Source organism: Halobacillus sp. HZG1 (assembly GCF_035818575.1).
GTDB lineage: Bacteria > Bacillota > Bacilli > Bacillales > Halobacillaceae > Halobacillus > Halobacillus litoralis.
Map to the genome: position 1 here is coordinate 1 of NZ_JAYLVQ010000075.1, position 57,671 is coordinate 57,671.

52 protein-coding genes, 2 rRNA genes and 1 other annotated feature (1 of these 55 running past the window's edge) are annotated in these 57,671 nt (G+C 42.3%); of the genes, 14 read left to right on the forward strand and 40 right to left on the reverse strand.

Annotation, left to right across the window (positions count from 1 at the left end):
- Nucleotides 1-203: 203 nt before the first annotated feature.
- From VKA52_RS14805 to ezrA, 5 genes are all read right to left on the reverse strand, one after another.
- Nucleotides 204-1,793, reverse strand: a complete 1,590-nt coding sequence (locus VKA52_RS14805) for an amidohydrolase (protein ID WP_326316241.1) — start codon at nucleotides 1,791-1,793, stop codon at nucleotides 204-206.
- 184 nt (nucleotides 1,794-1,977) lie between these two features.
- The gene (thiI, locus tag VKA52_RS14810) at nucleotides 1,978-3,189 is read right to left on the reverse strand and encodes a tRNA uracil 4-sulfurtransferase ThiI (RefSeq protein WP_326316242.1); all 1,212 of its coding nucleotides are present in this window, start codon (nucleotides 3,187-3,189) and stop codon (nucleotides 1,978-1,980) included.
- Between the two features lie 5 nt (nucleotides 3,190-3,194).
- The gene (locus tag VKA52_RS14815) at nucleotides 3,195-4,334 is read right to left on the reverse strand and encodes a cysteine desulfurase family protein (protein WP_326316243.1); all 1,140 of its coding nucleotides are present in this window, start codon (nucleotides 4,332-4,334) and stop codon (nucleotides 3,195-3,197) included.
- A gap of 117 nt (nucleotides 4,335-4,451) precedes the next feature.
- Nucleotides 4,452-4,787, reverse strand: coding sequence for a hypothetical protein (locus VKA52_RS14820; protein ID WP_326316244.1), 336 nt, complete (start codon nucleotides 4,785-4,787; stop codon nucleotides 4,452-4,454).
- Between the two features lie 12 nt (nucleotides 4,788-4,799).
- Nucleotides 4,800-6,491: a septation ring formation regulator EzrA gene (gene ezrA, locus VKA52_RS14825; RefSeq protein WP_326316245.1), complete on the reverse strand. Its 1,692-nt coding sequence runs from the start codon at nucleotides 6,489-6,491 to the stop codon at nucleotides 4,800-4,802.
- 159 nt (nucleotides 6,492-6,650) lie between these two features.
- Here ezrA and hisJ point away from each other — a divergent pair, with 159 nt between their 5' ends.
- Complete coding sequence (gene hisJ / locus VKA52_RS14830) at nucleotides 6,651-7,454, forward strand: histidinol-phosphatase HisJ (protein WP_326316246.1); 804 nt, start codon at nucleotides 6,651-6,653, stop codon at nucleotides 7,452-7,454.
- Here hisJ and refZ read toward each other — a convergent pair.
- Nucleotides 7,444-8,043 (reverse strand): forespore capture DNA-binding protein RefZ, encoded by a 600-nt coding sequence (gene refZ, locus VKA52_RS14835; RefSeq protein ID WP_160916278.1) that lies wholly within the window; start codon nucleotides 8,041-8,043, stop codon nucleotides 7,444-7,446. The genes hisJ and refZ overlap by 11 nt on opposite strands.
- Before the next feature lie 122 nt (nucleotides 8,044-8,165).
- Between refZ and VKA52_RS14840 the strand changes: the two genes are divergently transcribed.
- Nucleotides 8,166-8,645: a GAF domain-containing protein gene (locus VKA52_RS14840; RefSeq protein WP_326316247.1), complete on the forward strand. Its 480-nt coding sequence runs from the start codon at nucleotides 8,166-8,168 to the stop codon at nucleotides 8,643-8,645.
- 45 nt (nucleotides 8,646-8,690) lie between these two features.
- Here the strand turns inward: VKA52_RS14840 and VKA52_RS14845 are convergent, their stop codons facing one another.
- Both VKA52_RS14845 and VKA52_RS14850 read right to left on the reverse strand, forming a co-directional pair.
- Nucleotides 8,691-10,544 carry a sensor domain-containing diguanylate cyclase gene (locus VKA52_RS14845; RefSeq protein WP_326316248.1) on the reverse strand — a complete coding sequence of 618 codons (1,854 nt, stop codon included), beginning with the start codon at nucleotides 10,542-10,544 and terminating at the stop codon, nucleotides 8,691-8,693.
- Between the two features lie 143 nt (nucleotides 10,545-10,687).
- Nucleotides 10,688-11,044: a hypothetical protein gene (locus tag VKA52_RS14850; RefSeq protein WP_326316249.1), complete on the reverse strand. Its 357-nt coding sequence runs from the start codon at nucleotides 11,042-11,044 to the stop codon at nucleotides 10,688-10,690.
- A gap of 78 nt (nucleotides 11,045-11,122) precedes the next feature.
- Between VKA52_RS14850 and rpsD the strand changes: the two genes are divergently transcribed.
- The gene (gene rpsD, locus VKA52_RS14855; protein ID WP_160916284.1) at nucleotides 11,123-11,725 is read left to right on the forward strand and encodes a 30S ribosomal protein S4; all 603 of its coding nucleotides are present in this window, start codon (nucleotides 11,123-11,125) and stop codon (nucleotides 11,723-11,725) included.
- Nucleotides 11,726-11,879: 154 nt separating this feature from the next.
- Here rpsD and tyrS read toward each other — a convergent pair whose 3' ends face one another.
- A complete protein-coding gene (gene tyrS / locus VKA52_RS14860) occupies nucleotides 11,880-13,148 on the reverse strand; it encodes a tyrosine--tRNA ligase (RefSeq protein ID WP_160916286.1) in 1,269 nt (422 codons plus the stop codon).
- Between the two features lie 90 nt (nucleotides 13,149-13,238).
- Nucleotides 13,239-13,446, reverse strand: a binding site (T-box leader).
- Between the two features lie 120 nt (nucleotides 13,447-13,566).
- On the opposite strand from tyrS, the gene VKA52_RS14865 reads away from it, so the two are divergent.
- From VKA52_RS14865 to VKA52_RS14880, 4 genes are all read left to right on the forward strand, one after another.
- The gene (locus VKA52_RS14865) at nucleotides 13,567-16,737 is read left to right on the forward strand and encodes a transglycosylase domain-containing protein (RefSeq protein WP_326316250.1); all 3,171 of its coding nucleotides are present in this window, start codon (nucleotides 13,567-13,569) and stop codon (nucleotides 16,735-16,737) included.
- A 129-nt stretch (nucleotides 16,738-16,866) separates the two neighbouring features.
- Nucleotides 16,867-17,511, forward strand: coding sequence for a GNAT family N-acetyltransferase (locus VKA52_RS14870; protein WP_160916290.1), 645 nt, complete (start codon nucleotides 16,867-16,869; stop codon nucleotides 17,509-17,511).
- A 4-nt stretch (nucleotides 17,512-17,515) separates the two neighbouring features.
- The gene (locus tag VKA52_RS14875) at nucleotides 17,516-18,163 is read left to right on the forward strand and encodes an acetoin utilization AcuB family protein (RefSeq protein ID WP_326316251.1); all 648 of its coding nucleotides are present in this window, start codon (nucleotides 17,516-17,518) and stop codon (nucleotides 18,161-18,163) included.
- Nucleotides 18,160-19,338, forward strand: coding sequence for an acetoin utilization protein AcuC (locus tag VKA52_RS14880; RefSeq protein WP_160916294.1), 1,179 nt, complete (start codon nucleotides 18,160-18,162; stop codon nucleotides 19,336-19,338). Before VKA52_RS14875 ends, VKA52_RS14880 begins: the two co-directional genes overlap by 4 nt.
- 36 nt (nucleotides 19,339-19,374) lie before the next feature.
- Here the strand turns inward: VKA52_RS14880 and motS are convergent, their stop codons facing one another.
- The 14 genes from motS to VKA52_RS14950 form a co-directional block, all read right to left on the reverse strand.
- Nucleotides 19,375-20,160: a flagellar motor protein MotS gene (gene motS, locus VKA52_RS14885; RefSeq protein ID WP_326316252.1), complete on the reverse strand. Its 786-nt coding sequence runs from the start codon at nucleotides 20,158-20,160 to the stop codon at nucleotides 19,375-19,377.
- On the reverse strand, nucleotides 20,150-20,977 hold the full coding sequence (motP, locus tag VKA52_RS14890; RefSeq protein ID WP_160916297.1) for a flagellar motor protein MotP: 828 nt from the start codon (nucleotides 20,975-20,977) through the stop codon (nucleotides 20,150-20,152). The genes motS and motP overlap by 11 nt, the downstream gene beginning before the upstream one ends.
- A gap of 51 nt (nucleotides 20,978-21,028) precedes the next feature.
- Complete coding sequence (gene ccpA, locus VKA52_RS14895) at nucleotides 21,029-22,027, reverse strand: catabolite control protein A (protein ID WP_160916299.1); 999 nt, start codon at nucleotides 22,025-22,027, stop codon at nucleotides 21,029-21,031.
- Between the two features lie 309 nt (nucleotides 22,028-22,336).
- On the reverse strand, nucleotides 22,337-23,395 hold the full coding sequence (locus tag VKA52_RS14900; RefSeq protein WP_160916301.1) for a bifunctional 3-deoxy-7-phosphoheptulonate synthase/chorismate mutase: 1,059 nt from the start codon (nucleotides 23,393-23,395) through the stop codon (nucleotides 22,337-22,339).
- A 204-nt stretch (nucleotides 23,396-23,599) separates the two neighbouring features.
- Nucleotides 23,600-23,917: a bacillithiol system redox-active protein YtxJ gene (gene ytxJ / locus VKA52_RS14905; RefSeq protein ID WP_160916303.1), complete on the reverse strand. Its 318-nt coding sequence runs from the start codon at nucleotides 23,915-23,917 to the stop codon at nucleotides 23,600-23,602.
- Nucleotides 23,918-23,979: 62 nt separating this feature from the next.
- Entirely contained in the window at nucleotides 23,980-24,402 is a 423-nt protein-coding gene (locus tag VKA52_RS14910) for a YtxH domain-containing protein (protein ID WP_160916305.1), read from the reverse strand.
- Between the two features lie 14 nt (nucleotides 24,403-24,416).
- A complete protein-coding gene (locus tag VKA52_RS14915) occupies nucleotides 24,417-24,836 on the reverse strand; it encodes a DUF948 domain-containing protein (protein WP_089650496.1) in 420 nt (139 codons plus the stop codon).
- A gap of 399 nt (nucleotides 24,837-25,235) precedes the next feature.
- Nucleotides 25,236-26,531 carry a UDP-N-acetylmuramate--L-alanine ligase gene (gene murC, locus VKA52_RS14920; RefSeq protein WP_160916307.1) on the reverse strand — a complete coding sequence of 432 codons (1,296 nt, stop codon included), beginning with the start codon at nucleotides 26,529-26,531 and terminating at the stop codon, nucleotides 25,236-25,238.
- Between the two features lie 198 nt (nucleotides 26,532-26,729).
- The gene (locus tag VKA52_RS14925) at nucleotides 26,730-27,845 is read right to left on the reverse strand and encodes a nicotinate phosphoribosyltransferase (RefSeq protein WP_160916309.1); all 1,116 of its coding nucleotides are present in this window, start codon (nucleotides 27,843-27,845) and stop codon (nucleotides 26,730-26,732) included.
- Between the two features lie 106 nt (nucleotides 27,846-27,951).
- Nucleotides 27,952-30,972, reverse strand: coding sequence for a DNA translocase FtsK (locus VKA52_RS14930; protein ID WP_326316253.1), 3,021 nt, complete (start codon nucleotides 30,970-30,972; stop codon nucleotides 27,952-27,954).
- A 177-nt stretch (nucleotides 30,973-31,149) separates the two neighbouring features.
- Nucleotides 31,150-31,755: a YtpR family tRNA-binding protein gene (ytpR, locus tag VKA52_RS14935; RefSeq protein WP_160916311.1), complete on the reverse strand. Its 606-nt coding sequence runs from the start codon at nucleotides 31,753-31,755 to the stop codon at nucleotides 31,150-31,152.
- 3 nt (nucleotides 31,756-31,758) lie between these two features.
- Nucleotides 31,759-32,577, reverse strand: a complete 819-nt coding sequence (locus VKA52_RS14940; protein ID WP_160916313.1) for a DUF1444 domain-containing protein — start codon at nucleotides 32,575-32,577, stop codon at nucleotides 31,759-31,761.
- A gap of 371 nt (nucleotides 32,578-32,948) precedes the next feature.
- Nucleotides 32,949-33,266, reverse strand: a complete 318-nt coding sequence (locus tag VKA52_RS14945) for a thioredoxin family protein (RefSeq protein WP_160916315.1) — start codon at nucleotides 33,264-33,266, stop codon at nucleotides 32,949-32,951.
- 34 nt (nucleotides 33,267-33,300) lie between these two features.
- Nucleotides 33,301-34,329, reverse strand: coding sequence for a PTS transporter subunit IIC (locus tag VKA52_RS14950; RefSeq protein WP_326316254.1), 1,029 nt, complete (start codon nucleotides 34,327-34,329; stop codon nucleotides 33,301-33,303).
- Nucleotides 34,330-34,520: 191 nt separating this feature from the next.
- Between VKA52_RS14950 and VKA52_RS14955 the strand changes: the two genes are divergently transcribed.
- Together VKA52_RS14955 and VKA52_RS14960 are read left to right on the forward strand one after the other, a co-directional pair.
- The gene (locus VKA52_RS14955; RefSeq protein WP_326316255.1) at nucleotides 34,521-36,638 is read left to right on the forward strand and encodes a methyl-accepting chemotaxis protein; all 2,118 of its coding nucleotides are present in this window, start codon (nucleotides 34,521-34,523) and stop codon (nucleotides 36,636-36,638) included.
- A gap of 91 nt (nucleotides 36,639-36,729) precedes the next feature.
- Nucleotides 36,730-37,170 carry a YtoQ family protein gene (locus VKA52_RS14960; RefSeq protein WP_326316256.1) on the forward strand — a complete coding sequence of 147 codons (441 nt, stop codon included), beginning with the start codon at nucleotides 36,730-36,732 and terminating at the stop codon, nucleotides 37,168-37,170.
- Between the two features lie 605 nt (nucleotides 37,171-37,775).
- Here the strand turns inward: VKA52_RS14960 and VKA52_RS14965 are convergent.
- On the reverse strand, nucleotides 37,776-38,276 hold the full coding sequence (locus VKA52_RS14965) for a DUF84 family protein (RefSeq protein ID WP_160916351.1): 501 nt from the start codon (nucleotides 38,274-38,276) through the stop codon (nucleotides 37,776-37,778).
- A gap of 147 nt (nucleotides 38,277-38,423) precedes the next feature.
- Entirely contained in the window at nucleotides 38,424-39,491 is a 1,068-nt protein-coding gene (locus VKA52_RS14970) for a M42 family metallopeptidase (RefSeq protein ID WP_326316257.1), read from the reverse strand.
- A gap of 151 nt (nucleotides 39,492-39,642) precedes the next feature.
- Between VKA52_RS14970 and VKA52_RS14975 the strand changes: the two genes are divergently transcribed.
- The gene (locus tag VKA52_RS14975) at nucleotides 39,643-39,960 is read left to right on the forward strand and encodes a PepSY domain-containing protein (protein WP_075034533.1); all 318 of its coding nucleotides are present in this window, start codon (nucleotides 39,643-39,645) and stop codon (nucleotides 39,958-39,960) included.
- Between the two features lie 36 nt (nucleotides 39,961-39,996).
- Here the strand turns inward: VKA52_RS14975 and VKA52_RS14980 are convergent, their stop codons facing one another.
- Both VKA52_RS14980 and trmB read right to left on the reverse strand, forming a co-directional pair.
- The gene (locus VKA52_RS14980) at nucleotides 39,997-40,851 is read right to left on the reverse strand and encodes a YtnP family quorum-quenching lactonase (protein ID WP_326316258.1); all 855 of its coding nucleotides are present in this window, start codon (nucleotides 40,849-40,851) and stop codon (nucleotides 39,997-39,999) included.
- Between the two features lie 69 nt (nucleotides 40,852-40,920).
- Nucleotides 40,921-41,565 (reverse strand): tRNA (guanosine(46)-N7)-methyltransferase TrmB, encoded by a 645-nt coding sequence (trmB, locus tag VKA52_RS14985; protein WP_326316259.1) that lies wholly within the window; start codon nucleotides 41,563-41,565, stop codon nucleotides 40,921-40,923.
- Between the two features lie 249 nt (nucleotides 41,566-41,814).
- Here trmB and VKA52_RS14990 point away from each other — a divergent pair, with 249 nt between their 5' ends.
- The gene (locus VKA52_RS14990; RefSeq protein ID WP_202412564.1) at nucleotides 41,815-42,000 is read left to right on the forward strand and encodes a hypothetical protein; all 186 of its coding nucleotides are present in this window, start codon (nucleotides 41,815-41,817) and stop codon (nucleotides 41,998-42,000) included.
- Between the two features lie 162 nt (nucleotides 42,001-42,162).
- Here VKA52_RS14990 and VKA52_RS14995 read toward each other — a convergent pair whose 3' ends face one another.
- Together VKA52_RS14995 and VKA52_RS15000 are read right to left on the reverse strand one after the other, a co-directional pair.
- Nucleotides 42,163-42,969, reverse strand: a complete 807-nt coding sequence (locus tag VKA52_RS14995) for a phosphotransferase (RefSeq protein WP_206947627.1) — start codon at nucleotides 42,967-42,969, stop codon at nucleotides 42,163-42,165.
- 158 nt (nucleotides 42,970-43,127) lie between these two features.
- On the reverse strand, nucleotides 43,128-44,057 hold the full coding sequence (locus tag VKA52_RS15000) for a diacylglycerol/lipid kinase family protein (protein WP_326316260.1): 930 nt from the start codon (nucleotides 44,055-44,057) through the stop codon (nucleotides 43,128-43,130).
- Nucleotides 44,058-44,145: 88 nt separating this feature from the next.
- Between VKA52_RS15000 and VKA52_RS15005 the strand changes: the two genes are divergently transcribed.
- Nucleotides 44,146-45,165 carry an EAL domain-containing protein gene (locus VKA52_RS15005; RefSeq protein ID WP_326316261.1) on the forward strand — a complete coding sequence of 340 codons (1,020 nt, stop codon included), beginning with the start codon at nucleotides 44,146-44,148 and terminating at the stop codon, nucleotides 45,163-45,165.
- Here VKA52_RS15005 and VKA52_RS15010 read toward each other — a convergent pair.
- From VKA52_RS15010 to VKA52_RS15030, 5 genes are all read right to left on the reverse strand, one after another.
- Nucleotides 45,152-46,069 carry a nuclease-related domain-containing protein gene (locus tag VKA52_RS15010; protein WP_326316262.1) on the reverse strand — a complete coding sequence of 306 codons (918 nt, stop codon included), beginning with the start codon at nucleotides 46,067-46,069 and terminating at the stop codon, nucleotides 45,152-45,154. The two genes, VKA52_RS15005 and VKA52_RS15010, sit on opposite strands and share 14 nt — an antisense overlap.
- Nucleotides 46,069-46,626, reverse strand: a complete 558-nt coding sequence (thpR, locus tag VKA52_RS15015) for an RNA 2',3'-cyclic phosphodiesterase (protein WP_326316263.1) — start codon at nucleotides 46,624-46,626, stop codon at nucleotides 46,069-46,071. Before thpR ends, VKA52_RS15010 begins: the two co-directional genes overlap by 1 nt.
- A 65-nt stretch (nucleotides 46,627-46,691) precedes the next feature.
- Nucleotides 46,692-47,789 carry an MFS transporter gene (locus VKA52_RS15020; protein ID WP_326316264.1) on the reverse strand — a complete coding sequence of 366 codons (1,098 nt, stop codon included), beginning with the start codon at nucleotides 47,787-47,789 and terminating at the stop codon, nucleotides 46,692-46,694.
- 33 nt (nucleotides 47,790-47,822) lie between these two features.
- Entirely contained in the window at nucleotides 47,823-49,196 is a 1,374-nt protein-coding gene (pepV, locus tag VKA52_RS15025) for a dipeptidase PepV (protein WP_326316265.1), read from the reverse strand.
- Between the two features lie 2 nt (nucleotides 49,197-49,198).
- Entirely contained in the window at nucleotides 49,199-50,218 is a 1,020-nt protein-coding gene (locus tag VKA52_RS15030; protein WP_160916338.1) for a potassium channel family protein, read from the reverse strand.
- Nucleotides 50,219-50,402: 184 nt separating this feature from the next.
- Between VKA52_RS15030 and VKA52_RS15035 the strand changes: the two genes are divergently transcribed.
- Entirely contained in the window at nucleotides 50,403-50,600 is a 198-nt protein-coding gene (locus tag VKA52_RS15035; protein WP_370551134.1) for a DeoR family transcriptional regulator, read from the forward strand.
- 68 nt (nucleotides 50,601-50,668) lie between these two features.
- Here the strand turns inward: VKA52_RS15035 and VKA52_RS15040 are convergent, their stop codons facing one another.
- Nucleotides 50,669-51,394 (reverse strand): pseudouridine synthase, encoded by a 726-nt coding sequence (locus VKA52_RS15040; protein ID WP_326316266.1) that lies wholly within the window; start codon nucleotides 51,392-51,394, stop codon nucleotides 50,669-50,671.
- Between the two features lie 17 nt (nucleotides 51,395-51,411).
- The gene (locus tag VKA52_RS15045; protein WP_326316267.1) at nucleotides 51,412-53,019 is read right to left on the reverse strand and encodes a putative polysaccharide biosynthesis protein; all 1,608 of its coding nucleotides are present in this window, start codon (nucleotides 53,017-53,019) and stop codon (nucleotides 51,412-51,414) included.
- Nucleotides 53,020-53,122: 103 nt separating this feature from the next.
- On the opposite strand from VKA52_RS15045, the gene VKA52_RS15050 reads away from it, so the two are divergent.
- Nucleotides 53,123-54,382 carry an NAD(P)/FAD-dependent oxidoreductase gene (locus VKA52_RS15050; protein WP_160916344.1) on the forward strand — a complete coding sequence of 420 codons (1,260 nt, stop codon included), beginning with the start codon at nucleotides 53,123-53,125 and terminating at the stop codon, nucleotides 54,380-54,382.
- Nucleotides 54,383-54,457: 75 nt separating this feature from the next.
- On the opposite strand, the gene VKA52_RS15055 is transcribed toward VKA52_RS15050, so the two are convergent.
- From VKA52_RS15055 to VKA52_RS15070, 4 genes are all read right to left on the reverse strand, one after another.
- A complete protein-coding gene (locus VKA52_RS15055; RefSeq protein WP_237417557.1) occupies nucleotides 54,458-54,697 on the reverse strand; it encodes a hypothetical protein in 240 nt (79 codons plus the stop codon).
- Nucleotides 54,698-54,764: 67 nt separating this feature from the next.
- Complete coding sequence (locus tag VKA52_RS15060) at nucleotides 54,765-55,034, reverse strand: hypothetical protein (RefSeq protein ID WP_160916346.1); 270 nt, start codon at nucleotides 55,032-55,034, stop codon at nucleotides 54,765-54,767.
- Nucleotides 55,035-55,221: 187 nt separating this feature from the next.
- Nucleotides 55,222-55,335, reverse strand: a 5S ribosomal RNA gene (gene rrf / locus VKA52_RS15065).
- Between the two features lie 96 nt (nucleotides 55,336-55,431).
- Nucleotides 55,432-57,671, reverse strand: a 23S ribosomal RNA gene (locus VKA52_RS15070); it runs 676 nt beyond the window's last position.

Sequence of the window (57,671 nt, forward strand, 5' to 3'; positions counted from 1 at the left end):
GCTGCGAGACTCCCGTGGGAGAAAGGAGATCGGCGAGATCCCGCAGGGCGTAGCCCGAGGAAGCTCGGCACTCCCCCACAGGAAAGCGAGTAGCTTCCCAGCCACCCCTGACTCCAAATATGGCAAACGAAGCCCCCAAACATCTCGAAACTGAGTCTTCAAGAAACCTGCCAGTTTGTTGAATAACTTTTACTTATCGGTGGTTATGAGCGTTGGTAGACGATTTCCTCGTCTACGACGGTCATGGTAACCGTTGCGTCTGCAAGTTCATGTGATTTCAGTGCAAAAAGATCTCTGTCTAATACGGTAAAGTCTGCGAGGAATCCTTCCTGAATCATCCCTTGTTCATTCTCCTTATGAATCGCCTGCGCACTTCCTTTCGTGTAAAGGGAAATGGCCTCATATACCGTAAGCTTCTCTTCCGCTTGATAGACGGCGTGATCATAAGACGCTCTTCTATCTACGGCGGCACGGATGCCTAACAGCGGATTGATTTCTTCAATCGGGGCATCTGATCCGCCTGCACATTTAATTCCTGCATCAAGCAGTGTTTTCCATGAGTAGGAATTCTTTAACCTTAAATTCCCGAGTCGTTCCATGACCCACGGAAAGTCAGAAGCAACGAAGGTTGGCTGTATATCCAAAACGACATTTAAGCGCTGCAATTGATGAATTAACGCAGGACTTAGAATTTGTGCATGGATGATACGGTCACGTTCTCCATTCTTAAGAGGATTGGACGCAATGGCGTTGGCCACAGCTTCCACCGCTCCGTCACCAATGGCGTGGACAGCCACCGGCATATCTCTTTTCCTTGCTTCTTTTACAAGTTGATCAAGCTCTTCGTCTGTATGGATAGCTACTCCATAGTTTTCCGGATCATCTGCATATGGATCTTTCAACCAGGCTGTTCTTCCACCTAAAGCTCCATCAGAGAAGATTTTCAAAGCCCCTAATTCCACGAAGTCCGTCCCTTTTTTGAACCCAAGTTTTTCTTGATCTACCTGTTCAATGACGCCATGATGAATTAGAAGATGAGCACGGAATTTTGTTACCTTACCGTCAATGACATGCAGAAAAGCGTCGTATGTTTTTTTGAAACCACCATAGTAATTCAAGTCTTCACTATGGCCTCCAACAAGACCATAAGAATGCATATCCTTAACTGCTAAGTCGGTAGCTTTCCTTAAATACTCAGGCGTAACTTCAGGCATGGCCGCTTTGATAAGTTCCTGTGCCTGATCATGGAAAAATCCAGTCGCTTCTCCGTCTTCCCCTCTTACAATGACACCACCCTGAGGGTCCTGGGTACCTCTTTCGACCCCAGCCATGTTCATGGCTTTTGTATTGGCTAGTAAGGCGTGGCGGCAGACCCTTGTAAGCATCATCGGATGTTCCGAAGAAATTTCATCAAGTTCATCTTTATGTATGATGCGTTTTTCTTCCCATTGGTTTTCATTCCAACCATCACCGATGATCCATTCTCCAGGTGGCAGTTGTTCTGCGTGCTGATGTAAGGCCTGTTTCACTTCTTCTGCAGATTTCATAAAAGAAAGATCGAGCCTCATTAAACGTTCTCCGTGGCCGATGATGTGTAAATGACTATCGGTAAATCCAGGGTACATGACAGCCCCTTTCAGATCATGTTCTTCCGTAATTTCATCTTTGTAGGTTTGATATAAAAGCTGTGTATCACCAACCGCTTTCACCTTTCCTTGGGAAGTCACAATCGCTTCCACCCATTCGCCTTCTTTTTTCATCGTATATATTTTCCCACCATACCAGAGCTTCACTTTTAACACTCCCTCTTTCTTCCTTTTATCTATACCATAAGCTATATGTGGAAAGAAATGAAGTACAAGCTATTAAAAGAATGACCACGATTGTCTCGAATGGTATTAGAGGTCAATTCCTTATCAGTATAATTATTTCCTAGAAAATAAAAAAGCTCTGGCCATTAAGGCCAGAGAGATAACTCTACAGTAAATCATCAAATTCGTCGTCTTTCTGCCCTGATTGATGATCAGGAAAGACTTCAATGGTATAGGATTCTTCCAATGCTTTTTCAATATCCTCCGAGAAATCTGAATTGGATTCATAATAATTGGCATTTTTGCGTGTCGGCTTCGTTTTAGGAGCTTTCGGAACGAATACAGTACAACAATCTTCAAATGGGCGGATAGATATATCATACGTTCCAATTTTTCTGGAAATATCGATAATTTCAAGTTTGTCCATAGAAACTAGCGGCCTGATAATCGGGTAATTAGTAACCTCATTAATCGTATGCATGCTTTCCATCGTCTGACTGGCGACTTGACCAAGGCTTTCGCCGGTAGTGATGGAAAGAAGATCATTCTTAGCAGCCAATTGCTCACTGATTCGCATCATCATTCGGCGCATGATCGTCATACTGTACCCTTCCGGCATTTCACGATGAATCTTTTGCTGAATTTCTGTGAAAGGAATAACATGGATTTTAACTTTTGAACCGAACTTTGATAAAGCTTGAGCAAGATCGATGACTTTTTGTTTCGCCCGTTCACTTGTGTAAGGAGGAGAATGAAAATGAATCGCTTCAATTTCAACACCACGTTTCATCGTCAAATATCCGGCGACAGGACTATCGATTCCGCCTGAAAGCATCAACAAACTCTTCCCTGTTGTACCGACTGGCAGTCCACCCGCTCCTTTGTAATCTTGTGCCGTCACATAACACCCTTCGTGACGAACTTCTACTTTTATTTCTACATCAGGATTGTGTACATCGACCTTTACGTCTTCCGTTTGACGGAGGATATGGCCCCCCAATAACGGGTTGAGCTCCTGTGAAGGAATAGAAAAAGTTTTATCTGTCCGCTTTGATGAAATCTTGAACGTACGTGCATTCTTTGCATCATGAAAGGCAAGCATCACTGCTTCTTTCATTAGCTCCTCTTCTTTTTCCACTTTGACAGCGAAACTGAGGCTGTGAATACCGAAGACCTCCTGGCATTCTTTCATTACCTCATGTGGATTTTCTCCATTCAGCAGGACAAACATGCGCCCTTGTGTTTTTTTAATCGTTGTATTTGGATACTTCCTTAGCTTTATAGCAATGTTACTTTGCAGTTTTTGTTCAAATGCACGTTTATTCTTCCCTTTCAACGCCATTTCACCGTATCGAATCATAATTCGATCAAAATTCATTATGCTCACCCCATCGTCGCTTGTAAGTTTTCAACTGTTTGATCTAATTTTTTCAGGAACAGATCGATTTCCTCTCTTCTATTGCTTGTAGAAAGACTAACGCGCAAAGCGGATGTCGTCCGTTCATAGTCCAAGTTACATGCCTTGAGAACAGCGCTCACGTCCGGCTGTTTGGAAGAACAGGCAGATTTGGTTGAAATAAATATGCCTTCTTCTCCAAGAGCGTGAATAATGACTTCAGGTTTATATCCTGGGATAGAAAAATTCACAATATGGGGAGCCCCGTCCTCCGGTGAATTGATCCTACAAAAGTCTCGGAGCATGAGCCCTTCCCATAACATCTTTCTCATTCCACTTAAGTGGTCAATTTTTTGTTCGCGATTTTCATGAAGCAGACGAAGAGCTTTTACAAACGCTACTGTCCCAGGCAAATTTTCTGTCCCTGCTCTTACTTCTGCCTCTTGATTTCCTCCATGCAACAATGGAAAAATACGCACGTGCTTTTGCATGAGTAAAGCCCCTGTCCCTTTCAATCCATGAATCTTATGACCAGAAAGAGTACAAAGATCAATGCCCCAATCATTTAAGGATAACTCTATTTTTCCTAACCCTTGAACATGATCGACATGAAAAAATACTTTAGGGTAAGGTTTGAGTAATTCACCAATTTTTTGCACGGGCTGAATGGTACCTAGCTCATTGTTCACGCTCATGACACTGACAAGAATCGTATCATCTCTTAACGCTTGCTTTATATCTTCAGGATTAACTTTCCCGTTCTGATCAACATTTATATAAGTGACTTCAAAACCCAATGTTTCCAGTGCCTTGAATGCTTCCATCACAGAGGGGTGTTCAATCTCAGTCGTAATCAAATGTTTCCCTCTGGTTTGATGTTGAAGCGCAACCCCTTTGATCGCCATATTATTTCCTTCTGTACCCCCGGATGTGAAGACCACTTCCTGTGGAGAGACGTTTAATAGCTGGGCCGCTTGTTTTCTGGAACGATCCAATAAGCGTTCAGCTTCACTCCCGAAACGATGGACGGATGAGGGATTGGCAAAATATTGGTCGGCGACTTTTTGAAAACTCTCCAAAACTTCGTCATGCGGATGAGTTGTGGCACTGTTATCTAGGTAAATCATGGGCTCTGACTCCTTTGTTTTCGAATTGCAGCTCATTATTTTATCATAACATGAAGTCAAATGGAACACTTGGTTTAGGAACAAAAAAAGCACCTGCCTCAGCAGGTGCTCTTCATCTTAACTGTTGTCCGTATCATTTAATTTAAGAGATTTAAGGAGAGTATCGATACTTAGTTTTCCATCTTCACGGACATCCTTGACCCATTCTTTCGTCAAAGTCTTTTCTCCGATGATTGTTCCACTAGCCTCATCATCCACTCCTACGTTTCTTTCAAAGAAATCAACGATTCGCTGATCATTTAAATTTTTACCTTCTGAATTCATAGACCTGGTAAAACTATGCTCCCCGCTCTCTAACACACCCGCATCCGCGTTTATAGAAAATACGGTAAAAACACTTGCCCAGGTAAGAACGGTTGCTGAAATTAATCCGATGATGATTCTTTTCTTCAAATGAAACACTTCCTAAACCAGGACTTCTTCCTCTTTATCAATTTTAGACAATGCAGCTGGATCTACTTCTTCAATGGCCTCTTTTGCTAGAGAAAGTGCTTGATCATAATGATAAGACCTGAATCTTTCCTCTGCTTCAAGAAGTTTAGCAGCTAAGATCGGGTATTTGCTTCTATAACGATTGCCGCATTGAATGACTCGTTCAGCAAGTTGAGCTGTCTCCATAACCGTTTCAGCATCCTGACTCAACTGCTCAGTCATACCCATAGCTTCATCAAGTTTTTCATTGACTACAACCATATCCAGTGGCTTTGCTTCAAGGCTTTGAAATACCTCATCCACTTTGTAGCTCGCCGTTTTCATATCTTCATAGATAGCAGTAGGAATGCCCGGGATGTTGCTTCTCTTTAGACGTCGATGAGTATCTAAGAGAAGGCTCTCCATCTTCGTCAACTTTTGTTTAGCTTCTCTTTCATCTTTTCTGAGGTTTTGTACACGCTCATGGAAATATTTATGCTTTTCTTCGAGTTCTTGCAATTGTTTTTCGGTATCTTCTACCTCTTCACGGAGAAGAGAATAGGAGGTTTCTCCATCGTTTCGTCTGAAATCGAGGCTTGTCACCCGTTTACGCATTTGATTAAACCACTTTTTCAAGCTTCGGTGAGACTCCAAATGATCTTCCTCCACTTGATACGTTTGTTGGATTTCTTCTAATTCCCGTTCCGTGTCCGCCAAAACATATTCCAGCTCATCCAACTGAGCTTTAAGCGGTACAAACTGTTTCTCCACATAATGATGAGCTACTGCTTCTCTTTCCAGCAGCTGGTACATTTCCTGAATTCTTGTTTGAATTTCTTCTAACGACTCTTCGACCCCTGATTGGTCTCCCTGCTCCATTTGCACGAGCATTTCCTCCAGAGACCGCTCATAATTATGTAACTCCGGAAGAAAATCAAAATGAGAGATCCTGTACCCTTCCGCCTTCATCTCTTCCACACCATTTTTCAGCTCTTTCAACTGTTCAGGCAGATCAATTTTCACCTGTTTCAAACGATCAGGAAAATGTTGGACATCCTCCTGCAATTGTGTAGTCTCCTGCCGAATCGTTTGCACCAGGGTGTTTGCTTCAATGTAATCCCCCTGCTCGGTTAACTGTTCATATTTACTAAGCTTATCCTTCAATTCACCCACTCTTTGTTCAAAAACACGGACCGCTTTGCCATATTGATGGCGGTTTTGAATAAGTAGTTTGGTGAGCTCTTTCAATTCCGGCTCCATCGATTCAATTTCCAAGCGGCTCTGCTTTTCGGAATCAAGGAGGTCTTCCAGTTCTTGAAGCATCATTTTAATGTCTTCCTCAATGGCTACTAACTTTTTCTCTGTGTTTGCCAAGACCACTTTCACGCGTTTATAACGATAGCGATCCGCCGCTTCTTCTGCATCGAAAAGGTCTTCTTCCAGCTCAGGCAGTTCTTTTGTCAGGATTTGATCCCAACGGGCCCGCCAGGCTTCGAACTTTTCCTGTGTCTCACCGGAAAGGTTTAAACTTTTCACTTTGGATAATTCTTCAGTGACGCGCCGGTTCATGATATCCATTTTCCAACCTTCCAGGCGATCCACTTCATCATAGACCTTTTTCCGCCAAATCAGCCCTATGATGAACAATGCGATGAGTAGTAAAATAGCCCCGATGACGAACTTCATAAATAGCCTCCTTACAATAAACGTGCCATACGGATGTATTCCGTTCCGAATTGTGATTTAGTTGTCTATAATGATACCATGTAAAACATCCTTTTGGCTAAAATATTTCAAATTTATTATCATATTGACAAAAAATTCAAGCACAAAGGAGAGACGACTATGATTGATGGTCACATCCATACCCCATATTGCCCACATGGATCTTCAGATACCCTTAAAAGTTACATTGAACAAGCCATAAAATGCGGGTATCAATCCATGACATTCACAGAACACGCACCGCTGCCCTCAACGTTTGAAGACCCCGTGCCGGAAAAAGATAGCGGGATGTCTTTAAACCAAGTGGAAGAATATTTAAAAGAAATCGATCAATTAAAAGCAGCATACAAAAAGGATATTCATATTAAGAAAGGATTTGAAGTTGACTATATCGAAGGGTATGAAAAAGAGGTGGAAAGCTTCCTCCATACTTATGGTCCCTCTCTTGATGACAGCATCCTATCCGTTCACTTTTTACAAGGACAAAGCCGGTGGTACTGTATCGACTACAGCCCGGACACGTATAGAGAAGCCCTTCATGATTTTGGCGGGGTCGACCAACTTTATGAGGCCTACTACAAAACACTTACCCGATCGGTTCTCAGTGATTTAGGTGAATACAAGCCGTCCAGGATTGGTCATATGACACTTGTAAAGAAGTTCCAGAAACTCTATCCCGCACCGGCTAATTGGGAAGAGCTGGCTCATTCATTTCTCAAACTTGTTAAGGATCGAGGATACACCCTTGATTATAACGGTGCAGGAGTTGTGAAAGAGCATTGCAAAGAGACTTATCCGCCATTAAAAATGGCACGAAAAGCCTCTTCGATGGGTATACCTTTAATCTATGGTTCTGATGCTCATACGTCATCAGGTCTGGGGCAAGGATATAGCTCTGTCGATTCTCAGATTCTCAAGCTTTAGCAAGCTCCTGGACGGAACGATGATCGTTCATAAGTCCACTATACATGTCTACAAAGTGATTGAGAGAAGCATCTGTAATAAACGGATCTTTAAACTCATGTGGCATCATGAACGGAGCATTTAAGAGTCCTTTTAATTGAAGCAGGCATAATTTTTCTTTGAATGTCACATCAATGTGGGAGTTTTTATGGAAAAGGATTTGGGTAAGCAAGTGATTCTCTTTCGCCAGGTAAGTGACGAGCATTTCTCTTGCAAACGTCGTGTTTAACGTCAGCTCCCTATTTAACAAACAGGATAGTTGATAATTGGACTGTTTATAATGTAGAATTTTTTTCACTAATTCATTTAGACGATATTCGCCTTCTGAGGGTTGCTCGTTTTCCAGCATTTCAAGATAAGGCTCAAAATAGCTGACAGCGAGCGATTCAAAAAGGCCTTGCTTGCTCTTAAAGTAGTAATGGATCAGCGAGACATTGACATTAGCTGCCTTCGCGATATCCCGGACAGATGTTCCATTGAAACCTTGGCTGTAAAAAAGGCGGCAGGCTACATCTAACACTTTGTCACGCGTTACGTTTGGTCGGCTCATTATTTTTCCCCCTCAGGAAAGGATTCTCTATATTTGTTGGATTTCCTGCTTGCAATCGTCCATCAAATACCGACAGAAAACTCTAGTTTTTGTCGAATACTATATGCTCAGGAGGTATCAAGATGTTTCAAGCGACTTCTTACTCAGGTTCAAAAAATGAAAAATATGATTTGGTCATCAAACAATTAAAGGCTCTTATTGAGGACGAGCCGGATCAAATCGCTAACTTATCCAATGCATCCTCTCTCCTCAACCAATTCTTAGATGATGTGAATTGGGTCGGCTTCTATTTGTGGAAAGAAGACCAGCTCGTTCTTGGGCCTTTCCAAGGCCTTCCCGCATGTGTTCGAATCCCGTCAGGCAAAGGGGTTTGTGGTACAGCTGTAGCCGATAACGAAGTTCAGCGCATTGAAGATGTACATGCGTTTCCAGGTCATATCGCTTGTGATGCCGCAAGCCAATCTGAAATAGTCGTTCCCATTTTAAAAGATGGTGAAATTTTCGGTGTCCTTGATATCGACAGCCCTTCCAAAGGAAGATTCGATGAAGTGGATGAGGAGAAATTGGTCGAATTCGTACAAACCTTACAAAAATACATTTAACACAAAAAAGCCGCTGGAGTGGAAAACACTCCAGCGGCTTCTTTGTCAGCTTCTTTCTTTTATTGGGTGAGCCGTTACAATTCGATTTCTTCCTGAACTTTTGGCTTTATATAAAGCTTGATCCGCCTGTTGGACAATTTGTTTACGTGTGGGTCTGACCCATTCTGCCTTCCACGGAGCAATCCCGCAGGAAACAGTTACAGCAGGAGAAGTGGACATCGCTATCTTTTCACGGATCATTTCGGTCAAATCGTGGGCTTTTTCAGATGGAAGCATCGGAAGGTAAACCGCTAGTTCTTCTCCACCCCACCGTGCAGAAAGGCCATGATTCCCTATCACTGCTTTGATAATATCACCGACCTGACAAATGACCTCGTCCCCCACCTGGTGACCATAGGTATCATTGATCTTCTTAAAATTATCGATATCAAAGAGAATCAAACTCCCTTGCTCATCATGTTTGACATGTTTCTCCACGCATTGGTCCAAATGAACCCTTGAATGAAGTTTGGTCAGATAATCAGTGATGACCGCTTCCTCCAACTTCTCTCTCAGGATTGAATTCGCAAAAGCAAGCGTAGAATGAGCGACAAGCGATTGCAGAAGTTTGAATGACTCAAATGTAAAATAATATGGCTCTTTATGGAGGACAATCGCAAGACCGCTGATATGTTCGTGGTCTTTCATTGGAACGGCCATCAGAGAACGGTAAGGCAAAACATGTTCAATTGGTTTTGCATCCAAATCACCTATGAAAAGCGGGCCCTCTTGATGAGATATGGATTCTTTCACATAATGGATAAGCGGCCTTGAGGCAGACGAAGCGAAATATTCTGTACTCCCCTCTAGAACGGTGGGAATCCCAGGTTCTTCGTATGTTACAAATCCGACTTCATCCGCATCAAAAGACTGTTGAATTTTATAAGCCATATAACGAATCTTCTCAGTTAATCGCATATTGGAGTTGAGTTTTTGTGATGTAGAGTTAATCAGTTGCAAATCACTGTTTAACTTTCTTGATTGCTGATAGAGCTGAGCATTTTCAAGTGCCTTCCCTGCTGTGTTTGCTATGAAAATGAAAAATTCGATATCTTTTTTTGGAAAATGTAAATATTCCGGGGTTACAACTTTCAAAACTCCATAGATGCCTTGTTTTCCTTTAAGAGGAGCGTATAGAATTGATCGCTTTTCTACCAGATGGTCTTCCATTTGTACTTCGCCTGTTAAATAAGCCTGTGTACTTGCACTTGAATCAAGATCCATGTCATAGGTGAGCTCACGGACAGGGAGGTCATTATCTTTCGTGTAATCATTCGACAACAATAAATAGTATTGAAAATCCGGATAGGTTTTTCTTAGAGTTTCAATAATTTCCTTTAACACTCCATCTGTATCGATAGAGGAATGGAAGTGAGAAGTTACTTTGTATAACAACTCGTATTTTTTCTCTTCCTCCATGGACGTGTAAAACCCTTCAATCTTTTTAATACATTTCGTAACCTCTGACCCCATCGCATGCAGGAAATCCTCCTGCATATGTAAGGCAGCCGCTCCCTTCAGAACCAGATAACCAAAGACATTTCCCCCAGAGTGTAGTGAGGTGACCCGCAACGAAGACCCCACTTCTTTCACATCTATAATATGTTGTAGGTCGGATTGATTCGGCGTCTGGGTATATAAATCATGGAGAGAAAAATGACTTCTCAGTGATTCTCTCATGTACTTGTCCTTTGAATGGATTTGAAACCACCCTTTCCATTCATCCAGCAAATATATAGCACAAAAAGAGGCTTCGGAAAATTTCTTTATTTCATCAGTCAGGTTGACAACAAACTGTTCATACGTATAGGGTGATTCTGAAACAAAATATCGGAACAGACGACTTTGCAGTTTTTCCATTCTCTTCTTGATGAGGGATTGGACAATCATTCGACTCACCTATCTTCCCTAACAAACATTTTGAGTATATTGTACCATTACTTTAATCACGAAAACGACCTTGAATATGTAAAAATTTATCTTATTACCTGTTTACTATTATATCATTCTAGATTTGTTTGCCTGGAATCAGCCAACCATCCCTTTTTCAAACTGCATCTATCAGGAACATCGGCATAAACACCAGAAAAACGATAGGTACGAACCATAATGGGGCCTTTCACCAACATGGGGATTCCCCCAATAAATATAAAAAATACTATAATCACTATATTTCTACGATCCACTCTTCCATACTCGACACCTTTTTTATTTCCATCCCCTTGACTTCCGTATCTATAAGGATTACAATGTTCGTTGTGTAAAATAAATGGCAGCCTATGTGAACCACCATTGTCATCATTTTGTTCCTCTCTTTGAGGTGCATCGTGTAACTCTCTGCTGCTGGGGCGAAGGTGCATGAAAACATAATGAGCAATGATCGAAGGGACACACTGTTTTTATTTTATGCAAAATAAAATAAAAAGGAGGAAATTCCTATGGCACGTTACACAGGTCCAACCTGGAAAAAATCACGTCGTTATGGTATTTCTTTAAGCGGAACTGGTAAGGAGCTTGAAAAGCGCCCTTACGCTCCTGGACAACACGGTCCAAACCAACGTAAAAAACTATCCGAATTCGGTCTTCAACTACAAGAGAAGCAAAAGCTTCGTTTCATGTACGGTTTGACTGAGCGTCAATTCCGTCGCTTGTTTGAAGAAGCGGGTAACATGAAAGGGATCCACGGTGAAAACTTCATGATCCTTCTTGAATCCCGTTTGGATAATATCGTTTACCGTCTAGGTCTAGCTCGTACGCGCAACCAAGCTCGTCAGCTAGTTACTCACGGTCACGTTACAGTAGATGGCGGTCGCGTTGATATCCCATCTTACCGCGTAGCTCCTGGTCAAATGATCAGCCTTCGTGAAAAATCTCAAAAGCTTAACGTCGTAGAAGAAGCGATCGAAGTAAACAACTTCGTACCAGAATATCTTACTTTCGACGAAGACAAGCGTGAAGGAACGTACACTCGTTTCCCTGAGCGTTCTGAGCTTCCTTCTGAAATCAACGAAGCACTTATCGTTGAATTCTACTCTCGTTAATATCTGCTCTTGCAGATCAACGATAAAGCGTCTTTGGAATGTTATTTACATTTCAGAGGCGCTTTTTATTTTCATTAAATGGAAAAGGAATTACGCTCCTCTAAGTAATCCATAAATAAAGAGGCGGACCACAACGGTCCGCCTCTTTGCTTTGTTATTGGAACTTAACCAAGAAATACTTTTTCTTTCCACGGCGGATAATGGTAAAGCGATCCTCAATACGATCTTCCTCACCGATTGTATGCTTAAGATCCTGATTCCGTTCTCCGTTAATGTAAACGGCCCCATTACCGATGTCCTCGCGCGCCTGACGCTTGGAAGAAGAAATGCCTGCATCCACGAGCAGATCGAGCAGCTGCGGTTCTTTTTCTTCGGAATGGTAAGTCGGCACATCTTTAAATCCTTGCTCGATTTCTGCGCCTGATAAAGCTTTGATATCTCCACTGAATAAAGCCGCAGAAATGCGCTCCGCCTGTTTCAAGGCTTCCTCATCATGAACGAGCTTGGTCATTTCTTCAGCGAGACGACGTTGAGCCACACGCTTTTCAGGCTGGCTTTCTACCTCTTTTTCCAACTCAGTGATTTCTTCTACGCTTAAGAAGGTGAAATACTTCAAGAAGCGGATGACATCCCGGTCATCTGCGTTGATCCAGAACTGATAGAATTCGTAAGGAGATGTTTTCTCAGGATCAAGCCAGATGGCTCCACCAGCCGTCTTCCCGAATTTTGATCCATCCGCTTTCGTAATCAATGGGACAGTCAAACCATAGGCTTCCACTTCTTCTTCTCCAGCTGCAGATCGTCTCAGCAGTTCAAGACCGGCTGTAATGTTCCCCCACTGATCGCTTCCACCGATTTGAAGCGTGCAATTTTCTTTTTGATACAACTGTTGGAAGTCAAGAGACTGCAAGATCATGTAAGAGAATTCTGTATAACTGATCCCCTGTTCAATACGGGACTCTACAGAATCTTTCGCCAACATATAGTTGATTCCAAAATGTTTCCCGGTATCCCGGAGGAAATCGATAATGGTCATTTGAGATAACCATTCATGGTTATTGCGCGCAACCGCCGCATTTTCTCCTTCATCAAAATTCAGGATTCTCGCTAATTGTTCTTTAATACTCTCACTGTATCCCTGAACAACCTCTGCACTGTTCAATTGTCTTTCACTTGAGCGGCCACTCGGGTCCCCGATCATTCCCGTACCGCCACCGACAAGCGCAATCGGACGGTGCCCTGCTTGCTGGAATCTTTTCAACATGAGTACTGGAAGCAGGTGTCCAATATGAAGACTGTCCGCTGTCGGATCAAAGCCGCAGTAAAGCGTTACTTGTTCTGACGCCAGGTGTTTTTTTAAACCTTCTTCGTCTGTCATCTGATTGATTAAACCACGTTGTTGCAAATCCTTCAAAATATCCATTGGATCACTCCTCATTCTTTAATAGATAGACTTGTGCTAAGGTCTAAGAGATGAATTTTCTGAATACAAAAAAAGACCTCGCTCCCTGTAAAAAGGGACGAGGTCTCGCGGTACCACCCTTGTTGCACACACGTATCATGTGCCACTCCGATCGATAACGGCATTTCACCGTCTTCTGATTCATACCAGAAGAATGCTCCAGGTCGTAATTCAAAAACAACTGTGTACCGACTCTCACCCACCATCGGCTCTCTGAAACAGGGAATTGTTTTTTACTCCAGTCCTTCAACGCACATATATTCATCTACGTATATATTTATCACAACACAACCCAAAAAGCAATAAACCAGGAGGAGAATTATATCCTATCTTCCTTGGGTGTGTTATAATATTGGTGGATTTTTTAGGAGGTATTATCATGTCTAATAAACCGGAAAACGGGCGAAAAAAGCTGGATATACGCTCTTTATGGCAGAGTGGCACCATCCAGAAAAATGGCCGGATCACCTATGATGTCGTATGGAACGTCATCTTATTTTTTATCATCATCGGTGTTATCGGGTTATTCTTCGCAGGTGGTGTAGGCGCCGGCTATTTCGCTTCTCTTGTGAAAGATGAAGAGGTCAGAAGCGAAGAGCAAATGAAAGAAACGATTTATAACTATTCGGAAACCTCAACCATGTTCTTCAACGATGAAAAAACAGAGATTGGAGATGTCAGGTCGGATCTCTATCGTGAAGAAGTCCAATTAGAGCAGATTAATGAACATTTAAGTAATGCTGTAATTGCGACAGAGGATGAATATTTCGGAGAACACAAAGGTGTGGTTCCGAAAGCGGTCATGCGGGCTGTTGTTCAGGAAGTGACCAACTCCTCCGTCAAAACAGGTGGAAGTACCTTGACCCAACAGCTGGTCAAAAACCAAATCCTGACGAACGAAGTATCGTTTGAACGTAAAGCCAAAGAAATGCTGCTGGCTTTAAGAATCGAACGATTCCTTGATAAAGATGAGATTTTGGAAGCCTATTTAAACATCGTACCTTTTGGCAGGAATGCGAATGGTCAAAATGTGGCAGGCGTACAAACAGCAGCTCAAGGAATTTTTGGAGTGGATGCTAAAGATTTAACATTAGCACAATCCGCTTATATTGCAGGATTACCTCAATCACCCTTCGGATATACCCCTTTCTATAATGACGGATCGATAAAAGAACCAGAAAATTTAGAAGCGGGAATCGACCGCATGCACGAAGTTCTTGAACGTATGCATGAGGCTGAATACATCACTCAGGCAGAGTATGATGAAGCGATGAAGTTCGAGATTAATGAAGAAACATTAACAGATCCAAAAGCTACGGTTCTGGGTACTTATCCTGCTATTAACCAGGAAGTCCAAGGTAGAGCGAAAGCACTCATTAAAGATCACTTAATGAAAGAAAACGGTCATACCGAAAAAGACCTTGCAGAAGACGACGAGTTAAGTGAGGAATATGAGACGATGGCAGAGCGTGAACTTTCTGCCGGAGGATACCAGATTCATACCACACTAGACAAAGAAGTCTATGATGCTATGCAGAAAGTGAGAGATTCCTATACTGAAGGTAACTGGCCATGGGGTAAAGAAACGGTCTTGAACAGTGAAGGGGAGAAGGTCAAGGTTGATTCGCCTCTCCAGCTGGGAAGTATAATTATTGAAAACTCCACAGGCAAGATTTATGGTTTCATCGGTGGATATGATTTTGAAGAAGAAAACCTCAACCACGCAACGCAGGCCCGCCGTTCTAACGGAAGTACCATGAAGCCATTACTGGTCTATGGCCCTAGTTTCGACATGGGGGCAGCTCAGCCTGGTTCTGTAATTGCAGATGTTCCTTTTTACTATAATAGCGGGAAGGAAGTTCGTAACTTCTCGAGAAACCATAGAGGGTTTGTCTCTGCACGTTATGCCCTTGCCAAATCATATAACGTTCCTGCAGTAAAACAATACAAAAAAATTCAATCTCAAAAGCCTGTAGAAAACTATTTAGTTAAAATGGGAATGGAAGAGAATTTAGTTAAAGATGACTACACGAATGAGTCAATGGCACTTGGTGGACTTAGGTACGGAATTACAGTAGAAAATAACGTAAACGCTTATGCTACATTTGGAAATAAGGGTAAATTCGTTGATGCGTATATGATAGAAAAAATAGAAACAAAAGACGGAGATACCATCTATGAACATCAAGCGGAAGAAACAGAAGTGTACAGCCCGCAGGCAGCTTACCTTACTATTGATGTCATGCGTGATGTATTGGAATATGGAACAGGTTCTAGGGTCCGTGGTTTGCTTTACAATAGAGGCGTCGACTGGGCTGGCAAAACCGGAACGTCACAATCGACCAGAGATTCCTGGTTTGTAGCGACAAACCCTAATGTTACGGTCGGCATGTGGACTGGTTTTGCAGAAGGAAACATGCAGAACTTAAACTACAACTCACGTACGCAGGGCTTATGGGCGGACGTTGTCAATGCCGTGTCTGAACTCCGACCAGAATTAATGGTTCCAAAGAACGACTTCCAAAGCCCGGGTGGTTTGGTGACGCGTTCTTATTGCGCCACATCAGGACTGCTGGCCTCTGACCTATGCTCTTCTGTTGGGCTTGCCAAGAGCGATCTATACGATGCCGACTATGCACCAACAAAAGTAGACGACAGCTTGATCAGCGGTGATTTTGTCCGTGTCAAAGATCAACTGGTCGTAGCAGGTCCGAATACACCTGGTGAATTCATTATTGATGGTGGAGGCGTTACTCTCAGCCCTGAATTCTTAGAAGAAAATGGGTACACAAGCTCTGAAGTATTAAGAGAACTCTTGCCGAATTCAGGCGCATGGTCCAATGTGGCTCTTCCTTCTACGGATAGTATCGGATCGACCGCTTCTTCCATTGATAATGATGGACAGGCACCAGCGGCACCAGGGTCCGTGAGCGCTAGTGGATCGGCCATTTCCTGGTCACCTTCCTCCAGCAGTGATGTTGTAGGATACCGCGTTTATCGCGCTTCTACACCAGGAGGATCATTCACTCAAATTGGAAGTACAGTCGACAATTCTCTTGGATTCTCAGGAGGAAGCGGAATTTATGCCGTAAGAGCCGTAGATTACTTCGGTCAGTCTTCGGGATTATCCGGAACGACGACTGTAGGAAATCCCGGCGCACCAGAACCTTCTGATGATCAAGACACCTCCTCTAATAACTCAGGAGGAAATTCAAACTCAGGAAATGATTCTTCCAATAACGGAGCTTCCAATGATGGGGACGGAAACTCCAACGGTTCGAATGGAAATGATTCTGGAAATGATGAAGGAAATTCAGATGGTGGACAGTCAAACGATGGTGAAGGATCTGGAAACAACGATTCTGGAGACAGTGGATCTGGAGACGATAACTCCGAAGGGAACTCCGGTGAGGACTCTGGCGGAGAAGGATCTGACGATGGCACTGGAGATGGTTCCGGTTCTGACTCTGAAGAGGATTCTGACTCTGGTGACGGGTCAGAAGGTAATGATTCTGGAGCAGATGATGTATCAGATTCTCAGGAAAATTAAATCATGAATTAAAATCCGATCGGCTTGCCGGTCGGATTTTTCCATACATCATGAAAAACAAGCATGGTTTCATGTATAATGGAGGAAATTAGCAAATTAATCTATTAATCTATGTCAGGTGGTGGCTGAATGAATCATGAAAAGACGTATCATTACGAGGCATTTGACACAGAACATGGACCTGTCATCGTAGAAGGTCCATTGCCCTCTGAAGATCTAGAGAAGTACACGTTCCATGAAGGTTTGACGGCCTTCCGTCCCCCGGAAAAACAATTTGAGGCCATTAAAGGGATTGCAGACTTCGAAGAAGGACGTATTATTATTGCGAGGCACAATGAGGAAATCATCGGTTATGTTACCTATCTCCATCCAGATCCTCTTGAACGTTGGTCAGAAGGAAATATGGAAGACCTCATAGAGCTTGGAGCAATTGAAGTCATACCAAAATTCCGCGGCTATCGAATTGGCTCGCGTCTATTAAAAGTCTCCATGATGGATGAATATATGGAAAACTATATCATCATTTCTACGGAATATTATTGGCACTGGGACCTTAAAGGTACAGGACTGAACATATGGGATTATCGAAAAGTCATGGAAAAAATGATGGCAGCAGGAGGACTTACTCCCTCTCCTACTGACGATCCAGAAATCATATCCCACCCTGCAAACTGCTTGATGGTGAAGATAGGAAACCATGTCTCTGATTCATCTGTTGAACAATTTGATAAATTGAGGTTCTTAACAAGGCATCAATATCGCACGAGGAGGTAGTCATATGTTAGTGGAAGAAATCATGAAAGAGAAAGTCATTACCCTTTCGCCTGAAGAAACCATTGAAAAAGCTTTGAAACTCCTTCACGAACATCATATTCGTCATATCCCAATCATCAACGAAGAAAATGAAGTCATTGGCATCGTCTCAGACCGTGATGTCAGAGATGCAAGTCCTTCAGTCTTTGACAAAGAAACCGCTCATGAAGAGCTGAAAAATCCAATCCGATCCATCATGACCTCGCCCGTAACAACAGTACATCCGCTGGATTTTGTTGAAGAAGTGGCCTCCATTTTTTATGAGCAGGAAATTGCCTGTGTCCCTGTGACTCGAGATGAAAAACTGGTAGGAATTATAACGGAAAAGGACATGTTGTACACGCTCATTCAACTGACGGGAACTCATGTCCAAAGTTCACAGATTGAAGTTAAAGTGATCAACAAACCCGGAATACTGCCTCAAGTAACTCAAGTGTTCGGTAAAAGAAAAGTGAATATCAGCTCTGTCCTCATCTATCCCTATAAACCGGATCCCAAATATAAAATCATAGTGGTAAGGATCCAAACCATGAATCCCCTGCCTACGATTGAGGACTTGAAATCTGAAGGCTATGAAGTACTGTGGCCTCAAATGCCAGGGATTCCAACATGACCTGTCATGCTGGATTTGTGTACTCCGAAGAATTCACGACATACCGCTTTCGCGACGATCATCCTTTCAATCAAATGCGTGTGGTGATGACAAAAGATTTGTTAGAATCTGCAGGTGCGTTATCTGAGAAGGACATCATTGCTCCACGCTTGGCCACAGAAGAGGAATTGTCGCTTGCGCACAGCAAAAAGTATATTGAAGCTGTCAAAAAAGCAGGGCAGGGGTTATTGACAGAAGATGAGGGTATGGAGTTCGGGATCGGCACCGAAGATACGCCAATTTTTAAAGGCATGCATAAAGCGTCCCAGTTGCTTGTTGGAAGTACATTATCTGCCATAGATGCAGTTATGGAAGGAAAGGTGCAGCACGCATTGAATCTCGGCGGTGGTTTGCACCATGGCTTTGAACGTAAAGCCTCTGGTTTTTGCATCTATAATGATGGAGCCGTAGGCATTAAATATATCCGCGAAAAGTACAAGGCTAAAGTCTTGTATGTGGATACCGATGCGCACCACGGAGATGGCGTACAATGGGCTTTTTATGACGATCCGAACGTGTGCACTTTTTCCATTCATGAAACTGGACGATACCTCTTTCCTGGCACTGGCAACGTCAATGAACGTGGACTAAAAGAGGGGTACGGTTATTCGTTTAATATCCCCATCGATGCTTTTACAGAAGATGAATCTTTTTTAAGTGTTTATGAATCCGCTTTCAGAGAAATTGTCGATTTCTTCAAACCGGATGTCATTGTTACTCAAAACGGTGCAGATGCTCATCATTTTGATCCTTTAACTCACTTATGCTCCACGATGAAAATTTACGAAGCTATCCCAAAACTGGCTCATGAACTTGCTCATGAATACTGTGAAGGGAAATGGATTGCTCTTGGAGGAGGCGGGTATGACATCTGGCGAGTGGTCCCACGAGCCTGGGCACAAATTTGGAAGGTAATGAATGATCAAACCCCTTTCCAGGGGGCCCTCCCAGTGGAATGGGTTCAAAAATGGCAAAAAGAGGCTCCGGTGGACTTGATGGAAACCTGGCATGACCCCCCTCATGCATTCAAACCAATTCCGCGCCGGGAAGAAATAACAGAAAAAAATAAAAAAGTGTTAGCAAAAGCCTTACAATTAATCCACAATCAGAAGAAGTTCAATACTAATTCTATGTAAAAAAAAGCCACTACTCTCTTGCAGTAGTGGCTTTCATTAAGTAGAGGAGCTTTCGTAATCCGGGTCAAGAATCACAATTTCCACTCTCCGGTTTTTACTCCAATTTTTTTCTGAATCATTCGGTGCTACAGGTCTTGTTTCTGCATAAGCGACAGCAGTAAAACGCTTGGGGTCTAACCCTTCCGTGTTTGTAAGGATATAGCGGATGACGCTGCTGGCTCTAGCACCAGATAACTCCCAATTTGAGGGATAACGATAAGTATTGATCTGCCGATTATCGGTATGCCCCTCTACTTTAACGAAATTCGGAATATTCGTTAAGAGGGTACCAACTTTCGTTAAGAAAGGTTTTGCCCCATCAAGGATTTCAGCACGGCTCGTTTCAAACAGCAACTGTTCTTCTAAGACCAGTACAATCCCCCGCTCTGTTTGAGTAGCTGCAATGATGTCACTCAGGTCGTTCTCTTTAAGATATTCATCGACTTCTTCTTTTAACGCTTCAAGTTCTTCCGTCTGCTCATCCTCTTTAGATGCCACATGATCAGGCGTATCTACAGGGTCTTCAAACTCATTGTTTTTTTCCCCGTTCTCTTGAATTTTCGTCTGTTCTGTTGGATAGTCGCTCTCGATAGCTGATGGATAAAAGTCAAAAATCATCCGGTTACGGAAGGACTCTGCTATGGCTTCAAATTTCACTAAATTAATTTGAGACATGGAGAATAAAAGAATGAAAAACACAAGTACCAGTGTAATCATATCCGCATATGTAGTCATCCATTTGGGTGCGCCTTTATTCTTTTCCCTTCTACGCTTAAGATTCATTAGCAGTAGCTCCTAATGGATCTTCCTCTACTTGTTCCTTTTCTTCTACTTTCTTATCACTTTCAGATAAAAATGCGCTCAGTTTTTCTTCCAGAATTTTAGGATTCTGCCCAGACTGCACACCAATAACACCTTCAATGATAACTTGTTTTATGAATATCTCTTCATACGTTTTGTTTTCAAGCTTTCCAGCCATTGGGATAAAGACAAGGTTGGCAAGCAATGTACCATAAAAAGTAGTAAGCAGGGCTACAGCCATTTGAGGACCAAGTGTTGCAGGATTGGATAAGCTTTGCAGCATAAGGACGAGACCAATCAATGTCCCAATCATTCCCCATGCCGGGGCATATTCTCCTGCCTTCTCAATGATAGCTCTCCCTCTTTGATGACGCTCTTCAACGGCCACGATTTCTGCTTTCATAATGTCATTGATGACCTCTGGTTCAATACCATCTACAGCAAGAAGGATTCCTTTCTTAATAAAGGGATCTTCCACTTCTTCCAGTTCTGTCTCAAGAGCAAGTAAACCCTCTCTCCTTGCTTTTTCAGATAAGCTTACAAACAAGGAAATCAATTCTCTTAAATTCAAGTCACTCGTTTTAAAAGCCTCTTTAGTTACACGGAACGTCAGCTTCACTTCTCTCATATTGAAGTTTACTAGAATCGCTGCTGCAAGCCCCCCAAGAACGATTAAGATCGAAGACACTTGAATAAACGACTTAAATCCTCCGAAACCAGCGTTTGCCATGATCCCAAACATGACCATGGCAAAACCGACTGTAATTCCGATGGGAGTCAATAAATCTTTTTTTGTCATTCCACTCTCACCTCAGTTTCGAACAAGTACCTTATAGTACATATATCGGTACTATTTCTGCTGAGTTGAGTTTCTTTCGATAATTCTATGCGGCAAAATGACATTCTGCTCTTCTACTTCTTCTTTATTCATGAATTTCGTAAGAAGACGCATGGCCACGGCACCAATATCATACATTGGCTGCACGACTGTAGAAAGCGTCGGACGCACCATCGTAGCTAGGCGGGTGTTATCAAAACCAAAGACTTCTATGTCCTCCGGAACACGAATGCCACGGTCTTGCGCACCATGGATGACACCAAGTGCCATCTCATCTGAAGAAACGAAAATTGCCGTTGGCTGGTTGTCCATCTCGACAATCTGTTCTAATGCTTCAAGGCCAGAATCATAGGAGTAATCGCCTGTAACCATCCATTTTTCCGGCTGTTCTTCGCCACTTTCCTTCATAGCACGTGCAAAGCCTTCTACTTTTTCAGTATTAATGACCGTGTTTTCAGGACCAGAAACAAAAGCAATACGTTTGTTATTTTCAAGCAGCAGCTTTGTTGCATCATAAGCAGCTTCTTCGTAATTAATATTTACGGATGGAGTTTCTTTTGTCTCATCTACCGTGGCAGCAAGTGCAATAGGGACAGAAGAAGTTTTGAATTCACGGATATGATCTTCTGTAATATCTCCGCCCATGAAGATCAAGCCATCCACTTGTTTTCCTAACATGGCATTGATTAAATGAAGCTCTTTATCTTTATTCTGATCGGAGTTACTCAGAATAATATTGTAATTGTACATCGTTGCGATATCTTCAATTCCCCGCGCTAGTTCCGCAAAGAAAATACTGGAGATGTCAGGAATAATTACTCCAACAGTTGTCGTTTTCTTACTTGCTAATCCACGAGCGACCGCGTTCGGTCGATACCCTAGTCTTTCAATGGCGTCATGTACTTTTTTACGTGTCGCCGGCTTAACATTCGGATTCCCATTCACAACCCTTGAAACCGTCGCCATCGATACATTTGCCTCTCTCGCTACATCATATATTGTTACATTCATCATGCATCCTCCTTCGTCAAATCCAGTCGTTCATTTTTGTTCAATAGGATAATCATACGATAAATCGCTTACCCGCGCAATATTCGTAGCTTTTCTCTGTATTATTATACCCTAATTATTATAACGGATAGCCGTTTCCCTGCAAAAGAATAAGATAAAAGGACCTCCCACCCTTGATATCTCTATTTAAGTTACTGACGTGAGAAGAGCTTGAAAACAAAAAAAAGTTAGGCTAGCTGACCAGCCTAACTTTTCACTTCCATTGTTTGTTCTATAAAACATTACACTTGTAAAATGGGGGTCTTTATTTTATTTTTTTAACTCTTCCATGAAAGCATGGAACGTAGGGATATCCATTTGTTGCGCTGAATCAGACAGGGCTACAGCTGGATCAGGGTGAACCTCTGCCATGACTCCATCTGCACCGATGGCTAGAGCTGCTTTGGCCGCAGGTAATAGGAGATCACGACGACCGGTAGAGTGTGTGACATCCACCATTACAGGCAAGTGAGTTTCCTGTTTTAAAATAGGTACAGCAGAGATATCCAGGGTGTTTCTCGTCGCTTTTTCATACGTGCGGATGCCTCGTTCGCAAAGAATGATATCCTGGTTTCCTCTCGAGATGATGTATTCCGCTGCATTTATGAACTCTGAAATTGTAGCAGACATTCCTCTTTTTAATAGGACCGGTTTATTTACAGAACCTGCTGCTTTAAGAAGTTCAAAGTTTTGCATGTTACGTGCACCGATTTGGATAACATCCAAGTAATCCAGGGCTTCTTCCAAGTCTGCAGGGTTTACGATTTCACTGACAACCGCTAAATCTTGTTCGTCAGCGGCCTGCTTGAGCATTTTTAGACCTTCAATACCAAGTCCCTGAAAGTCGTAAGGAGATGTTCTCGGCTTGAATGCACCTCCGCGCAAAAGTTTAAGCCCTTGGTCTTTAACAGCCTTTGCAACTGTCGATACTTGTTCATAACTTTCTACGGAACAAGGCCCCATAATGAAAGAGGGTGATCCATTTCCGACTTTTTCTCCCTTGATTTCTACTACTGTGTCTTCAGGCTTTTTCTTACGTGATACAAGCAGAGCCTTCCTGTGATCATCTTCTTGCAACTCTAAAGCTGCCTTGAAGATTTCCTTGAATAAGTGAACGATTGTTGAATCCTCGAAAGGACCTTTGTTATGTTGAGATAATTGATTGAGCATCGCTCTTTCCCTAACAGGATCAAAGCGGTTCATCCCTTGCTGCTCCTTGATTTGACCGATTTCCTTTACTAGATCACCGCGTTTATTGATTAAATTCAAAAGCTGTAAATTAACATCATCTAATTGGCTACGCAGCTGGTCAAGATTTTGATTACTCATTATGTTCGTCCCCCTACCAAGAATTTAGTGTTATGAAATGGATGAATACTTTAAATAATTAGGGACAATTATAGCTAATATTTCGACAGTTGTCACCCCTATAAAGGGTTTTCATGAAATTCTTTATCAAAAGTTTATCTAACCTTTATCAACAATACTGTCCTAAACCAAAAAAGGCCTGCTTTTTTACAGGCCTTGACGAAGTTAGACTTCCAATAATCTCTCTTTTGTGATGGCCGAATGACTGTCATGCCAAACAGCTTCTCCTTCTTGAAACTGAATGACCTGAGGTGACTCATGACGTACTCCAGTGAATTCAGCAATATGGTTGGATAGTTCCCTTGAATCCTGCACATAAAGTATGAAGCATGGAACAGATGTCTCTTCAGTAAAACGGAGAAACTGCTCTTGAGCTGCAGCACTGATCGGGCAAGTGAGACTATGCTTTAGTAAGAAAAACTCTTGATGCATTTCTACGATGTTTATAAATTCCTCTTTACTTTTAATCACTTCGTGTTTCACATGTATTCCTCCTTCAACAGAAAAGATGGAGGTTGATTGTTCAACCTCCATCTCACTTTTCATTATAAATTAGATGATGTCGTAGAATCTTGTTGCTTTTCAAGCTCTTGTGCAGCTTCTTCAATGGCTTCTGCCACTTCTTGAGCTGCTTTTTCAGCTTCATCTTCTTCACTTGAACGGAAGTTTTTCACTTTATCTTTCACAGCTCCACTGAACTGCTGGGATTTCTCTGACACGTTTTTAGAGAGTTGAGAAGAAGACTCTACGGCTTTATCTTTCCATACGCCACTTTTCTCATAAGCGACATCTTTCCACTCTCCAGCACGCTCTTTCCATTCACTGGAGCTACTATTGATATTGTCACGAAGTTCACGACCGGATTTTGGTGCGAACAATAGGGCTACGGCAGCTCCTACGAGTCCACCAATTAAAGAACCTAGTACGAAATCTCTTCCATTACCATTTTGTTGATTTTGTTGACTCATAAACGAATTCCTCCTTAAGATTTAGTCTCTTCTTTCTTTGCTTTCTTCCACAAATTGATGGCCACTTGCCCCCATTTCATGGCTTGGGCTGCTGTATCCGTGTTTTCATGAGCTGACTGGGTTAGCCCTTTGGATACAGATCGAATAGACTGATTGAACTCTTGAACTGTGTCACCAATTCCCTTGACCCCGTCTACTAAAGTATTCAACTTTTGTGACTTTTCTCCTACATCTTCAGCCAATTTATTGGTTTTATTCAAGAGCTCGGTTGTCTCTAAGGTGATTCCTTCCATTTGCTTTTCCACACCTTCAAGTGTGTCAGCAACGTTGTTCATTGTACGGCGCACAGCCGTCAGAGTCCTCGCCAAAAAGATGACAAGAACAGCAAAAGCCACTGCTGCAATTAGTGCAGCAATGTACAGAATAATAATCATTCCCCCTGCACACTCCTTCTTATGTAATCCACATAGTTTAATTTATACCCTAATTAGACATTTCTAAACGTAGTGGCTACTATAAATGGACTTATTCGCTATTGTATCCGGAAATTCCTTCATTAATCGGATATTTTGTTCGAAAAAGTTCCTTTTTGCTATTATCCTGCGATAAAAGTTTGATCCTACTTAGAGGTAGAGAAACCATCCATTTGAGTATAGGGTTCGTTTCACCTCTATTACAAATGGGGGTGGTTGGCAAGGATCGAGACTTGCCTGGGCAGCGAAGCGGCTTGACCACATAAAAGATACCTGATTCCGGCAAATTAAATCCTCAGCAGCTTGAAATTGCGCACAAAAAAGAAAAACATGCGGCTATATTTAAAGCCGCATGCTAATTTAGTCGTTCTGCTTCTCATAAGCCTCTTGGAATTTTTGAATATCGCCTGCTCCCATGAACAATAACACACCATTTTCATGCGCTGAAAGTTGATCGACTTCTTCCAGTTGTAAAACGCGGGAGTCAGGAATCAACTCCTGCAAATGATTGATAGTCAATTTACCCTCATTTTCTCTGGCAGATCCGAAGATATCGCAAAGATAAACTTCATCTGCTTCGTTCAGACTTTCTGCAAATTCATTTAGGAACGTTTTGGTTCTCGTGAACGTATGAGGCTGAAAAATCGCGACTACGGGACGATCTTTATATTTCTTCCGAGCCGTTTCAATCGTAGCATTAATTTCGATTGGATGGTGGGCATAATCGTCTACTAAAATCTGGTCATGCCACTGTTTTTCTGTAAACCGTCGTTTAACACCCTTGAATGTAGCAAGCTTTTTTATTTCCTCTGACTGCATATTTTCATAGTGACATAATGCTATGACACTTAACGCATTCAATACGGTATGGTTACCATACTGCGGAATGGTAAAGGTATCATAATAGTTGTTTCTGACGAAAACATCGAATGAAGTTCCTTCTGATGTTTCGGTTATGTTCTGAGCTTGGAAATCATTTGTATCTGCCAGTCCATAATAGAGGACCGGTACATTGGCTTGAATATGTTGGAGATGCTCATCATCTCCACAAGCAATGATTCCTTTTTTCACTTGTTTCGCCATTTCCTGAAAAGCCTGGAATACATCATCCACACTACTGAAATAGTCAGGATGATCGAAATCAATATTCGTCATGATCGCGTAATCCGGTTTATAGGAAAGGAAATGACGTCGATATTCACACGCCTCAAAAGCAAAGTATTGACTGTTTTCGTGCCCCTTACCTGTACCATCTCCAATAAGATAAGAAGTCGGATAATTTTCAGATAGGACATGTGCCAATAATCCTGTTGTTGAGGTCTTACCATGAGCGCCAGTTACTGCAATACTTGTATAGTTTTGCAGCCACTCCCCTAAAAATTCATGATAACGATAAAACGGCAGTCCCAGTTCTTTTGCTTCTTGAATTTCCTCGTGATCATCACTGAAAGCATTCCCAGCAATAATCGTCAATCCTTCTTGAATGTTTTCCTTTGAAAAAGGAAGAATTTCTATATTCTTAGATTCTAAAACTTCTTGAGTAAAAAAACGTTTTTCAACATCTGATCCTTGAACCTTCTCACCAGAATCATGAAGAATCTGGGCAAGCGAACTCATTCCTGTTCCTTTGATACCAATGAAATGGTAAGTTGTCATAAACAAGAACCTCCAAAATAAAGTGGGTCACTTTAAGTATAGTATATGTAATCTTCATGGATATGCGATTTAAAGTTGCACGCTTCGATAACCACGCATCTGCATTACCCAATCATATCACGGAATGGACGACAGAAAAAGTAAATATGACCCAATCAAAAGGCACAAACAAACGCTGTCCGTGCCTTTCTCAAGCGATCATTCTTCTGCTCCAGTATATTCAACATATTCCAAGCGTGGATTATGCTTGTACCTTCTACCTTCCTTGGCTTCTGGTTCACCATCGATCAATACATTATCACCTGTAAAACCGATTCCGATTTTCAATAAACTACCTCCGACACCATACATGTCAACTGGTACTTTCTTTTCTTCAAACGCCCGGATCCGCTCCTTGGTGAATCCACCGCTGACTACAATTTTCACATGCTTGTAACCTTCCTGATCCAAAGCACGTCTGAGGGCAAAAATCAATTCAGGATTGACTCCTCTTGGATCAAAAGTACCCATAAGGTGCTGATTTCTTAAGAAATATTTATCTACGAGGTTACGGGAAGTATCTAAGCGGACACCCTTCAATTCATCACCAAATTCTCGAGCTACCTTTAATGAATCAGTAATGACATCATTGTTGTAATCCACAAGGGCCATCAGCTGATCGTTTGGAAATTGTTGATGATAGGCTTTCGTTGCCGCTACTACATCCCCTTTGAACATCTGGATCAGGGCATGAGGCATGGTTCCCATTCCCTCTTTCCCCCACCATTCATTCATCGCGTGTGTCGCTTGTGCCGTAGAACCGCCGATAAAAGCAGAATAACCATCACCTGATTGCTGGGTGAAGTGATCATCCCGGTCACCCATAAAAATAATCGGCTTCTGCTTACCCGATGAACGAGCTGCTTTGACGACATTATATACATTGGTGGCGACAGAAGTTCTCCTCGCTAATATCCCATCAATGATTCCTTCTAAAAATCCAAAATACTGATAAGGTCCCGTCACCGTGAGCACTGTCTCATAAGGACTGATTTTATCCCCATCTTTCAATGAATGGATCTCAAGCTTCTCTGGGTGCTCGGCAAACGTATGGATCAAAGCAATGACTTCATCGGTTCCACACAACACAGCATGGTCCTTTTGAAAAAATTGCATCGTTACTTTATTATCAGGTAAATGATTTTCTACAATATCTCTTGTCTTTAAAAAGTAAACAGCAGAAAACCAGCCTTCCGCTACACGTTCATCAAACTTAAACGTTTTATTCGTTAATCGGCTGATTTCGCCATTCAACTTCAGTGCTATTTCCTTCATGGCTTAACTCCTTAAACATAGAGGTCATGATCACTCTCGTTTTCATTCATTGTTAATCATATAAAATTGAGAAGTTTTGCACAAGGTTTTTGCCGAAATGATGGATTTACTCCATCATTTCCTCGATTTGCTGCCTCGTTAATAAAATGTCTCTCGGTTTGCTTCCTTTTTGTTCAGAAATGATTCCATAAGCTTCCATCTGGTCAATCAATCTGGCTGCACGGTTATAACCTACTTTGAATCGGCGCTGAATAAGTGATGCACTTGCACCATTCTGCTCGACCACAAAGTCTACAGCTTCATCAAAGATCTCATCCGTTTCTTCTTCTGTTGAAACCTGCTTCATCAATTCTTCTTGGTGAAAAAGATATTGAGGTGGAGCGATTTTCTTAACATGGTGGGTCACTCTTTCAATCTCATCATCAGAGACGAAAGCTCCCTGGATACGAACAGGCTGGCCTGAACCATTCTCAACAAACAGCATATCCCCTCTGCCAAGGAGTTTCTCAGCCCCTCCTGAATCAATGATGGTTCTGGAATCTACTTGTGATGACACACTAAAAGCGATTCTAGTCGGTATATTCGCTTTGATTAACCCGGTGATAACATCCACAGACGGACGCTGCGTTGCCAGGAGCAAGTGAATTCCACATGCTCGTGCTTTTTGTGCAATCCGGCAGATGGCATCTTCAACATCTTGCGGGGAAACCATCATTAAGTCAGCGAGTTCATCAATGACAATGACCAAATAAGGGAGTTTCTCTGCTTCTCTCTGCTGCTTCTTCATTTTTTCATTATAACGCTCAACGTCCCTTACGCCTTCTTCTACGAATTTCTCATACCGTTCTTCCATTTCTTTCACAGCCCACTTCAATGCTGTAGTAGCAGCTTTGACATCTGTAATGACCGGGGACACAAGGTGTGGAAGGTCATTATATGGTGCAAGTTCAACCATTTTTGGATCGATAAGCAAAAACTTCACATCTTCATGGTGTGCTTTGTATAAAAGGCTGATCAAGATAGTGTTGATACATACACTTTTTCCTGAGCCTGTCGCCCCCGCAATTAACCCGTGAGGCATTTTCTTCAGATTTGTAACAATAGAATCTCCACCGATATCCAGACCTAAACCAACAGTCAGAGGAGAATCGTCCTTTTGGAAAGCATCGGATTCAAAGATCTCCTGCAAACCGACCATCATGGATTGTTTATTAGGAATTTCGATTCCCACGGCTTGTTTTCCTGGAATCGGCGCCTCAATTCTAATGTCTCTCGCAGCCATACTAAGCTTGATATCATCCGACAGGTTTGTGATCTTGCTCACCTTGACCCCTGGTTCCGGCTGCACTTCAAATCTTGTTACTGTCGGCCCCTTCATTGCGTTAACAACCTTAGCACGCACATGGAAATGTCGGAGGGTCGTTTCAAGAAGTTCCATCTGTTCTGTTATCCAGCTATCATCGAGAGACGTCGGTCGAACGGGATCTTCAAGCAAGTGTAAAGGCGTTTGATACTCCACTCTTTCTCTTTTTTCTTCTTTGACACCCTTAGCTGAAGATTCATCTACTCTAGGCTCGGGCTTCTCAGGCCGTATGTTATGTTTTTTCTCATGATCGCGATTCCTTTTATCACGCGGAGTCATAAGGACGTTGAAAGGCACACGGCGTTTTTGTCCCTCTTTCTCTTTGGAACGCTCATACGAATGTGAAGTCGCTTTACTTTTCGTTTCGTCCTGAGGCAGAGGTTCTTCTTCCTTATTAGGTTTTTCCACTTCTGCTTCTTGATACACTTCCGTTTTTCCTTCGGAATGACGATTCGGGCTCGAGGCATCGTCTCCATCTTCTTCTGGCTGCTCTTGAGTCATTTCGGACACCTTATGTTCTGCTTTTTCTTTAGTGAACCTTTCTTTTTCCTTATGGAAGGGGGAAGGTTCCTCCTGAGTAAGAGCATCCGCGTCCTCATTGTTCAAATGTTCGCTTTCTAACTCTGTTCGATCATCCTCCTGGCTCATTTCAGAGTCTGAATCATCCCGTTCTACGTCTTCGTTTTGTTCCATAGTCAAGCCGGATTCTATCTGCTCTTCCATTATGGAAAATGTAGAGTCTTCTTTGTTTTCATTAAATTCAGGGAGTTCCCTCTGTGTTTCCTCATATTCTGTCTCTGCACGCGTTGTTATTTCCTTCGTTTCTTGCTCACCATCAGAACCTTCCAACCTCGTATGCTCTTCTTCTTTATACTCGCTCACTTCTGACCTTTCTAATGAATCTTCTTCTCCTCTTCGAATGGCCTCTTGAAGAGACTCTGAAAGATTCTCCTGGTCACTCTTTTCGCCTTCGATCTCCTGGTGTTCTTTACCCTTTTCTGTTCCTAAGGAAGTATCACCTGTGACTGTTTCTCCTTTACTGTCGTCTTCCATAGATAGGGTTTCATCGTGATGGTCTTCTTCTGCTTCCACCAGTTCATCATCAGCGAATGTGAGCCCTTTGTATTCTTTGGATTGATTCGGTCCCCCATTTTCTTCGTACTCACTTCTGCTTTCTTCCTTTGTGACCTCAGGTAAGCTGGTTTCTTTAGTGGCCGCTTCTTCCCGATTAAAAATATTCGGCAGATCGGAAGCTGGTTTTGGTCTAGAGTTTTCTTCATCGACACGTGCCCTCATTCGTTTCCGTAATTCCTGCCATTGTTTTTCATCATTGGAATCAGTAAAAAATTCCGGCTGTGATTGTTGTTCCTCTACGGCATATTCTAACCTTTCCAAGCCTTTGGTAAGTTGTCGTGCCTGGTATCCGTATATAGGAGAAGGAACATCAGTAGGCGTGAAAGGGATCGATGATGTTTCCGGTAACTCCTCAACCCCTTTTTCTTCTTTTCTAGGTCTTTTCTTCCTTTGGGGAATCCTCTCCACAGGTTCCTGTTGTTCAACGTTTTTCTTGCGTCGAGGACGTTGATAACTTTCATCTTCATTCTGAGCTTTCCCTGGCGCATCCGGAATGACAGGAAAACGAAATTCCCCTTGCTTCGGATAACGGTAAGTCATTTTTGTTTTAGCGTTTACATCATTTCTTTCCTCTATATTATGTAGCGTCTCCTGGTCATTTTTTTCTTCTGTATCCAACCATTTTTTCATTTTATTTCTTAAGTCTTTCCACATTACGTTCACTCTCTTTTCAATTTTTAAATCACTTATAGGATTATCCCTATTTTAACAGGTTTGTGGCATTGGTTGGTTTACAATACCTTTAAAAATGACTTTTGAATCAAAAAAAGCAAAGCAGCTGGGCTACTTTGCTTATCTCTATCCTGTTTAAACTTCAAAAGACTGCCCAATAACAGCATCTTCGTCAAGAACGAGGATTCCTTTTTCGTTTGGTGCATCTGGGAGGTTCAACTCTTTTGCAGAGCAGATCATTCCCGATGAAGGAACGCCTCTCAATTCTGCATCTTTGATTTTCATTCCACCAGGCATCACCGCTCCTACTTTAGCAACAACGACTTTTTGCCCCTGATCGATGTTCGGAGCACCACAGACAATCTGCAACGTTTCATCTCCGACATCTACCTGGCAAACACTTAATTTGTCAGCATTCTCATGTCCTGATTTTTCCTTCACATATCCAACGACGAACTTCGGACTTAAATCAAAGTCAAGCACATCGTCGAGCTGATTTTTCGTGAAGAGGTCTTTGATCGGGGCTAGCATTTCTTCGGTCAAACGCATTTTCCCCTGACTTTCGATATTAAAATACTTGGAGGCATTGAAAATGTTATAGCCGAGCAAAGAACCGTCTTTACTATTGGTTATTTTCACTACATCGCCATAAGCTTCCTGTTTAAATGTGTCACGGTCTCCATCTTTGATTGGAATAATCAGGACATCTCCGATTCCTTGCTTATTGTAAAATACATCCATGTTCTACTCTTCCTTTCGATCCTTATTCGGTTTCTTCTGAGCAAGAATGAAAATCGGTTCCAGCTGTTTATCCTCATATAAAAACGACAAGGAAGTAACAGGTACCGTTCCTTCTGCAAAGAATTTCATAGCCATCTGAGCTAATATATCATATCCTTCTGAATTTTGGACATCTGCAAAGATAATAACATCCTGATGAGGAATGCTGATGGCTAGCTCTCCTTTACACTCAGCTTTGAGCTTTTCAAGAAGAGCCTCATTCAGGATACGACTTGCATCATAACCATCCCTTATTGAATGGAAATAGAAGTCATTTCCGTACACGGTGTCTTTTTTCATCTCTACAGGAAGAGATCGCACATTAAATCCAGCCACTTCCTTAATTCTGTCTAAAGACCAACCCTCGTCTTCCAGCATTCTCTCATCAATTAATTGATAAGATTTGCCTAAGTCCAAAGCATAATAAATCCGTGTTTCTGCTGTATGGTCGACATAGACCAACTTTTTCCCCTGCTCGGTTTCCGTCGGAAATGAAGCGGCTCGTATAACAGGAAAAATATGCTGTTCTTTACCTGTCAGCTTATGATCTTCATTCATAACTCGAAGAGCTTCTTTCACATGGTCTTCCAGCTCATCAATGGCTTCTTCCCCGCGCGATTCATACTTCGAAATCACATTCGGCAATGTAATCGTAATCCCTTTCCCGGAGTGACTCCACTCGACACGGAAGGTATCTTTATCTCTATTGAATGTCGTTTTCCATTGATCATTCGCTAGACGTTCTTCAAGTTTTTTCTTCATCTTAATGCTTGTCATTTTCATCTTTTTTCCTCCTTTATTATGGGAAGAAAGAATTTGTTTACTATTTTCGTTTCTTCTAACTACATCGTTTTCTATTATACACATTTCCCCCTCCATAACAAAAGTACAACGCTATACAACTAACTGGCAGGATTCTGGAAGACTCAGTTTCGAGACTTTCCAGGGTCCGTTTCCCGGTTTGAGCGTCAGGGGTGGCTGGGAAGCTACTCACTTTCCTGTGGGGAGCGCCGCGCTCCCGCGGAAAGCGAGCTATTCCCCGCAGCCCCTATCCACCCAACAAAAGTCTCGAAACCAAGTCTTCCACTAAAGGGAGCTTTATTGATGAAAGGAAAGTGAATGAAAAAAAGGCCGCGCTTTGGCGCGGCCTTTTTTTATTGGTCAAGTTTGTTAATGAATTCCTCGATTTGTTCTTTTGTTTTTCGGTCCTTACTGACAAAGCGACCGACTTCTTCTCCATCCTTGAAAGCTAGAAAACTAGGAATACCGAACACATCGTTTTCTGCACAGATGTGGATAAATTGATCCCGGTCGACATATACGAATTTCCATGTTTTATACTTCTCCTCCAATTCTGGAAGGAATGGTTCAATCACTCTGCAATCTGGACACCAGTCGGCAGAGAATAAGAAAATGACAGATTCATTATTTTGAAGTTCTTTCATCTGTTGATCTGATTCTAGTGTAATCATTTCTGGTCACCTCCAACGTTATTCTAGCACATGATTAATCGTATTGAATAATCATATCGCCTGGCTTGATCCATCCTTTTCTGCGGAACCATAGCGCCACAAGATAACTGATCAGGGCTGGTCCTATAAAATGAAAACTGACGATGATCCAGAAGATGTCCCATGAAAACCCCATAGACTCAAAAGTCATAATTTGGCCTACGAAACCGCTCGTTCCCATTCCGGAACCTGCGGCATTGTTTTCTACGCTTAACCAGACGGTTGCAATGGGGGCCAAGACAGCACCGGCTATCGTTGGAGGAAGAATAATCAGAGGTTTTTTCACCACATTCGCAACTTGTAGCATGGATGTCCCAATCCCCTGTGCTAGAGCCCCGCCAAATCCGTTATCTCTGTAACTAATGGTAGCAAAACCGATCATCTGCGCGGCACATCCTACGGTGGCTGCTCCTGCTGCAACACCATCTAAAGAGAGCATTAAAGCTATAGCCAGACTGGATATAGGTGCTGTTAAGGCAATCCCCATTAGTACAGCTACAAGTGCCCCCATAACCAATGGCTGTTGCTGCGTTGCCCAGTTAATGATGCTCCCTATCCCTGCCATAAAACGTCCAATCGGGGCGCCTATCGCTGCTGCTACACAATAACCTACAATAATCGTGACAAAAGGAGTCAGGATGATATCAATCTTAGTTTCTTTACTGACGATTTTCCCGAACTCAGTCGCTAATAAGGCGGCTATATAACTTCCTGCAGGGCCGCCCAGTTCTGCCCCGGCGGCCCCACTGAATAAGGCTGCAAAAATCACAAGCGGTGGTGCTTTAAGCCCATAAGCAATCGCAGCTCCAATGGCTCCCCCCCATATTTTAGAGTCCATTGCAAAAGTACCCATCTCAATGAACGATTCTGATAGAACGATTATATCTGTCTGTTCGCCAATTGTTTTAATAATTAATCCAATAATTAATGAAGAAAACAGACCCAATGCCATGTAGCTTAATGCGGTAACAAAATAAGCCTGAAAGGACAATTGGACTCCTTTTCTTTTTAAGAATGTAAGCATTTCTCAACCTCCTGAAGTGAACAAAACTATCATACACCCATTTCAAACAGGTGTAAATACACTTCTCACGTATCAATATAAGTAAAAAGACCCCTTATGCTACTCATCACCCCTATTGTTTTACTAGATAAAAAGATCTATAATTAATCAGTATATAAAGAAATTTGTGAAATTTTAAAAGGAGGGGTCGAATGAAGTCGATTAGAGGCCGAATGCGTTTTCTGTTGATCGTAGCAGTGATTGGTATTGTTACCATCTTTGTTTTTTCTACATATTTCTTTCAGGAACAAAAAGAGATGGCACAACGAACGAAAGAGGTTCAACAGTCACTTGCGGACAGCCAGAAAATCAATTATCTAATGTCTAAAACCTTAATTGAGCAACAAAAGTTTTTCAATAACCCAAGTGCTGAGCAAGGGGAGGAGACAGCAGCCGCTATCCAATCCGTAAAAGAAACAGCGACTAACTTTTCCAACGAGTATAAAAATTATCCCCGTATCAACAGTCAATTCACGGAAATTACTAAGAAAGCTGTTCAATATCAAGAAGAATTAGGTCCTTTAGTTAATATGTATAAACTAGTCGGATTTACTGAGAATGAAGGACTACATAAACACATTCAGACATCTTATGAAAATTTCAACGATGTTATTGAATATGTGAACAGTGAACCATTGAAGAATTCCTTGCTTGCGATGAAAGTAAGCGAACGAAATTACATTAATGAACCGAACTCCGAGCAATTATCTGCATTCAAAACCAGTTCTCAAAATTTTAAAGATACAATTAAGACAATGGGTCTGGATGCTGACCAGTCTTCCACTTTAAGCCGGAACCTATTGAAATATGAACAGACCATCAACTCCATGGATAATACATTCACACAAGCCAGCGCCATCCGCACCTCCTTTGAAGGGATTGCGGCAGATATCTCCAGTCAAGTGGATGCTGTTATGTCAACCGCAAGTGAATTAAACGCATCCATGATTAACGATCAGAAACAGCGACAACAATGGTTAACAACATTACTTGCAATAATCGGCGGACTTATTTTAATCGTGATCTTAACTACGGGTTTCTTCTTAATTCGGTCCATTAAAAAATCCATAAACAGCCTCAAGGAAAGTGCCACGCTTATTGGTGAAGGCGATTTGTCTCATCGTGTAGATTTGACTTCCAAAGATGAGATGGCTGAACTGGGTATGCAATTTAACCAGATGGCCGAGAGAATGGAACAATCTGTACGGAAAGTCCTTCAAGCTACGGGTGTCCTTAATACTTCATCTGAGAATCTCGCTTCCATTTCAGATCAAACGACAAATCAAGCAGAAGAAGTAAATGAAGCAATTAGTCAAGTAGCAGCTGGATCGCAGGATCAAGCTCAAAAAATTGATGAAACTCACCAATTCATCCAGCAAGTCTCAGAAGCTATCAACGATACAAAGAAAGCTTCTGGAACGATTCAATCCAAACTGATGGAAGCTGAATCGGAAGGACATGCCGGCTTACAAACGGTCGCTGATTTAGAAAAGACTTCCAGAGACTTTATCGACCTTGCTTCCCATATGACTGAAGAAGTGCAGAACGCTTCAAAAAAATCTGAAGAAGTAAATAAAGTGGTCACAACGATTGAAGGAATAGCAGATAGTACAAACCTCTTAGCCTTAAATGCCGCTATCGAATCAGCGAGGGCTGGTGAGTCAGGAAAGGGATTTGCCGTCGTTGCCGATGAAGTTAGAAAATTAGCAGAACGGTCGAAACAGGAAGCAGGAAGCATTCAAAACATGGTTACAACCATGTCCACCCAAATGACCACTCTTTCTAATGAAGCAGAGAAGTTTAAACACTTTCAGTCTTCACAGGATAAAGCTGTCACTCAAACCAAAGATGCTTTCGAACGGATCGCCTCTTATGTACAATCGATGAATGAACAAATACGGGAAGTAAATGAAGCGGTTGAAGGTGTGGATCGTGTAAATGAGGAAGTGAAAGAAAGGTTGCAGAGCATTAGTGTAATATCGGAAGAAGCTGTAGCTACAGCAGAGGAGGTTGCGGCCTCCAGTGAAAACCAATTACTATCAATTGAAAAAGTTCACCATTCAGCTACTGACCTTCAGGGACTTTCCCAGGAACTATCCGCTGAAATCAGCCAGTTCAACATCAATGAAAATCCAAGTGATCATTTGGAAGAATTAGACGCTGATGAAACTTTCGAAGAAGCCGAATTCCAATTGGAAACCAGCAGCATCGAAGAACAACCGAACAAGAAGGTAGAGCCAGCCCATGAAGAGGAAAGGCTCTCATCATAACTAAAAAGAAGTCCAGCAAAAGCTCGTTTACTAGACTTCTTTTTTTACATCTTCCATACTAAAGAAAAGGGAATTTCAAGGAGGATGAGCAATGGAATTAACTATTTATCTAGCAGGTCAAATTCATGATGATTGGCGAAACGAAATAAGAAAGAAAGCAGAAAAGGAAAAGTTACCTATCCGCTTTGTAAGTCCACAAGAGAATCATGCACTTTCTGATGATATCGGGGAGAAGATTTTAGGTGAACAGCCAAATAAGGTGTATCGTGATGAGGCTGCCTCCAGTGTAAATAATTTCAGAACACGTGTTTTACTCCAAAAATCTGATGCTGTTATTGCTTATTTCGGAGAGTCCTACAAACAGTGGAATACAGCGATGGATGCAGGTGCAGCCCTACAGGCTGGAAAACCTTTGATTTTAGTAAGACCTGAATCTCTTGTTCATCCACTCAAAGAATTATCCAACCAAGCTGATGTAACCGTCGAGACATTAGACCAGGCCCTTGACGTTCTTACCTACTTATATGAATAAACCTTAAATAAGTTATTAAAGTATATGGCAGGATTGTGTAAGACGCAGTTTCGAGACTTTTATTGAGTGGAGGGGGCTACGGGGAATAGCTCGCTTTCCGCGGGAGCGCGGTGAGCCTCCTCGGACTGCGTCCTGTGGGGTCTCACCAAGCACTTTTTTCCCGCAGGAGTCTCGCCATTCCCCTCCGCCCACTTACCAAAGAAGATACTCGAAACCACTCTTAAAAAATCCGCTCTTATGGTTATGAGAAGCGAATGATATAAAACTCTATTTCATTGACGTTTAGCATACTCAATTGCTTGATATAACACACTATATGCCCGCCTTGGGTAGGAGAATTGAAACCTTACTAATGAATTTAAGCTGACCATTTTAGAAGTGGTTTCGAGACACTTATAAGATAAAGGGGCGGAGGGAAACGGTGAGACCCCGGAAGGCGTAGCATGAGGAGGCTCACCGCCCACGCCATGGAAAGCGAACCTTTTCCCGAAGCCCTAGAATCACACAAAAGTCTCGAAACTGAGTCTTCCACTAAAGGGAGCTTATAAGCAATAAACTCTTGGACATAAGGAAAAGGATGCATCTAAAATAGATGCATCCTTTTCTTATTGATCATAGGTCCACTGCCCTTTTAGCAACTTCACTACATGGGTGAACATTTCTTCCCTGTGAATGGCGCCATTCGTAAAAACTCCGATGGCCCCTTCATTTTTTCTTACATCATGTTTATCCGTAAATTCATCCATGACTTCCCCTAGCTCTTTCCCCTTTTCCAACCCTGCTTTTATTTCATCAGGAAGGAGAATGCGAGCACCACTCGCAGTATAGACGTTTTCTTTACTGTCTACTAATGCTCCCCAATTACACAAGTAAAGGTCATCTTCTATCTCCATGACTCCACCCTCAAGTCCAATTCCTATATGGGCTTTATTTTGAGATGCACATTCCCTCGCGCGGTTAATTGCCCCTTCTAATGTCTCTTCATCAGAAAAGGGTTGGGCTGCAACTTTCGATTCTACTTCCATTCCAATGACTTCCATATTAGGGAAAACACTTTTTACGGATTCAATTTTCGTAGGGTTTTGGGATCCCACATAAATTTTCAGCATTGCGAGCACCTTTCTCCTTCTCTAGCCGTTTATTGCCATTATCTCTCTTGAATGAGGACTTCATACAAGATCAATGGGACCTGTTCACCAATTTTAGCATAAAGTCACGCCCTCTGAAATCAGCTGAGGGGACTTCCATTTCCTTTACACATTTCTTCTGATTTGGTCTACGGTACTCTGATCTGTTGTTTTTACAAGTTTGATTAAAAGTTCTTTGGCTGCCGCATAGTCATCCACATGAATAATGGATGAAGAGGTATGAATATAACGGGAACATACACCAACTACTGCGGATGGAACACCATCGTTTGCCATATGAACTCTCCCTGCATCTGTTCCTCCTTGAGAAACAAAATACTGATAAGGAATATCATGGGTTTCAGCAGTATCCAGAATGAATTCACGAATCCCTCTGTGTGTAACCATCGAACGATCTAGAATTCTCAGGAGAGCTCCTTTACCTAACTGACCGAACTCTTTTTTATCCCCGCTCATATCATTGGCAGGTGATGCATCTAACGCATAAAAAATGTCTGGCTCGATCATGTTAGCAGCAACCTGTGCCCCTCGCAATCCTACTTCTTCTTGAACCGTAGCACCTGAGTACAGCTTGTTTGGAACCTTTTCTCCTTGCAGCTCTTTTAAAAGCTCGATGGAAAGACCGCAACCATAACGGTTATCCCAAGCTTTAGCGAGAACTTTCTTTTCATTAGCCATTGGAGTGAAAGGACAAATCGGTACGATCGGCTGCCCTGGTTTTATCCCGATTTTCTTAGCATCGTCTTTGTCATCTGCACCGATGTCAATAAGCATATTCTTAATTTCCATCGGCTTTTTCCGTTGTTCTGGTGTCAAGTTATGTGGAGGGATCGATCCAATCACTCCTACTACAGGACCTTTTTCTGTCATGACCTGAACACGCTGTGCAAGCATAACCTGATTCCACCACCCGCCAAGGGTTTGGAAGCGGAGCATACCATTATCCGTAATCTGTGTAACCATGAAACCTACTTCATCCATATGACCTGCCACCATGACAGTAGGGCCTTTACCATTCTTCAACCCGAAAACGCCGCCCAGACGGTCTTGTACAATCTCATCCGAGTACTTTTCAAGTTCCTGTCTCATAAACTGTCGGACAAGATGTTCATTCCCAGGTGCGCCCGGGAGTTCTGTCAATGTTTTAAAAAGACTTTTCGTTTCTTGATTCATATGTACATCTCCTTTTTTTCCTTCTTTCCATAGTTTAACGGAATTTTGAAAACGTTTCTACAAATCAGCCATGTTTATAAGTTTTGATTTCCTTTTATCGGGAATATTTAGTATACTGAGGGTTAGAAATAAGTTGTGAGGTGATTGGTTAATGAACTGGAAAAAAGTCGCACTAGCAGCTGGTGTAGGAGCATTGGCAGGCTACGTAGTAAAAGAGCAATTAAGTAATGGTCAGGGCGTTACTCCTGAAAAAGCACTAAAAATTGCTAAAGAAGCTTTTAAAAAGCAAGGACCGATCAGTGGGTCCTGGATTTACATGAAGCCCGAAGAATTGAACAAAAACGGAATTAATTACGATGTGTACCGTGGCGGGATTTCTAAAAACCAGGACGGTGAAACATCTCAATTTGAATTTTACATCGATACGGAAACAGGAACAATCGTTGACGTTGCGGAAACGACAGCTTAAATCATACAAAAATACCCTCGGAGACGAGGGTATTTTTTATTGATAGTGATGTTCCTTTTCCTTAACCTTGTCCAGGATCTGTCCATCTTCATCAAACTTCAATGCTCTATAAATAGCATCATGATAAAAAACATACCAGGCCCGGCGTTGATAACCATACTCCATCCACTGTTGTTTCTCATGCACAGAAGTTACAGGGTAATCATCGTACGCAAGGGCCCAGAGCGGATTTTGGTGAGCATGCGTTGGCATAAGATCTGCCATGTGAATGAATACATCATCGCCATCTTCAAAAGTGATGATCGAATGTCCGTGACTATGACCACTTGTATGAATCATTTTTAAACCTGGCAGCACATCCAACGAATCTTTAAACGTATGTACCTTTCCTTGGACCGCTTCCCAATTCGTCTGCCAATACGTATTCTTTGATCTCATGTTCGGCTGGCGCATTTCATCCCATTCTACTTCGCTCGTATAAATGGTCGCGTTAGGAAAAGTAGGAACAAGCTGATCCTCCTCCCATCTCGTCATTCCACAAGCATGATCAAAATGCATATGAGTCATAAGCAATGCGTCAATTTCCTCCGGTTTGATATTCAGGCTATCTAAAGACCGCAGAACTGATGACTCTTCCCAAACCCCAAAATTCCGTTTTTGCTTATCCGTCATCTTTTCATTGCCTATTCCTGAATCGATCAGCATCTTCTTCCCATCAACCTCTAACAAAATAGGATCTGTTCGCAATTCAATTTGATTGTTTTCATTGACGGGATATTTTTTACTCCATAATGGTTTAGGCACTACTCCGAACATAGCTCCTCCATCCATGTGAGTCACCCCACCATTCAACCATGTCAATGAAGCACGTCCCACCTTAAGGTTTTCCACCAGCAATCTCCTCCCATTAACAAAGATAGCTCTAGTTTATCATAATAACTAGAGCTAATGAAAACGTTATCATTTGGAGAAGCGTGCTGTACAACGGTAAATGGGTTGTCCTTTTGCAGAGAACTTTTCCTCATATTCTGTCTCCACATTTAAAGGGTCTTCGTCTGCATGAAGGTCAACGGATACATCTTCCAGAATCATACCGAAATTTGAAAAGCTGACAAGAGAATACTCAAAGAGACCTTTATTATCAGTCTTCAATGTAACCTGTCCTTCTTCTTTCAGCACGGCTTTGTACTGTTCTAAGAACGTATGGAACGTTAACCTGCGTTTTTCATGTTTATTTTTAGGCCATGGATCAGAAAAGTTTAAGTAAATATGATCGACTTCGTTATCTTCAAACAAATCCCTTAGGTCTTTTGCATTTTCGTTGACCATACGGACATTGGTTGTATCAGCTGCAAGGACTTTCTTGACCGCCCCGACAATCACACTTTTCACGAATTCCAAGCCTACAAAGTTAATATCCTGATGCTGTTTTCCCATACCGGCAATAAATTGGCCTTTACCTGAACCTATTTCTAAATGTAAGGGCTGTTCCTGGTTATAGAAAAGCTCCTTCCATTTCCCTTTCATTTCAAACGGTTGTTGGACGACAACTTCATCATTTTCACTTAAAAAGTCATCAGCCCACGGTTTATTTCTTAAACGCATGTAATGGATTCCTCCTTCTTATCGATAAAATGGTACCACGAAGCTGATAAAAATAAAAATTTTTCTCGTTTTCCTTGGTAGAGGAGGAAAAACAGACCTAACTCGTTTATATAAGACAATGCATGAGCTAATGATGCATCAATAAGATTATCGACGATAATTTTAGAAATATGCATGGTTTGAGGGGTTGGGTTGTAAGCGCTTACTGATATACCATTAATATCGTGCCTTATTAAATAAACAGGAGTGATGATCGAAATTATGAAAATGATCTCTAAAACGATTGAACTGACTGTATTGGCTGTTTTCTCTGTCCTATTCGCAGGTTACGCACTATTTATATACCCTTTTGAAAAATTATCAGAAATGATGAGCACTGAGGTTAAGGAAAAGAAACTTAAATATACTCCGGCTACAGAAAAAACCGCTGCCTAAGCAGCGGTTTTTTCATTTACAACAACCTCTACACCTGACAACCAATAACGTAAAAATCCCCGAAAATATCTCGAAACAAAGTCTTCAACAACCCTGCCTTTTATTTCAATACATGAGGAATCTAAAAAGTTCCATCTGAAATAACATTCAGATGGAACTTTTTTATATGATTTCATGCTTTTTCATTATTTTTTTCAACTTCTCTGTACGAATGGAAGCTTCATCATATTCGCCTCTCATTTGATGCCACTGTATGAAAGCCAGCGCCTGAGATACAGAGTACCACTTCATTCGTTCGAACATATGGGAATCAGGGTAGATCCCATATTCTTTCAACCATACGTTCCAGTGATCTTCAGGGATATAATTGTACAAAAGCATGCCAAGATCAAGAGCTGGATCAGCTACCATTGCGTTATCCCAGTCAATAAGGTAAAGCTGGTCTTTGGAAGACAACAACCAATTATTATGGTTTGTATCGCAATGACAAACGACATGTACATCATGGTGGACATGGTGAGCATGCTTTTCAAGAAACTTAATGGCATGATGAATTTCAATCCTGGGATCTACTTGATCCAGGATTTTTTGGTTTCCTTTTATATCTTTCAGTACTTCATCCGGTGTTAAAGGATGTTTCCCGAGCCTCATAAGCATATCAAGAAGTTCTGTGGAATGGTGGATTTTGCTGAGAAGGTTCGCCACACGTCTATGTTTCATTTCCTCAGGCTTCAGTTCGCGCCCTTCAAGCCACTCCTGCGCTGTAATTACATCTCCGTTCTCAAGCCGTTTGGTCCAAACAAGCTTTGGCACAATACCTTCAGCAGATAAAACGGCTAAAAAAGGGGAAGAATTACGTTTTAAGAATAAACGTTTTCCTTCAGTCTGAGCGTAATAGGCTTCTCCTGTCGAACCGCCTGCTGGTGTTATCGTCCAGTTACTACCAAGAATATGTTCCAACCAATTCACCTTCAATTCCTCAAATCCTCTTGTGATTGAATCACGTCTTTGTTTGTTGTTCTAGTATACCGTACTTTGGGAATGATCCAAAATTATCATGATACCGATTCAACAGTTACCTTATTTTAGATTAACCCATCATTCTGTCAACTTTCAAGAGATATCTATCAATCCGAGTAGAATGTTGTCGATGTTTCCGCTTTCTTGATGCTGCAGTCGAAGCATGTGCCACTTTGCCCATCCACTTGAAAAGGAAGCGGTTGTCCCGAACTTATATGTACAGAGGAAGCTTTCCACTCTTCCACTTCTTTCATTTTTGTATGCAGACCAAAAAATACGCTAACAAACATGCCCATAAGCTTCTTTTTTGATATCGGTTTAACCACGAGTATGGTTAAACTTTTACTGTTGAACTTAGCTTTCGGGGCAATCTTCATTCCACCACCATAATAAGGATGATTGGTTATGGTCACCATCATGGCTTTATTAATGTTCGTTTTTTTCCCATCAAGAAACAGTTCAAAATGGATGGGTTCGGTCTTCGCGATGGACCGAAGGAGAGCAAGAGGATAGGTGAGCTTAGTTATGTGAAGCCTTTTTGTCCATGAGCGGTATTTTTGCTGGTTGGCTTCACCTACCACTACACCATCAAGTCCAAATCCCATGCTATTCATAAACGTACGGCTCCCTTTTTTCTGCCTTTGATTAAGACTGTAGCTGGCTAGAAAGACCTTTGATCTCATTGGTTTTTCCACATAGGATCGAAACAGCTTTAGTCCTCGATTCTTCAGGGAGAGCCCCCTTGCAAAATCATTCCCAGAACCCGCAGGTATAAAACCCACCGGAGTGTCTGGATAATTTCTAATTCCATTCACGACTTCATGGAGGGTTCCATCTCCTCCAAGGACAATAATTCCTTCTAAAGACTCATGATGGATTTTGGTCACTTGAAGAGCAAGTCTTTCTGCATGGCCCGGTTCTTCAGTTAGGAATGACCGGCAATTCTTTTTCTTATATAACGGTTCTTTTTGTATGCGCCGAAACAGGTTTATTGATTGACCATTACCAGCTATTGGATTGACAATCATTATGTACATGAGACATTTCTCCTACCTATATGATCATATCATTATACAACGTTCCTGTTATTCTAGTATACTATTAGTAAAAAAGGAGGAATTTACTTTGGCGAAGGATTGTCAATATTGTGGTACTTCTGTTTTTATTCCCAATCAGGGAGCATTAGTTTTCAACTCCAAACATTCTCAACTAGGAGAAAATAAATTCCCACTCCCCCTCACTCATGAAAGTCCAGATGCAAAGGTTTATGCTTATCGTAGTAAAGACGAGTTAAGACTAGCTTTGGTCGATTGGTTGGGAGATTCTGCACTGGATTATTGGGTACATATTCTCAACACCGAAAATTCTCAATCATTTCCGATATCTATACAGCATCTCTATGAAAGATTACAACACCCTGAATTAGCAGAGTTGATCCATGCCGGGCTCTTCGAATCGCATCTACAACCGATTGTGGACATGAAAAACAACCGTGTATACGGTTATGAATCGCTGCTTCGGACGAAAGACCTATCTGTACCACCTGGCGAATTGTTTTCCTATGCCAGCCGCTCCGGTCTCCAATCCATGCTGGATCAAAAAGCACGTAGAACGGCTGTAAAAGCAAAATCAGAACATCTGAATGTGGGGGAAAAGATCTTCATTAACTTTCTACCTTCAACGATTTACGTCCCTGAGTTTTGCTTAAAGCATACCTTCCAAATCGTTAAAGAATTTAACATTGACCCGGAAGATCTCGTCTTTGAAGTCGTGGAAACCGAGAAGATTGATGATGTGGAACATTTAAAATCCATCCTCGAAACTTATAAAGCTTCGGGAATGAAAGTGGCATTGGATGATGTCGGTTCCGGTTACAGCACATTAGAGATGTTAAGCCTGCTGCAACCCGATTATTTAAAGATTGACCGCTCTTACATTCAAAATTGTCATAAGGATGTGAACAACCAAGCATTTTTATTTGATGTAATGGAACGAGCAAAGCAGTTAAACATCCACGTCCTTGCAGAAGGGATTGAATTACAGGAAGAATGGGATTGGCTTCAACGAATAGGGGTTGACTTTGGGCAAGGGTACTACATCGGAAAGCCTCAGGCTGTCCCAGAGAAGGAACTTATCCTTCCGTAAAATCGTCTTCCATGTCCCATTCAGGACGTTTAACAGCTATCGTGCTGCAATGGTTCAATAAAGCTTCAGCTACCTTCAATTGATTATGCTTCAAGGGAGATCTTGCCGCTCTTTTTTCATGTAGCCACGAGGTATATCGATCTTTACCAATCCAGTCCGTTTGATAGGGAGCTTGCCCTGAAACAAATCGCATGGTTTTGGACAAAACGACTTTGCGATATGGAAAATCCAGTTGATAATTACTCAGGACACTTTTAATAAAGGTTTCTGTTCTTCGGAGGGAGTGCATTGGACTCAGCACCTTGCTTTGCACTCCCTCCTTCTCAATATTCCAACTTTTCTCTGATGTAGGATGAATGGTTTCTCCGTATGGGTGAGAGAGGAGGGAGATAATTTCAATGCCCGATGGACCAATAAGCAGATGATCAATCTCCACCTCTGTATTTTTCATTTGCACCACTGGCTCAAACATGAGAAGAAAGGTATCTGGTAAACGTTGTAAAAAATATTTCAAATCTGAATTTTGCTTGTAAGAAGGATCAAGGTACGATTTTTCCCTCAAAGTAGTCGTCGCCCATTTCAACTGAAAAGGAATTAAACCATCTAAGTAGTATTGTTTCAATTCTTCTTCAGAGGAAGGAAGAAGATCTTCTCTTAAAAGGTTTTCACTAGTTTCCTCCCCTTCTACTTTTGATCTTAATTTTAAAAAATTTTTAATTCCTCTTCTTGGTTGTTCTTCTCTTTTATCGATCCTTTCCATAGGCTCTTCCAGCCATCCTTGTTCGAACCGTTTTTTCATTTTATTCCAATGATCCTTCTTCAATTTCACATATTGCCTTGGATATTGATAAATATTCGTCTCATATCTGGAAATATAATCATTTAATTTAATCAATTGTGCCATTAATTCTTTGACCCACCTTTGATTGTCGCAACTGTTTCATATTTTGGCTGGTCTCCGGGGTGTATACGAAAAAAAGAAATTTCATTCACGGCCATTTTATATGTTTCAAGAAGGATAGAGTCCTCGGAAACCTCGATTAAAGGGGACACACCCTCTGGCTGCTTCTTCGCTAATGTAATATGGGGACTGAACTTTCGTTTTTCCTTTTCAAACCCTAGTTTTTCACCAATAGCATCCACTTTATCTTTTGTTTCTAACAAGCCAGGTGCCCTCTGAACTTGAGCGTGAAAAACTCTCGGTCGCTCCTGATCACCGAAACTCCCGGCCGGACCGATACTCAACGAATACTCAGAAGGCCAGCTTTCTTGATTCAATAACTGGATATAACCTTCCACTTTTTCATCGGAACAACTCCCAAGGAACTTTAATGTGATATGCAAATCTTCTTCTGCCGTCCAATCTTTATAGGCCATCCTCTTTTTTAAGATGGATTGCCAGGTCATCAACTTGTCACGAATCTCTGAATGAACTTTTATGCCAATAAAATAATGACTCATGCTATACGCTCCTTCCATTCAGGTTGTACCATTTTATTAACGATCAGGAGAATGATGATCCCAACTCAAGTCATGAAAGAAAACACACCATACATGAAAGACACACTCCAAAGGTCAATAACCACCCCTCCAACAAATGTAAAACAAGCATTTCCAAGCCCGTTCCCTACGGCTGAATATAATCCCACAGCCGTAGCCCTTACATCTCCCGGAGCCAGTTCCCGCACTAGAATTAGAGCCGCAGGTATGTAGAGCCCTACGGAAACGCCCTGGGCAATCGTTGTTGCATAAACCACGGTACTAGAAGGTTCGAAATAATAAAAAAACCATCTCAAACAAGAAACCGTTGCACTGAAAATAATAATCGGAACGACACCAAAACGATTGATGACCATCTGGGCGAATTTCATGAATGGAGCTTCACTGCCTGCGGCAAGTAAAAATGCAAGCCCTACACCCGACAGTGTCCCTCCTACAACTAAAATAAACGTTCCAAAATAGTAGTTATTTGCCAGAACAGGCCCAAAGATAAGAAAATTAGAAACAAGAAAAAGGAGGAAAGGCTTTTCCTGAATTAAGGTCTTTAATCCTTGTCTAAAGGAAACTGTCACCTCATCGGCACGCTTCGGAAATTCAAATAGGGTGATCAAAGCGAACAGCAATCCTAATGAAAAAGAATAAAAAATCCAATTCATCGAACCAGTCGCTTCTGTCAGCCGTCCTAAAACGAATACAGCCACAGCGAAGCCTACTGCTCCCCAAAGCCGGATGTTGCCATATTCCTTTCCATTTCGTTGGACAAAATTCAATGATAAGCTGTCAGATAAAGGAACGATCCCTGACTGGAACAATGCGATACAAATGATACCTAGCAAGAGAACAGGGAATACCTGCAGCCAGGGGTAAAAGATGCCCAGCACAGAAGCGAAAACGGAAGCAATCATTAACAACCTTTTCGGATTTCTTGTATAGTCACTCAGCATCCCCCAAACGGGTTGTACAAAAATAGTAATGAGGGGAAGGGCTGCGATAACGATTCCAATCTGTGTATGACTCAGCCCTTTTTCCTCTGCTAAAAAGACAGATAGGAGAGGAAAGATCGATCCAAAGGCAAAAAAAGTGAAAAAGTAAAACATCTGAATGAAGCGATATGTTTTCTCCATGGAATGTTCGGGCATCACGTGCTCCCTCTTTCTTTATCTTGTCAATTCATACAGGCTTTCGGAATAGATCTGAATGGCCTTCATCATATCTGAAATTCTTACATGTTCGTCTTTCTGGTGAGCCGTATCCGGGCTATCCTCAAATAAGGCGCCGAAAGCAACTCCAGCTTCAAGGGCTCTCGCATAGGTCGCCCCTCCCATCGTCTTCGCAGCTGCTTCTTCATCTGTGACTTTGTTATAAACAGAAAGCAACGTTTTTACAAAAGGGTGGTCCTTTTCGAGATGAATGGATGCCAGGTGATCATAAACTTCATACGTGCCTTTATTGTTTGCTGCAAGTTCTTTTAAATTCTGATTAATAACACCATAATCTGCACTTACAGGATACCTAAGGTTGAAACCCAATTTACATGTATGTTCGTCCATTGCGATTGAACCAAGGTTTGAAGTTAGGGGTCCGGAAACGTCATCCATTTGCTTTACATTCAATCCTTTTCCATCTGTCGTTTCAAACGCCTGATAGACCTTCTGGATAAATAATTCATACTCACCATCCAGAGGGAGGGATTGAAGGAAACGTAATAGCACTGTAATGGCATTTCGACCCTCCTGAGGTTTACTCGCATGCACGGCCTTGCCTTTCATTTTCACCTCAAACCGTCCGTCTGCAGCCTTTACTGATCCTTCAAGTTTGTGCTGAGCTAAATAGTCGTTGAAAATCTCCTCTACATTTAGATGAGATTCAACCCATGCCACTGCTTCATCAGGGACCATATTCAAACGATCCCCCCCTTGTACAGAGATGACTTTTGTTTCTCCATCATTTTCTGGCACCGGGTAGGTCATATAGCTGTCTAATAACCCTTTTTCAGCATGAATGACCGGAAAGGAGGCATCAGGTGTGAATCCAAGAGAAGGCATCGTTTCATTCTTGAAGTAATAATCAATGCCCTTCCAATCCCGCTCTTCGTCGGTACCAAGAATTAAACGAATTCTTTTCTTCGGCTGAAAACCTTGCTCTTTTAAAATTTTCATAGCGATGTAGGCAGCCATTACAGGTCCTTTATCATCTTGTGCACCTCGGGCATATAATTTCCCATCGTGTATCACAGGGTCAAACGGAGGTGTGGTCCAGCCGGATCCTGCAGGCACAACATCCAAGTGGCCGAGAACACCTATGACCTCATCCCCGTCACCGAATTCAATGTGACCACCATGGCCATCTACGTTTTTCGTAATAAACCCATCTTCTTTCCCGATGCTCAGCATTTTCTCCAACGCATCATGAATAGGTTTTCCATAGGGATACTCACGGTCTTCCTCGAAAACACTCGGAATCTTCAACAACTCGATCACTTTTTCTAAATATTCCTTTTCATACTTTTTACTCAAAGCGTGAAAGTCCATACTCATTCTCCTTTACCTAGAATTTTCTCATATGTCGGCTTGTCACATACGGCATATAACTCTGCCCCATCTGGTATAAGTTCATCCAATTTTCTATTGATAGTCAGATCATTCCGATCAGCTATTAAAGTCGCACCATCATCAAGTAAAGACACGAAAGCATCTCTGTATGTTCTCCAACTGGCTTTCTTCGGAATGTAATATAAGTCTTCACCTACAGACCTCTTAAGCAACTGGCCATAAATACCGGAGACACCTTTTCTAAAAGCAGAACGTACCGCAAGGGAAGAAATCGTTTCATTAGAAACAATAAATTCATCGATTTGGGCATGTTTGAAGTTTTTCACATGTTTTTCTTCCATGATCTCTGCAATGGTATGCACACCGGGGGCTACAGTCTCAATAGAAGAGGCGATTAAGAGGGTTTTCCCGTCTGTCATCTGTTCATTCCCCATTTGCTCATCAGCAAAAATCAGCACCGCTTTTGCCTGGGAGATGTTTGCTTTTATCAGCGTCTCTTCGTCCGCTGCCTCTCCTTTTATGTAGTGGATATTTTCTGTAAGAATCGGAGCTTCTTTTAATTGATCAATGATGACAATATTGCATTCCTTATTTGTCTCCATCATTTCCTTTACAGCAAAATGAGCTTTTTGGGACCATCCAATGATAACGAAATGACCGCTCTCTTTATACACAATATCACCTTCCAATCGTTTTTTTCGAAAAATGGCTAAACCGTCGATAATTTTTCCTATGACAATACCAATAAGTCCAATGCCTATGACATATAATAGTATCGCAATGGAGCGTCCTGCCACCGTCACTGGAAAATAATCACCATAACCTACAGTCGTAACGGTTGTCATCACCCACCAGAAACCATCAAAAAGAGTAGGGAATGTATCTTGTTCTACAACAACGATGGAAATACTCGAGATAAGGATAAGAAGAGCACTCGCAGTAAATAGGACTGTATTGTTAACTTTCACCATTTTCAGGAAGAACTTACGAAGTAACATCATCGTTCCAGCCTCCTAACTTTTAATATTTTGTAAATTAGATGAATAATCTGTAAATTAAAACGATTATAGTAGCACGTTCCATCACATTATTGTAGAATGAAACCAACTTCAGAGATTCACATGCACCACAAGTTCCATACAATGACGATTAAGGAGTGGTTTTTTGAATCATCCATCATCCCGCATGCTCAATCGAATTAAAGCTGTGTACCTCTACATTAGAGATCGAGGAACAGTATCGACGAATGAGTTAGCAGACGAGTTCGGTATCACAGACCGTACCATGCAGAGGGACTTAAGCATTTTGGAATACAACGGACTGGTATCAAGTCCGCACCGTGGAAAATGGACAATCACTGAAAAGAAAGTCAAAATATCATAGAAGATGAGGATATAGATGACACCCGGAAAAAATTCCGGGTGTTTTTTTGGTTGATTATTCAGTGATGTCTACTGCTCTAAGTTTGTGATCTCCATTAAATAGTCAATTTCTTCATCTGTCAGTTCCCTATACTCCCCAAGCTCTAAATCATCGTCAAGCTCAAGCTCTCCAATCATTACACGTTTAAGGTAGGTCACCTTTTTATCTACCGCTTCGAACATGCGTTTCACCTGATGGAACTTCCCTTCAGTTATAGTTAATTCTATTTCTGAAACATCATCAGACTCGAGAATGACCAATTTTCCAGGCTTGGTTTGATATCCATCATCCAGGGTAACCCCTTCAGAGAATTTTCTTATATCTTCTTCTGTTACTTTTCCATCAATAACAGCAAAGTAAGTCTTACCGACATCTTTTTTAGGGGAGGTCAGACGATGATTCAACTGACCATCATTTGTAATCAGCAGCAAGCCTTCTGTATCCTTATCCAGCCTACCGACAGGGAAAGGGTCAAAAACCTGATCCTCCGGCTGTAAAATATCAATAACGGTTGGGTCATGGGCATCTTCCGTCGCAGAAATTAAGTCGCCTGGTTTATTCATCATTAAATAGATATATTTTCTATACTCTACTTCCTCCCCCATCACCGTGACCAGATCTTCATCCGGGTTCACATGGGTTTTCGGACTTTTTTCAGGGTTGCCATTAATTCGTACGTTTCCACCCTTCAAGAGAGTTTTCACTTCTTTTCTCGTGCCATAACCCATATTAGCTAAAAGTTTATCAATTCTCATTTTCGCCAGACCTCCTTTTATCCTCTTTTTAAAAATCTGTCCAGTACGCGAACACGATCACCTAAGACACGCTCGAGCAGTGTTGTCTGATAAGTTAACCACAAGTACACCAGACCTCCAGCACTTATACTGAAGAATAGAACGATCAGAGCATCCAGGCGATTTTCCATCGGATCTAAAATGAAGCCAAGCATCCATTTAATAAAGACCACAACGATGGCCATAACCGTTGTCAAAATCAGCACGAGCAACGTCCTCTTAAACAACTGTTGGTAAGAAAGTTCAATGGAAGTGAAAATACGTCCGAAGTTTAGGATAACTGCTGCTGCCACCCCGATCCCTGTGGCAATGATCGCTCCTTTTGCACCAAATAGCTGAATGAGCCACCAGTTTAGTCCCAGCTTTAATAGAATTCCTGTACCAAGACTGATGACAGCAAAGTTCTGTTTGTTGATTCCTTGTAAAATGGAAGAAGTGACAGTATATAACGCAAGGAATAATCCGACAGGCGCGTACCAGCGTAATAGATCTCCGCGATATTCAAGCTCATCCACCCCATAGAATGTCCCATAGGCCTCAAAAGCTACAACTGAAAGACCGACGACAGCTGGGATGATCAACAAGGCTACGATTTGTAAGGCCTGATTGATCTGGTGGTTCAGACGGTTCATTTCATTTTTAGTATAAGCCTGTGTGATTGCCGGCAAGAGAGCTAACGACAATCCAAGTCCTAACGTAACAGGAATCATAATTAATTTATGGCTCAAAAAGTTAATGATAGAAAAAGCATTATTATACTCTAACCCAGAGGCTTTGATAGCTTTTTCCAATGTAAACTGATCGACTAGCTGATACAGAGGTGTAGCAATACCCACTAGGATGAATGGGCCTGCGTAGGCGAACAACTCTTTGAACATATCCTTATTCGACAACCCATACGTGTACTCCTGAGCCTCTAATTGACGATCCAGGAACGGTTTCCGCTTTCTCCAATACCAATAAAGGACAATACAAGAAGCAATTCCACCGATGAATGCTGCGAATGTTGCAAAACCGACGGCTTGAGGAATCGGCCCTTGTAAAACTTGAACAATAACGAAAACAGACGCCAGCAAGAACACAATTCTTACTATTTGTTCAATCACCTGCGAAACGGCTGTAGGCGCCATGGATTCATGCCCTTGGAAGAACCCTCGGGTAATACTCATAGGCGGAATAACAAGCAGAGCGAAACTGACCATTTGTATAACCATCGTTGCATGCCCAAGTCGATCAGAATCTTCACCAATTGTCCAGGCAGCCACCTGTTCTGCAGAAAAGAACAAAATCAAGAATGCCAATACACCAGTAATGGACATGAGGGTAAGCCCAGCTTTTAACATCTTTCGTCCTGTTTCATAGTCTCCCAAAGAGTTATACTTTGAAACAAATTTGGAGACAGCTACAGGTACCCCCATACTGGAAAGGCTAAGTAATATGCTGTAAGGGACGTAAGCAATTGAGAATAAATCTGTGCCTTCCGTACCTACCATATTTTCAAACGGAACGGTATAAATCATTCCTAGAAACTTTGACAAAAATGTTCCGGCCGTTAATAACATCGTACCTTTAAGTATCTTTGACATAATTCGCTTTTCACCTTCAATTTTATTGTAGAATCGACCTCATCTATTTTATCATAGATAAAGGAAGAACAAGGAACGAATGAACTAAGAAAGGAAGACATCCATGACTTACCAAGTAACTGTCATTGGTGGAGGACCATCAGGACTCATGGCTGCGATTGCGGCTGCCGAGCAAGGTGTCGACACTCTACTCATTGATAAAGGAAAAAAACTAGGAACAAAGCTTGCTATATCGGGAGGGGGGCGTTGTAACGTCACCAACCGCCTTCCAGAAGATGAAGTGATCAAACACATTCCTGGGAATGGGAAATTTCTATACAGCCCTTTCTCTGTATTTAACAATTATGACATTATTGATTTCTTCGAAGGACTCGGTGTCGCATTGAAAGAAGAAGATCACGGACGTATGTTTCCTGTCAGTAACAAAGCCAAAGATGTAGTGCAGGCGCTCTTGAATCGTATGAAAGAGTTAAATATCGAAGTCCGTACAGAAACCCCGGTGGACGCCATTCATTACGGAGAGAACGAACACCAGGTTATTTTAAAATCTAAGGAAAAGATTGTGACTCGATCCCTGATTCTCGCAGTTGGTGGTAAAGCCGTACCCCATACAGGCTCTACTGGGGATGGATACGCATGGGCGAAAAAAGCCGGCCATACCATTACCGAACTTTTCCCTACCGAGGTACCCCTTCTTTCCAAAGATTCATTTATTAAAAACAAAACATTGCAAGGTCTCTCACTCAGGGACGTCGATGTTTCTGTGTTAAATGAAAAAGGGAGAAAAATTGTTACCCACCGGATGGACATGTTGTTCACCCATTTCGGTTTATCAGGTCCTGCTATCTTAAGATGCTCTCAATATGTTGTGAAAGAGTTCATGAAAGGCCACCGCCCTGTAACCATTGAAATTGACGCTCTTCCTGATGATAAAGAAAATGTTCTATTAGACAAACTTCAGAGTATGATGGAAGAACATTCGAAGAAAAGCTTCCGAAATGTAATTAAAGGAATGGTGCCCGAAAGACTGCTTGATTTCGTTCTTGAGAAATCCGAGATAGCTCCTGATGAGAAATCAGCAAACATCTCAAATGAAAAATTACGGAATTTCACTCACATGTTAAAAAGGTTCCATGTTCATGTTCATGACTCCCAGCCGATTGAAAAAGCCTTTGTCACAGGAGGTGGTGTTTCAATAAAAGAGATCATCCCGAACACGATGCAGTCCAAGCTTATGGAACGCCTCTATTTCTGCGGAGAAATCCTTGATATCCATGGTTATACAGGTGGATACAATATTACCTCTGCTATGGTCACCGGCCGTGTGGCAGGTATGCACGCAGCATGGGAAGCTATGTCATAACTTTACACGATATGTAGTATGAACACCTTGTTCCACTTGGTGGTATATACGGGAGACAAAAAAAGTCGAGAGAGGTTAGCCCTTTCTCGACTTTCTTTGTTCGTATTCTTTTAATCTACCTAATTCCTCATTAATTAAATGTTGCATATCTTCACGATCTTTCTGAGAAACAAGAGGATCGTGTTCATCCCAGTCCACCATATACACGATATAAAACCGTCGAATTCTTCTAAAATAAACCGTTGAATATGGAAACTTATCAAAATACCCTCGGACCATTTTTCTTCTCGAGTAGCTCCAGCGCACTAGTTGCATAGGGGTCCCTCCGAACATACATTCTCATACCCAGTATAACGAGGAGTGCTGGGAAACTCAATAACTTTTACCAAATAAATACAAGTCCTAAATAAGAGAAAAGAAGGCTGCTGGATAAATATAAGAACCCATACACTTTCAACCGTTCGTATCGGTTGGTCATGCCAAATATTCCGACAAATGCCAACCAAACAATGATCGCTACAAAGAAGATATGTTGAAGAAAACCGATATCTTCCTTTAACGATACCAAATAAAATCCAATCGGGATCAATAAAAACATCATGGCATATTTCCAATTCCAAAACGTATTCCTTTTCCTTACCAATTGTGCCATTGTCTGCACCCTTCCCCTGCATAAATAAGCCCTATTCCGCCATTCCAAGACACCTACATATACCTAATGTTGGAGGATCAAAGCCAGAATTTATGAACTCTATGTACACTACTATTCTACCAAAATTTCGAGAAAGATTCATAAAAAAACAACCCTACAGGAATATTCCTGTAGGGTTGTTTAAATGACATGGCGGCGTCCTACTCTCACGGGGGTAAACCCGACTACCATCGGCGCTGAAGAGCTTAACTGCTGTGTTCGGCATGGGAACAGGTGTGACCTCTTCGCCTTCACCACCATATCAATATAAAGTTTAAAGTTTGAGGTAAACCCTCAAAACTGAATAAGAAAACATCTGGTTTGAAAAACAACGTTCTTCACGAATGATTAAAATCAGATAGATAAGTCATCGATCCATTAGTATCCGTCAGCTCCACGTGTCACCACGCTTCCACCTCGGACCTATCAACCTCATCGTCTCTGAGGGATCTTATTTGCTTAAAGCAAAGGGAAATCTCATCTCAAGGGGGGCTTCATGCTTAGATGCTTTCAGCACTTATCCCGACCACACGTAGCTACCCAGCGATGCTCCTGGCGGAACAACTGGTACACCAGCGGTGTGTCCATCCCGGTCCTCTCGTACTAAGGACAGCTCCTTTCAAATTTCCAACGCCCACGACGGATAGGGACCGAACTGTCTCACGACGTTCTGAACCCAGCTCGCGTACCGCTTTAATGGGCGAACAGCCCAACCCTTGGGACCGACTACAGCCCCAGGATGCGATGAGCCGACATCGAGGTGCCAAACCTCCCCGTCGATGTGGACTCTTGGGGGAGATAAGCCTGTTATCCCCGGGGTAGCTTTTATCCGTTGAGCGACGGCCCTTCCATGCGGAACCGCCGGATCACTAAGCCCGACTTTCGTCCCTGCTCGACTTGTAGGTCTCGCAGTCAAGCTCCCTTGTGCCTTTACACTCTGCGAATGATTTCCAACCATTCTGAGGGAACCTTTGGGCGCCTCCGTTACCTTTTGGGAGGCGACCGCCCCAGTCAAACTGCCCACCTGACACTGTCTCCGGACCGGATTACGGTCCTGGGTTAGAATGTCCGTACAGCCAGGGTAGTATCCCACCAGCGCCTCCACCGAAGCTAGCGCTCCGGCTTCCAAGGCTCCTACCTATCCTGTACAAGCTGTACCAACATTCAATATCAGGCTACAGTAAAGCTCCACGGGGTCTTTCCGTCCTGTCGCGGGTAATGTGCATCTTCACACATAGTATAATTTCACCGGGTCTCTCGTTGAGACAGTGCCCAAGTCGTTGCACCTTTCGTGCGGGTCGGAACTTACCCGACAAGGAATTTCGCTACCTTAGGACCGTTATAGTTACGGCCGCCGTTTACTGGGGCTTCGGTTCAACGCTTCGCATAAGCTAACGCATCCCCTTAACCTTCCAGCACCGGGCAGGTGTCAGCCCCTATACTTCGCCTTACGGCTTCGCAGAGACCTGTGTTTTTGGTAAACAGTCGCTTGGGCCTTTTCACTGCGGCTCCTCGGCAGAGGAGCACCCCTTCTCCCGAAGTTACGGGGTCATTTTGCCGAGTTCCTTAACGAGAGTTCTCCCGCTCACCTTAGGATCCTCTCCTCGCCTACCTGTGTCGGTTTGCGGTACGGGCACCTCTTTCCTCACTAGAGGATTTTCTTGGCAGTGTGAACTCAGGAGCTTCGGTACTCTATTTCCCTCCCCATCACAGCTTGACGTTGCCGGACGGATTTGCCTATCCGACCGTCTCACTGCTTGGACGCGCACATCCAGTGGCGCGCTCTCCCTATCCTCCTGCGTCCCCCCGTCGTTCAAACGGAAAGGAGGTGGTACAGGAATATCAACCTGTTGTCCATCGCCTACGCCTTTCGGCCTCGGCTTAGGTCCCGACTAACCCTGAGAGGACGAGCCTTCCTCAGGAAACCTTAGGCATTCGGTGAAAGAGATTCTCACTCTTTTTTCGCTACTCATACCGGCATTCTCACTTCTAAGCGCTCCACCAGTCCTTACGGTCTGACTTCACGGCCCTTAGAACGCTCTCCTACCACTGATCATAAGATCAATCCGCAGCTTCGGTGGTGTGTTTAGCCCCGGTACATTTTCGGCGCAGAGTCACTCGACCAGTGAGCTATTACGCACTCTTTGAATGATGGCTGCTTCTAAGCCAACATCCTGGTTGTCTAAGCAACTCCACATCCTTTTCCACTTAACACACACTTTGGGACCTTAGCTGGCGGTCTGGGCTGTTTCCCTCTCGACCATGAACCTTATCACCCACGGTCTGACTCCCAGAACAAAGTCTATGGCATTCGGAGTTTGACTGAATTCGGTAACCCGATAGGGGCCCCTCGTCCAATCAGTGCTCTACCTCCATGACTTTCTATTCTGAGGCTAGCCCTAAAGCTATTTCGGAGAGAACCAGCTATCTCCGTGTTCGATTGGCATTTCACCCCTACCCACACCTCATCCCCGCAATTTTCAACTTGCGTGGGTTCGGGCCTCCAGTCAGTGTTACCTGACCTTCACCCTGGACATGGGTAGATCACACGGTTTCGGGTCTACGACCGCATACTCACTCGCCCTATTCAGACTCGCT

Excerpts from the sequence above, each read along its gene's own strand:
- VKA52_RS14930 (WP_326316253.1), bottom strand. The coding sequence starts at position 30,972 with ATGAAAAAATGGTTGGATACAGAAGAAAAAAATGACCAGGAGACGCTA.
- trmB (WP_326316259.1), bottom strand. The coding sequence starts at position 41,565 with ATGCGTTTAAGAAATAAACCGTGGGCTGATGACTTTTTAAGTGAAAAT.
- VKA52_RS15020 (WP_326316264.1), bottom strand. The coding sequence starts at position 47,789 with ATGGAGAAAACATATCGCTTCATTCAGATGTTTTACTTTTTCACTTTT.
- VKA52_RS14950 (WP_326316254.1), bottom strand. The coding sequence starts at position 34,329 with ATGCTTACATTCTTAAAAAGAAAAGGAGTCCAATTGTCCTTTCAGGCT.
- VKA52_RS14815 (WP_326316243.1), bottom strand. The coding sequence starts at position 4,334 with ATGATTTACCTAGATAACAGTGCCACAACTCATCCGCATGACGAAGTT.
- ezrA (WP_326316245.1), bottom strand. The coding sequence starts at position 6,491 with ATGAAGTTCGTCATCGGGGCTATTTTACTACTCATCGCATTGTTCATC.
- thiI (WP_326316242.1), bottom strand. The coding sequence starts at position 3,189 with ATGAATTTTGATCGAATTATGATTCGATACGGTGAAATGGCGTTGAAA.
- VKA52_RS14990 (WP_202412564.1), top strand. The coding sequence starts at position 41,815 with ATGATCGAAATTATGAAAATGATCTCTAAAACGATTGAACTGACTGTA.
- tyrS (WP_160916286.1), bottom strand. The coding sequence starts at position 13,148 with ATGGATATTTTGAAGGATTTGCAACAACGTGGTTTAATCAATCAGATG.
- VKA52_RS14945 (WP_160916315.1), bottom strand. The coding sequence starts at position 33,266 with ATGATTACACTAGAATCAGATCAACAGATGAAAGAACTTCAAAATAAT.
- VKA52_RS14955 (WP_326316255.1), top strand. The coding sequence starts at position 34,521 with ATGAAGTCGATTAGAGGCCGAATGCGTTTTCTGTTGATCGTAGCAGTG.
- VKA52_RS15030 (WP_160916338.1), bottom strand. The coding sequence starts at position 50,218 with ATGATGTTACTTCGTAAGTTCTTCCTGAAAATGGTGAAAGTTAACAAT.
- VKA52_RS14975 (WP_075034533.1), top strand. The coding sequence starts at position 39,643 with ATGAACTGGAAAAAAGTCGCACTAGCAGCTGGTGTAGGAGCATTGGCA.
- VKA52_RS15045 (WP_326316267.1), bottom strand. The coding sequence starts at position 53,019 with ATGTCAAAGATACTTAAAGGTACGATGTTATTAACGGCCGGAACATTT.
- VKA52_RS15000 (WP_326316260.1), bottom strand. The coding sequence starts at position 44,057 with ATGTACATAATGATTGTCAATCCAATAGCTGGTAATGGTCAATCAATA.
- ytpR (WP_160916311.1), bottom strand. The coding sequence starts at position 31,755 with ATGGATGTATTTTACAATAAGCAAGGAATCGGAGATGTCCTGATTATT.
- refZ (WP_160916278.1), bottom strand. The coding sequence starts at position 8,043 with ATGAGCCGACCAAACGTAACGCGTGACAAAGTGTTAGATGTAGCCTGC.
- VKA52_RS14875 (WP_326316251.1), top strand. The coding sequence starts at position 17,516 with ATGTTAGTGGAAGAAATCATGAAAGAGAAAGTCATTACCCTTTCGCCT.
- VKA52_RS14940 (WP_160916313.1), bottom strand. The coding sequence starts at position 32,577 with ATGAAAATGACAAGCATTAAGATGAAGAAAAAACTTGAAGAACGTCTA.
- VKA52_RS14865 (WP_326316250.1), top strand. The coding sequence starts at position 13,567 with ATGTCTAATAAACCGGAAAACGGGCGAAAAAAGCTGGATATACGCTCT.
- VKA52_RS15035 (WP_370551134.1), top strand. The coding sequence starts at position 50,403 with ATGCTCAATCGAATTAAAGCTGTGTACCTCTACATTAGAGATCGAGGA.
- VKA52_RS14970 (WP_326316257.1), bottom strand. The coding sequence starts at position 39,491 with ATGAATCAAGAAACGAAAAGTCTTTTTAAAACATTGACAGAACTCCCG.
- VKA52_RS14960 (WP_326316256.1), top strand. The coding sequence starts at position 36,730 with ATGGAATTAACTATTTATCTAGCAGGTCAAATTCATGATGATTGGCGA.
- VKA52_RS14840 (WP_326316247.1), top strand. The coding sequence starts at position 8,166 with ATGTTTCAAGCGACTTCTTACTCAGGTTCAAAAAATGAAAAATATGAT.
- VKA52_RS15040 (WP_326316266.1), bottom strand. The coding sequence starts at position 51,394 with ATGAGAATTGATAAACTTTTAGCTAATATGGGTTATGGCACGAGAAAA.
- pepV (WP_326316265.1), bottom strand. The coding sequence starts at position 49,196 with ATGGACTTTCACGCTTTGAGTAAAAAGTATGAAAAGGAATATTTAGAA.
- VKA52_RS14900 (WP_160916301.1), bottom strand. The coding sequence starts at position 23,395 with ATGAGTAATCAAAATCTTGACCAGCTGCGTAGCCAATTAGATGATGTT.
- rpsD (WP_160916284.1), top strand. The coding sequence starts at position 11,123 with ATGGCACGTTACACAGGTCCAACCTGGAAAAAATCACGTCGTTATGGT.
- VKA52_RS15050 (WP_160916344.1), top strand. The coding sequence starts at position 53,123 with ATGACTTACCAAGTAACTGTCATTGGTGGAGGACCATCAGGACTCATG.
- motP (WP_160916297.1), bottom strand. The coding sequence starts at position 20,977 with ATGACAAAAAAAGATTTATTGACTCCCATCGGAATTACAGTCGGTTTT.
- VKA52_RS14925 (WP_160916309.1), bottom strand. The coding sequence starts at position 27,845 with ATGAAGGAAATAGCACTGAAGTTGAATGGCGAAATCAGCCGATTAACG.
- VKA52_RS15055 (WP_237417557.1), bottom strand. The coding sequence starts at position 54,697 with ATGCAACTAGTGCGCTGGAGCTACTCGAGAAGAAAAATGGTCCGAGGG.
- VKA52_RS15060 (WP_160916346.1), bottom strand. The coding sequence starts at position 55,034 with ATGGCACAATTGGTAAGGAAAAGGAATACGTTTTGGAATTGGAAATAT.
- VKA52_RS14910 (WP_160916305.1), bottom strand. The coding sequence starts at position 24,402 with ATGAGTCAACAAAATCAACAAAATGGTAATGGAAGAGATTTCGTACTA.
- thpR (WP_326316263.1), bottom strand. The coding sequence starts at position 46,626 with ATGAGTCATTATTTTATTGGCATAAAAGTTCATTCAGAGATTCGTGAC.
- motS (WP_326316252.1), bottom strand. The coding sequence starts at position 20,160 with ATGAATCTTAAGCGTAGAAGGGAAAAGAATAAAGGCGCACCCAAATGG.
- VKA52_RS14850 (WP_326316249.1), bottom strand. The coding sequence starts at position 11,044 with ATGCACCTTCGCCCCAGCAGCAGAGAGTTACACGATGCACCTCAAAGA.
- VKA52_RS14845 (WP_326316248.1), bottom strand. The coding sequence starts at position 10,544 with ATGGAAAAACTGCAAAGTCGTCTGTTCCGATATTTTGTTTCAGAATCA.
- ccpA (WP_160916299.1), bottom strand. The coding sequence starts at position 22,027 with ATGAATGTAACAATATATGATGTAGCGAGAGAGGCAAATGTATCGATG.
- VKA52_RS14915 (WP_089650496.1), bottom strand. The coding sequence starts at position 24,836 with ATGATTATTATTCTGTACATTGCTGCACTAATTGCAGCAGTGGCTTTT.
- murC (WP_160916307.1), bottom strand. The coding sequence starts at position 26,531 with ATGACAACTTACCATTTCATTGGTATCAAAGGAACAGGAATGAGTTCG.
- hisJ (WP_326316246.1), top strand. The coding sequence starts at position 6,651 with ATGATTGATGGTCACATCCATACCCCATATTGCCCACATGGATCTTCA.
- VKA52_RS15010 (WP_326316262.1), bottom strand. The coding sequence starts at position 46,069 with ATGGCACAATTGATTAAATTAAATGATTATATTTCCAGATATGAGACG.
- VKA52_RS14870 (WP_160916290.1), top strand. The coding sequence starts at position 16,867 with ATGAATCATGAAAAGACGTATCATTACGAGGCATTTGACACAGAACAT.
- VKA52_RS14880 (WP_160916294.1), top strand. The coding sequence starts at position 18,160 with ATGACCTGTCATGCTGGATTTGTGTACTCCGAAGAATTCACGACATAC.